Raw genomic sequence first — 56,241 nt, 5'->3', positions numbered from 1 at the left:
AAGCAAGTTTTGATGGCCGGAGCGTAATGCCCGATCTGCCCACTGTGCCAATAGCGTTGCCCAACTATCCGGCTGCATATGGGACGGTGCGTCTGGCACGGAGGTTTCAAACAGCTCGGTTGGTAAGTCCTGAATCAGTACTTCCTGCCCGGCGGCCATTACGGTTAACCAGCGGCAGGTGTTCTCAAGCTGACGCACGTTACCTGGCCAGGCCAGACGGGTGAGTGCAGCCTCAGTTTCCGGGTGTAATTGTTTGGCTTCCACCCCCAGTTCGCGGGCGGCCTCCTGCAGGAAATGACGCGCCAGGCGGGGGATATCCTCCCGACGTTCACGCAGCGGTGGCAGATGTACCCGAATGACGTTCAGCCGATGGAATAAGTCCTCACGGAATTTGCCTTCCTGCACGCGCAGTTCAAGATTCTGGTGCGTGGCGGCGATAATGCGTACATCTACCTTTACGGGCGCGTAACCGCCAACGCGGTAAAACTGTCCATCGGCTAATACGCGCAATAAACGCGTTTGCACGTCCAGCGGCATATCGCCAATTTCATCGAGGAACAGCGTACCGCCGTCTGCCTGTTCAAAGCGCCCCTGACGAATGGTATTCGCCCCGGTAAACGCGCCTTTCTCATGACCAAACAGCTCAGATTCGATCAAATCTTTCGGAATAGCCGCCATGTTCAGCGCGATAAACGGCGCTTTGACGCGCGGGCTATGACGGTGCAACGCATGGGCGACCAGTTCTTTACCGGTCCCTGACTCTCCGTTTATCAATACGCTGATTGACGATCGGGACAGGCGGCCAATAATGCGAAAGACATCCTGCATTGCCGGCGCTTCGCCGATGATGTCGGTTGTGGGGCCGTTAATCTGAACATTGCGCGGCTGCTGCTGTTCCTGATAATGGCTGATGGCGCGCTCGACCAGCGCCACGGCTTCATCAATATCAAAAGGTTTAGGCAGATAATCAAACGCCCCTTGCTGATAGGCGCTGACGGCGGCATCCAGATCGGAGTGCGCGGTCATTATGATGACCGGAAGCATCGGATGCCGCTGTTTAATCTGTTTTAACAGCGTCAGGCCGTCCATACCCGGCATGCGGATATCCGACAACAGCACGTCCGGCGTTTTGCTGGCCAGCGCGTCCAGTACCTCTTTACCACTTTCAAATGTGGTACAGCTTAGCCCTGCCCCTGCGAGCGCACGTTCAAGCACCCAACGGATGGAACTATCGTCATCAACGACCCAGACTATTCCTCGTTGCATAAACGTCACCTTATTTCCTGATAGGCAGGTAAACCGAGAACTCGGTATGACCCGGCCAACTGGTAAATTCAATTTTGCCGGAATGTTGATCAATCAAATTACGGGCGATAGATAATCCAAGGCCGGTACCACCTTCGCGACCGCTGACCATTGGGTAGAACAGCGTGTCCTGCAAATGCGAGGGAATACCCGGACCGTTATCCTCAACATCAATTCGTGCCGCCAGACGATAACGCATGCCGTGTAGCGTGAGCTGAAACGCGGTGCGGGTACGCAGAATGATCTCGCCGCCTTCCGGTCCCAGCGCCTGCAAAGCATTGCGCACGATGTTCAGCAAAACCTGCTCAATCTGGTCCGGGTCGTGCAGTAACTCAGGCAGACTTGGGTCGTAATCCCGGATTAGCGTGACGTTTTCCGGCAGCTCCATCGAGACCAGCGCCACCACGCGTTCCGCCACTTTGTGAATACTTTCCGTGATGTGCATTCCCGGCTGTTGTGGCCCCAGCAGACGGTCGACCAGATTACGCAGGCGGTCCGCCTGTTCAATAATGACTTTGGTATATTCGGTCAGCGCCGGGTCCGGAAGTGCTTTGCTGAGAAGTTGCGCCGCGCCGCGTAATCCGCCCAGCGGGTTTTTAATTTCATGTGCCAGACCACGCACCAGATCGCGGGCAGCAATCTGCTGGGCGTGCTGGAGCTGTTCCTGACTCAGACGGCGCTGGTTATCCATAGGGGCCATCTCCAGCAAGATAAGGCCATCAGGCAGCCTCTGAGCGGTCACAGAGAGGATATGTGAGTGGCTGTCTATCACCAGCGTCACTTCGTTATCCGTAAAGCCCTGGCCTGCTTCCAGGCTCTCTCGCATCAGTCCGATGTTTAAGGAGAAATAACTCAACAGATCGGGAAGCGGTGTACCAAATAGTTTGCGGGAGCTTTGGGCGAGCAGCTGTTGCGCCGCAGGGTTGGCGTAATGTACAGCCAGCTCATCGTCGACAAGTAAGATGCTGTTGATTAAAGAATTGAGGATCTGCCCAGCATCGGGCAGCGTGCCGGTTGCCATTCAGCAGTCTCCTGAAAAGTGTTGCACCAATTTAGTGCATTATAGCGTTTTACATCAAAAAAGCGCGAAAAAGCAGGTTGTTAGTGGAGAAAAAAGCCCATCCTGGGATGGGCTACAGATGACTGGCAAACATAGATGCCGGATGGCGGTTTTGCCTTATCCGGCCTACAAGGTAATGTTACCCTCCAGGCCTGGTAAGATTGCGCCATCAGGCGTCCTATCATTCGCCATCGATCTCAAGCCTGCCTGAGCAGGCTAAAAGTTCCACGGCAACTCAAACGATTAAACGCTGTAGTACAGCTCAAACTCTACCGGGTGCGGAGTCATACGCACGCGGTCATCTTCTTCGCGACGCAGCGCAATGTACGCATCGATCGCTTCATTAGTGAACACGCCGCCTGCGGTCAGGAACTCGCGGTCCAGATCCAGTTCTTTCAGTGCTTCTTCCAGAGAACCAGCAACCTGTGGGATCTCTTTCGCTTCTTCCGGCGGCAGGTCGTACAGGTTTTTGTCCATTGCTTCGCCCGGGTGGATCTTGTTCTTAATACCGTCAAGACCAGCCATCAGCAGCGCTGCGAAGCACAGGTACGGGTTAGCAGCCGGGTCCGGGAAACGCACTTCGATACGACGAGCTTTCGGAGAAGCAACTACCGGGATACGGATAGACGCAGAACGGTTACGGGCAGAGTAAGCCAGCATGACCGGCGCTTCGTAACCCGGGACCAGACGCTTGTAGGAGTTGGTGGTCGGGTTAGCCAGGGCGTTGATCGCTTTAGCGTGTTTGATTACGCCACCGATGTAGTACAGCGCCTGCTCAGACAGACCTGCATATTTGTCACCGGAGAACAGGTTTACGCCGTTCTTGGACAGGGACATGTGGCAGTGCATGCCGGAACCGTTATCGCCAAACATTGGTTTTGGCATAAAGGTTGCGGTTTTACCGAAACGGTGAGCGACGTTGTGAACGACATATTTGTAGATCTGAATTTCGTCCGCTTTTTTGGTCATGGTGTTAAAGCGGGTCGCGATTTCGTTCTGACCAGCAGTCGCCACTTCGTGGTGATGCGCTTCAACAACCAGGCCCATCTCTTCCATGATCAGACACATGGTAGAACGGATATCCTGAGAAGAATCTACCGGAGGAACCGGGAAGTAACCGCCTTTCACGCCAGGACGATGACCTTTGTTACCACCTTCGTATTTGGTGGAGGAGTTCCATGCGCCTTCGATATCATCGATAGCCACGTGGGAACCGGAAATAGATGCGCCGAAACGGATGTCGTCAAACAGGAAGAACTCTGGCTCTGGCCCGAACAGAACGGTGTCAGCGATGCCGGTAGAACGCAGATATTCTTCAGCACGTTTAGCGATGGAGCGTGGGTCACGGTCGTAGCCCTGCAGCGTACCTGGTTCCAGGATATCGCAACGGATGATCAGGGTAGACTCTTCAAAGAACGGGTCGATGAGAGCAGTAGACGCATCTGGCATCAGAACCATGTCTGATTCGTTAATGCCTTTCCAGCCACCGATTGAGGAGCCGTCAAACATTTTGCCTTCTTCAAAGAATTCGGCATTTACCTGATGAGCAGGAATAGTGACGTGCTGTTCTTTACCTTTGGTATCAGTGAAGCGTAAATCAACAAACTTCACTTCGTGTTCGTTCAGCATCGTCAAAACGTGTTCAGCGGACATACTTACTCTCCCGGATTGGTCATTGTCGTCGTGGTAACGAAGTCTTCAATTCTGCAAAAATTGGCCGTGTCGCCATAAAAAATATAAAGCGAAATCTGTGCCAACTTTTAAATTGCCCCTAAAAGGCGTTATCATGCGCACCATCGTGCAAAGGGGCTGCACCATGAAGGTTGTATTGCACCATTATAGTGCTTTAATGTGAACATTAAGCACCATATTGGTGCAAAGCATGTCAGATTACCCCTTTTAACGCTCCGTGAATGTGATCACAAAGAAACTCTGCAATACTTGTTTGCGGAGGATGTTTGTGATCCTGTTTTGTACTGCGATTAATCCGTGTACAATAACGCGCTATTTCTAAAATGCCTGAGGCAAAGTTGTGATCGAAAATTTGCGTAACATCGCCATCATCGCGCACGTAGACCATGGTAAAACGACCCTGGTAGACAAGCTGCTCCAACAATCCGGTACGTTCGATGCACGTGCTGAAACCCAAGAGCGCGTGATGGACTCCAACGATTTGGAGAAAGAGCGTGGGATTACCATCCTCGCTAAAAACACCGCTATCAAATGGAATGACTACCGTATCAACATCGTTGATACCCCGGGGCACGCCGACTTCGGTGGTGAAGTTGAACGTGTAATGTCCATGGTCGACTCCGTGCTGCTGGTGGTGGATGCAATGGACGGTCCGATGCCGCAGACGCGCTTCGTGACCAAAAAAGCCTTTGCCCATGGCCTGAAGCCAATTGTTGTTATCAACAAAGTTGACCGTCCTGGTGCGCGTCCTGACTGGGTTGTTGATCAGGTATTTGACCTGTTCGTTAACCTCGACGCTACCGACGAGCAGCTGGACTTCCCGATCGTTTACGCTTCTGCGCTGAACGGTATCGCGGGTCTGGATCACGAAGACATGGCTGAAGACATGACTCCGCTGTATCAGACTATCGTTGATCGTGTACCGGCTCCGAATGTAGATCTTGATGGCCCGCTGCAGATGCAAATCTCTCAGCTGGACTACAACAACTACGTTGGCGTAATCGGTATCGGCCGCATCAAACGCGGTAAAGTTAAACCGAACCAGCAGATCACTATCATTGATAGCGAAGGCAAAACCCGTAACGGTAAAGTCGGTAAAGTTCTGACCCATCTGGGTCTGGAACGTATCGAGAGTGATATTGCCGAAGCAGGCGATATCATCGCGATCACCGGTCTGGGCGAACTGAACATCTCCGACACCATCTGCGACCCGCAGAATGTTGAAGCGCTGCCAGCTCTGTCCGTTGATGAACCGACCGTTACCATGTTCTTCTGCGTAAACACCTCTCCGTTCTGCGGTAAAGAAGGTAAATATGTTACCTCTCGTCAGATCCTTGACCGCCTGAACAAAGAGCTGGTGCACAACGTTGCGCTGCGCGTTGAAGAAACCGAAGATGCAGATGCGTTCCGTGTATCCGGTCGTGGTGAGCTTCACCTGTCTGTTCTGATCGAAAACATGCGTCGTGAAGGTTTCGAAATGGCGGTTTCCCGTCCGAAAGTAATCTTCCGCGAAATCGACGGCCGTAAACAAGAGCCGTTCGAAAACGTAACGCTGGACGTTGAAGAGCAGCATCAGGGTTCTGTGATGCAGGCTCTGGGTGAGCGTAAAGGCGACCTGAAAAACATGAATCCAGATGGCAAAGGCCGCGTACGTCTTGACTACGTGATCCCAAGCCGTGGTCTGATCGGCTTCCGTTCAGAATTCATGACCATGACCTCCGGTACCGGTCTGCTGTACTCCACTTTCAGCCACTACGACGATGTTCGTGCGGGTGATGTGGGTCAGCGTCAGAACGGCGTACTGATCTCCAACGGCCAGGGTAAAGCAGTTGCGTTCGCACTGTTCAGCCTGCAGGACCGCGGTAAGCTGTTCCTGGGTCACGGTGCTGAAGTTTACGAAGGCCAGATCATCGGTATTCACAGCCGCTCTAACGACCTGACTGTAAACTGCCTGACCGGTAAGAAACTGACCAACATGCGTGCGTCCGGTACTGACGAAGCAACGGTTCTGGTTCCGCCGGTTAAGATGACTCTGGAGCAGGCTCTGGAATTCATCGATGACGACGAACTGGTAGAAGTTACCCCAACCTCTATCCGTATCCGTAAGCGTCACCTGACTGAAAACGATCGTCGCCGTGCAATGCGTGGCGCGAAAGAAGAGTAATTAACACTCTTTTTCAGGTAAGCACAAAAAAGCCGCTGATTATCAGCGGCTTTTTTTATCCCGGAAGAATTAGAAGAAATACTTAGCCCCGACACGAATTTGATTTTGTTCGCGGTGATAAGGTTCTACATTGCGGTCTAACCAGCGTAGTTCCAGGTAGGGTAACCAGTGTTCATTGATACGATACTTGAAGGTATTCGTAATCTCCCAGTGATGATCTTTTCCGTTACTGCTATTGAAGTCATTCACTCGAATAAAATAGTGCGGCTCAAAGGTATAGGAAAATTTATCGGTGATAGTAAAATTCCAGTAGTTGCCTATTTCATAGGTATCATTATTGTCCTGGTCACCGTTTAGATCGGTTGAGCTGTAGTTATTATGGTTATATCGGTTACGCACGGTAAGATTAAACCATGGGGTAAATTTATAGTTAACATCCAGATAAGCCGCACCACCGGAACCCGCACTCTTATCATTTATCAACCCACCTGGCTGGATAGTTAATTTATCTGTCGGTTTAAATAACGGATACCAGCCCTCTATTTCATTATAGCCGTGTTTTAACTCATCCTTGCGTTGCATGGTGTAGGTGTTGGTGAGCATGATACCCGCGCCCATATCGGAGTTATAGCCAACGCGCATCATCACTTCTATCTGATCTGACGCCAGATTATATGCCTCGCGGTTCTCGACATAGGCACCCGCAAAAACAGAGGTAGAAGCAACCGAAGATAAGAGAATTATTGTTGTTAACTTTTTCATAATAAATCCATTTTTTAAGCGTAGGGAGGCCGCCATCCATTAAGATGGAATAGGCGGCTATTATTTTTATACGTTTACAGCAGAGGTATTATTTTTAGTGGTAACAGGATCCGATAGAACATTGTTTTTCTTCCGTTGGCTGATTTCCTCAATAATAAAAGCAAAGCGAGTTTCGTTGAGCTTATAAAATAAACCCATCGTGAATGCAGCGATAATGGCCAGCCCACAAGGCCAGAGGAAAATAAGCTGACGCAGGCCGAGCAAAGTTGCATCGCTTTGGGTTATGTTGGGGATATAACCGATTTGCGTCAGCATGATGCCCGGCAGGAACCCAGCGAGCGCAGCGGAAATTTTGCGCGAAAAGGTATAACCCGTATACACTGAGCCTTCAGCGCGGATCCCCGTTTTCCATTCACCATAATCGACTGTATCCGGAACCAGCGCCCAGTTCAGGCTGTTAACAAAAGCGGTTCCGAAGAAGGCCATACAGGAGAATGTCACGAACAAAAATGATGTGCTGCCCCAGAAAAAGTTCAGTACATCGCCGATAGCCCATAATGCCAGACCGCCGAGGTAAACCTGCTTTTTACCGAAGCGTTTCACCGCAGCGGGAACCAGCAGCACCCCAACCAGAATGCATCCCATGCTGAAGAACCCCATCCACGACAGCAGATGAATATCATTGAGCACGTACTGGGTGTAGTACACCTGGATTGCCAGCTTGATGTTGAATGCCGCTAGCGTGCATAAGTTGGCGACACACAGCACCAGCAGGGGAGGGTTACGGAAAATGGCACAGAACGATTTGAGAATGCTGGGCTTATGGTGATCCGGCACGATTTCAATGTAGCGTTCCTTCACTCCGCTGAAACACCACCACATGCTGAACAGCCCGCAGACTGAAAAGATCAGTGCGGCGATCAGATAACCCAGCGAGGATGAACTGACAAATAGCGCTTGAATCGGCATAAAGCCAACGGTGCACAGTAACAGACCAACGGTAGCGCCGCCCTGACGCCAGGCGGCGAGCTGAGCGCGTTCATGCGGGTTTTTAGTGATCGCAGGCACCATCGCGCCGTAGGAGCAGTTCATCAGGCTATAGAACAGACCGAATAGCATAAACAATACTGTCGCCAGCCCAGTTTTTACCGTTAGCGTAAAATCTGTCGCCAAAAACTGCGCGCTGGCAACAACTGCGACAGGAAATGACGCATACAAAATAAAAGGTCTGAATTTACCTTTTGCGCCAATATTACGCCTTGAGTCCAGCAATACACCGGTCAACATATCAGTGAAGGCGGTGAAGAACTTCGCCACCAGAAAGATAATCCCACCGTAATACGCCGGCATCCCTAGTTCATCGGTATAAAATTTAAGCAGATACAGTGTGCCGATACACAGCATCAAATTTGAGCCGAAGTCACCCACTCCGTAGGCGAATTTTTCACGCAGGCTCAGTTTTAGCGTTAGCGGATCATGAAAAGACATAATCGCTCCTCAATAGCGCCCCGTAGAGCGCTATTAATTATTATTATCAAACGGGTTGTTTACGCGCTTCTATCTCTTCAACGATGCGGACATACATCTTCTCGTTAAGGTTGTAGAAACAGCCCATAGCCACAATGGTGATCACCGCTAAAGCGCAGGGATAAATAAAGATCAACTGACGCAAACCTTCGACCGTACTTGCTGATTGCACCACGTTGGGAACGTAGCCGATTTGCGTCAGCATCCAGCCGGGGAAGAATCCCGCCAGCGCTTGTGAAACTTTACGAAAGAAGGTGAAACCGGTGTATACCGTGCCTTCAGAGCGTACGCCGGTTCGCCATTCGCCATATTCCACCGTATCGGAGACCAGCGCCCAGTTCAGGCTGTTAACGAATGCTGAGCCGAAGAACGCCAGGCAGGAGAAGGCGACAAAGCTGACGGAACCGCCACCAAAGAAGTAGTTAAGCAAATCCCCCGCGACCCAAATTAGCAAACCGCCAATGTAGACTTTTTTCTTGCCGAAACGTCTAACCATTCCAGGCATCAAGAAGACGCCGATGAAGATACAGCCCATGCTGAAAAAGCCCATCCAGGAAAGGAGAATTGGGTCATTCAGTACGTACTGGGTGTAATAGACCTGAATTGCCAACTTAACGTTAAATGCGCCAAGCGTACAAAGGTTGGCAACGCACAGAATAAACAAAGGGCGGTTACCGGCGATGGCGCGGAAGGATTGCAATAATCCCGGTTTTTGCGCGGCATCCACGGGTTTCACTTCCACGTAGCGTTCTTTTACCCCGGCATAGCACAGCCACATAAACAGCAGGCCAAACAGCGAGAACAACGTGGCGGCGAAGATATAACCCAGCTGTGAATTGCCTTCGATCAAGTTCATTACCGGTACAAAGCCGACTGTACATAGCAACAAACCCAAGGTTGCGCCCCCTTGTCGCCAGGCTGCCAGTGAAGCGCGCTCGTCCGGATTTTTCGTAATCGCGGGAACCATTGCACCATAGGAGCAGTTCATCATGCTGAAGAACAGTCCGTACAGCATAAACAGCACCGTTGCCATCACCGTTTTACCGGTTACTTCAAACGGTGTACCGACAAAGTTGGCAATCGCCAGCAACGTAACTGGAAATGCGGCGTAAAGAACGAACGGACGGAATTTCCCTTTCGGGCCGATTTTGCGGCGGGAATCGAGCATAATCCCGGTGCCCATATCGGTAAACGCGGTAAAAAATTTGGCGATAAGGAAAATGATGCCGCCATAAGTTCCTGGTAAACCAAGGACATCGGTATAAAACTTGAGTAAATAGAGGGTACCAATGTCCAATAGGATATTGGAGCCTAAATCACCCATCCCATAGGCGAGTTTTTCTTTGAACGGCAAGCGTAGGGTTGCCGGATTAGAGGAAGTCTGACTCATTATTATTCTCCATGTGCCCGCGAGTTTCCCCGCGGGCGAGCCGTGTTAGATATTGCGTAAGGTGGCAAACAGTGACGCCCATTCACTCTTCGCGCGATAAAACACCGGAGGCTTGCCGATAGGCGCATCTACGGTAATTTCACCGCCCTGGTAAGTTTCCCCAGTCCAGACGTTTACCCAGCTATCCTCTGGCAGATACAGCGTCCAGTTTTGCTGGCCCTGTTCGTGAACCGGCGCGACCAGCAAATCTTGTCCCAGCAGATACTGATATTTCAGGGTATAGGTCCGAGCATCGTCTTCGTAATGCAGGAACAGCGGGCGCATCACCGGCAGACCGGTAGCGCTGTTTTGCGCGACAGCCTGTTTTAGATACGGTTTCAGGGTGGTAAAGACGGTGATCATACGGGCAAAGTGGGCGATGGTTTCAGCATCACCATCAAACTGCCAGTTATCGCCAGGGCGGTTACCTTCGTGGGTGCGCATCATCGGCGTGAAGGCGCTGAAGTCACACCAGCGCAGCAGCAGTTCTTTGCTGCGTTTCATGTCAAACAGGGTGGTGTAGCCGCCGATATCGCTGTGGTGCAGACCGTGACCGGTCATCGCCAGCGACAGCGCCGCAGGAACGACGGAAGCCAGACCGTCGTCGAGGCTCCAGTCAACGTTCTGATCGCCTGCCCACATCATGGTGGAGTACTTCTGGCTGCCGGTGTAGCCCGCACGCATAAAGAACAGGATCTCGCCGAGTTTGCCGGTCTCCTGTAACGCTTCGTAGTTGCATTTCGCCCACAGTGCGGGCCAGGCGTTATGCATAATTTCAGCGCTGACGCCGTTATGCAGATACGTATCGGTTGGCAGATATTCGCCAAAGTCGGCCATCCAACCGCCGCAGCCCAGCTCAATCATGTTCTTTTTGATGACTTCTTTGAACCAGTCGTAGGCTTCGGGGTTGGTCAGATCGACCACACCGCCGTAAAACTCGCCGAACTCAACCAAATAGTCAGCGCCTGAGGCATCTTTCGCCAGATAACCGCGAGCGGCAGCTTCGGCACAGAGATCTTTATCGCTGGCGACGTATGGGTTGATGTAGGAGAGAAACTGCACGCCTTCTTCTTTCCACTGCTTAATACGGTTATCCAACTGCGGATAGTTGTCGCTGTTCCACTTCCAGTTCCACATCACGCGCTTGCCAAAGGAGGTCATGCGGATCCCGGACCAATCCTGCGCCCAGATGCCGTTTACTTTCACGCCTGCGTTACGCATGGTGTCCAGTTTGTTCTGGCAAATCTCAGTACCGCCCTGAATACCGAGCGTGACGCCGTCGTAAATCCAGTCCGGCAGCTCCGGCTGGCGACCTAACAGCGCGGTCAGTTTTTCCAGCAGGGAAATATACGTGTCGGCGCACTCAAAGCGCAGGGTGGTTTTGTCTTCCCACAGCGCCAGCTCGTGATACTCCGGTGCGCTGAAGTCGAAATTCATATAGCAACTGTTATCAACGTGGCAGTAGTACTTCTGTGTGCTGACGAAGGTCGGCTGCGGGAAGAAGGTCCAGTAGTAGTCTCCGCCGGCATTTTCTTTGCAGTCAGCCTGCCAGGTGACATAGCTGTTTTTGTTACGGCCCACGCCCTGTTCGCTGGTCCACAGTGGGAAGGGTTTTCCGCGCAAATCGAAGTAAGAGAATTGTTCACCGCAGCCGTAAATATGATCGTCCGGGTTGGCTGCCAGACGCAGCCAGATGCGGTTATGGCTGAGATCATCGTTGTGCAGGTCCAGCTTCAGGCGGCCCTGTTCATCGGTAGAGATGTGCAGCGTGGCGTTGATGGTATTACCGCGGCTGAAATGTACCAGCCAGCCATCAGGTGACTCGCTAACCGTGGCGTCTGTCAGAGCAATCTTCTCATTGAGCTTGTCTTTGATGCTGAAGTTGCCGCGAAACATGTCAATGTCGGCAACGCCAGCGCCGATCCATAGACAAGGGGTTTCTGTGCTGTGACGTAAAATCAGGCGCTGGTGGTACGTTAAAGCAAATCCATCAGGTAGTGATGTGAGTTCTAAGGCGGTTGACCGTTGTTGTAGCGAATTCATTATCGTCTCCGTAAAAATAGGGTAATTCGGTAATTTGTCGGAAATCTGTTATTCACTGCCGATTAAAAAATGCATTTGATGTGTTTCTCCGGGCGCGAGATGAATCAGGCTAATTCCGGAGTTAAAGGCGTCTGGCGGGCAGGTCATCGGTTCAACCGCAAGGCCACGCCGTGCTAATTTTTCGCCGGTGTACACCTGTAGCCAGGGCTGGTGGCTGCGTAAAAAAGTGGACATGTTTTGCGATGGACTGGTTATCCTGACTTCCCACTCAGCGTCAGGTGGCATGGTCCTGAACGTATGATCGATAGTGGTCTGCGCAATGCGTCGCTGCGTTGTGAAATCCCGTTCATCGCATGTTTCTTCACTCGCTGGGAGTGTTAATTCACAGTCATCGATAGGGTGCTGATTGCAGGTCAGGTAGGGGTGTGCTCCCGCGCCATAGGGTGCAATTTCGTCACCCACATTCTGTGTCCGAATAATGACGTGCAATCCGCTGTCTGCCTCCAGTCGGTAAATCACCTCTGAAACCAGCGCAAAGGGATAGCCATAAGAGGGCGGAAGAAAAATCGTCAACGACACTTCCGTGTTCGACAGTTGATTAATCTGCCAGTCCCGCCAGGCCAGCAATCCATGGATGGCGGTATGTGAAACAGGGTCGTTAACGGCAAGTTGGAAGGTCTTGCCGTTATGTTGATAGCAGCCATTTGCAACGCGGTTTGGCCAGGGAACCAGCACTTTTCCTAAATGTGCCAGCGGCATCTCTTCCGGCTTATGTGGAATCACAATGTGACGCCCACGGTGCGTCAATTCTGCTAGTCCAGCACCAACCGTGACGATTTTCGCCTGGAAGTTTCCGGCTTGAAGATGAATGGTTTTTCCACCGTTATGCATGGCTGCTCACCTTGTTACTTATTTAGCGTTGATATCCAGCAGACCGGCAGCCACTGCCGGAGCAAGGCCCGGAGCCAGCGGTAGACGCGGGATCACCAGGCAGTGCAGCAGGTGATAAATGTCCTGCTTACCGTCCCAGACTTTGGTCGTCACCTTGTTATCGGTATCCAGTTCCTGCCACCATGAACCGGTCTCGTAGTCCATCAGATATGTGATGCAGTAATCCCACCACTTCTGGTACCAGGCTTCGTACTGGCTGTCGCCGGTGAGGGTATACAAGGCATAGGCGGTACCCATGGCTTCGACTATCGGCCAACGCACTCTTTCGCGAACTATGGGTTTACCATCCCAGTCCACCGAATAGACAAAACCATCTGCACCGTCTGGTGCCCAGGCATCACGGATGGTGGCGTGGAACAAGCCTTTGGCATCTTCCAGCAGCCAGGCGGGAGGCGTTTCGAAGCGGGCTTCCAGTGCGGCATGCAGATGCAGCATCAGGCGACCCCATTCGATCCAGTGGCCCGGCGTGCCGCCGTAAGCGCGGAAACGGTGAGCTGGGTTATCCTTGTTGTAATCGCGGATTGGGTTCCACTGTGAATCGAAGTGTTCGTTAACGCGATACTCCCCGCTGCGGGCTACGTCGTGAATAATCACCGATGCAATTCGCAGTGCGCGATCGAGCCATTTACGGTCATGGGTAACGTCATACACGATCAGGAAAGCCTCGACCGCGTGCATGTTGGCGTTACCGCCGCGGTAATCTTCCGTCTGGCTGAAAGCTTCGTCCCAGGATTCCAGGCACATCTGCTCTTCTTCACTCCAGAAGTACTTTTCAATCACGTCGATAGCGTCATCCAACAATTGCCTGGCCTGCGGATGACCGGTGGTGACCGCACTTGCCGCACCGAGCAAAACAAAGAAATGCTGATAGCCCTGTTTGGAGGCGTCCATAACGCCTTCGTCATTTACGCAGGCGTACCAACCGCCGTAGCGAGTGTCGCGCAGCGCGCCATTCAGTGCTTTAATGCCATGATCGACTAGCTGATATGCGCCAGGACGACCCATTGACGCGGCAACGGAGTAGACGTGCAGCATGCGGGCGGTGATCCACAGATGTGTCCCCATATCTGCTCTGACCTGACCACTGTTTCCCAGCCAGCCAAATCCGGTGGGTACCGCCGCATTCTTACCAAAGTTAAAGATGCGGTCGGTTTCTTGCTCCAGCCAACGGTTGTGGCTTAGGGTGTTGAACCATTTCATTCTTAGATCCTCTTAGCGCCGGGCCATCATTTCGTCGACGATATCGCCCAGGCGTTGCAATTTAGGTGCGGAAACATCACGCAGCATCAGTTCGGTATCCGGCAGGCCAACAACCGATGACCAGACCGCACGTCCGGCCAGGAAGCCAGATGCGCCTGCGGTCATTGCTACGCTGACTGCGCGCGGGAACAGTTTTTCATCTACACCAGAGGAGAGAATGACCCACGGCATGTTGATGTTTTCATTCAGGCGCAGAGAGGCGCTAAGCAATTCTTGTTGGGTACCTTTGCCGTACAGCGGCATTTCGACCTTGTAGAGATCGGCACCGCTATCACCCAGTTCTTTTGCGGCATCGATAATGGCCTGTTCGCGATCGAACTTATCGCCACGACGCGGTGGGCGAACAACCGGCTCGATGATGCTCAGCAGGCCATTGGAATGGCATAGCTCATTGAATTCTTTCACCATATCAAGACGCTGTTGGGCATCTTCATCGCTACGCCACAGCACCAGCAGTTTGAGAGCCTTAGCACCATCTTGCTTCACGGCCTGCGGGTTGATTTTTTTATCAATCACCACGCTATCGACCGGGATTCCGTTACCCGGAATAAACTCATCAGCGGCCACAATCATGGCGCAGCTTTTGGCGACCGCGTTTTGCTCTACAACCTGGCGGTAGCAGAACTGCTGATCGACCAGAATGGCGGAGGCATAGGGGGACAGGATCTTCGCCGCATTGACTTTGAAATCGGTCAGCACGCTGTCATTGACCGGGGATTTTGCACCCGCTGCGGCAAACATTAAGCGCATGGCTTCGCGCTGATCGACCGCCAGCATGGCAAATCCGCCAGAAGCTCGGGTGATATCTTTCAGGGTGTACTTCGTCATTGCTCAGTCCTTACTTATCTGTGTGTTTATTTAGCCCGGCGGATGCGCGAACCTGTTCAAGAATGGCCGTCCAGTCTTCCCGGCCACGGCCAGCGGCACGCGCCTGGTTATAGACTTCGCGGGAGGCAGCACCGAGCGGCATCGGCACATGCAGTTGGTTGGCAACGTCCAGCGCGATGCCAAGATCCTTGTGAGCTAAATCGATCATGAATGCCGGGGAAAGATCGCCTTTCAGCACTTTGTTCGGCCAGGAGGTAGTGAAGTGGCCTTTCCCGGCGGGGGTACCGCTCATAACTTGCAAGGCCACATCAAAGGAGAGGCCAAGTGCCTCGCACAACACGGCTGCTTCGGCAGAAAGAGCGTTCAGTGCGATACTCATGTAGTTGTTGATGAGTTTCACGCGGATCCCCATACCGGGACCCCCTGCATTGATCAGTTCATTACCCATCGCCATCAGAACCGGTGCGGCGCGTTCTACCTGCCGTGCTGTTCCGCCTGCCAGCAGCAACAGCGTTCCCGCGATAGCGTGATCGGAGGTACGCCCAACCGGGCAATCCATCATGTCGAAGCCTTTGGCACGCATATCGGCGATCAGCTTGTCGGTTTGCAGTGGGTGAATAGTCGACATATCAATCACTAATGCCTGCGGGGAGAGGCTTTCGCAGATACCTTGCTCGCCGAACAGTACGCTACGCACCAGATCGCCATTTGGCAGCATGGTTATGACAAATTCTGCCCCTTTTGCTGCCTGAGCCGGGTTGCTGGCAGGCTGTGCTCCTTTTTCCACCAGGCGCTGAACGGCATCCGGGTTAACGTCAAAGACGCTGAGTTGGTGACCCTGCTTCAGCAAGTTGCTCGCCATGGGTGAACCCATCTGACCTAATCCGATAAATGCTATAACTGCCATAACGTTCTCCTGAGACGTGGATGTCATTTTTTGTCATTTAAGGTTGTTTGTTTTTGTCTGTTTTTGATCGTATTTGTAATTTATGGTCAAAAAATTGACAGCCGTCACTTTTTAAACATTTTGTGAAATTAAAATGGTCCCATCTTGAAACGCCTAAGGAATGACCATGATTCGTATTGCTTGTGTAGGTATTGCCGTGATGGATCGCATCTATTACGTGGAAGGTTTACCGACTGAAGGGGGTAAGTATGTGGCGAAGCGTTATACGGAAGTGGGCGGTGGGCCTGCTGCAACGGCCGCAGTGGCTGCAGCGAAGCTGGGCGCACAGGTGGACTTTATTGGCCGTGTGGGCGATGACGACACCGGAAATAGCCTGCTGGCGGAGCTGGAATCCCTGGGGGTAAATACCCGTTACACCCGGCGCTACGCAGGGGCGAAGTCTTCGCAATCGGCAATTATGGTTGATACGCAAGGGGAGCGGATTATCGTTAACTATCCCAGCCCGGATTTATTGCCGGATGCTGATTGGCTGAATGAGATCGATTTTTCCCAGTGGGATGTGGTGTTGGCGGATGTTCGCTGGCATGAAGGGGCCAGAAAGGCGTTCACGCTGGCGCGTCAGGCGGGAGTGATGACAGTACTGGATGGTGACGTAACGCCACAAGATATCAGCGAGCTGGTGGCGTTAAGCGATCATGCTGCGTTCTCTGAACCTGGTCTGGTGCGTTTAACCGGGATAAATGATTCTGAAGTTGGACTGAAACAAGCAAAAACGCTCACAAATGGACATGTTTACGTAACGCGGGGAAGTGAAGGCTGTGACTGGATAAAAAATAATACGTTGCAGCATCAATCTGGATTTAAAGTCGACGTTGTGGATACTACGGGAGCTGGAGATGTTTTCCACGGTGCACTCGCATTCAGCCTGGCCGGCGGCGATGCTCCAGAAGAAGCCGTCAGGTTTGCCAGCGGGGTTGCTGCGTTAAAATGCACGCGTCCGGGAGGAAGGGCCGGAATCCCTGACTGTGATCAAACCCGATCTTTTCTGTCACTTTTTGTATAAAATGCCAGGGCAATGGTTTTTCGAGGAAATTTCATGAGTCTTACCGAACTGACCGGTAACCCGCGACACGATCAACTGCTTATGCTGATTAGCGAGCGCGGTTATATGAATATCGACGAGCTGGCCAGCCTGCTGGACGTGTCCACGCAAACCGTGCGTCGTGATATTCGTAAACTCAGTGAGCAGGGATTAATTACGCGTCATCATGGTGGCGCGGGCAGAGCTTCCAGCGTGGTGAATACGGCGTTTGAGCAGCGTGAAGTCTCCTGGACGGAAGAGAAAAAAGCCATCGCGGAAGCGGTGGCTGATTACATTCCCGATGGGTCAACGGTGTTTATTACCATTGGCACCACCGTTGAGCAGGTAGCACGCGCGCTGTTAAACCATAATCATTTGCGCATTATTACCAATAGCCTACGCGTGGCGCACATTCTGTATAACAACCCACGTTTTGAAGTCATGGTGCCGGGGGGAACGTTACGCCCGCATAACAGCGGCATCATTGGCCCTTCTGCCTCAGCATTTGTCGCTGATTTTCGGGCCGACTACCTGGTTACCAGCGTTGGCGCGATCGAAAATGATGGTGCGCTGCTGGAGTTTGATGTCAACGAGGCCAGCGTAGTGAAGACGATGATGGCCCATTCAAGGCATATTCTGTTGGCTGCGGATCATACGAAATATACGGCTTCTGCCGCGGTAGAAATTGGCAACGTGTCTCAGGTGACCGCGCTGTTTACCGATGAGTACCCAGGCCCGGCCCTGCATAATTTACTCCAGTCACAGCAGGTAGAAATTGTGCAGGTGAGTCCTTCACAGGATGATGCTCTGGCAGTGTAATTCTCCCCAATGATGGCTCGATAAGTTCGTAGCCATCACTCTCGCATAGTCAAACTTCTCCTTTCCCGCTACAGTTATTCATCCACGGCGAATAAGGAGAAGGGCATGCTCTATATCTTTGATTTGGGTAATGTGATTGTCGATATCGACTTCAATCGCGTGTTAGGAACTTGGAGCGATCTGAGCCGTGTACCTCTGGCTTCGTTAAAGCAAAGTTTCACCATGGGAGAGGCTTTTCACCAGCACGAGCGAGGTGAAATAACGGATGAAGCCTTTGCCGAGGCGATATGTCATGACATGGCGCTACCGCTAAGCTATGAGCAGTTCTCCCATGGCTGGCAGGCCGTTTTTGTTGCCTTGCGTCCTGAAGTCATCGACGTCATGCAAAAGCTGCGTGAGCAGGGGCATCGGGTGGTCGTCTTGTCGAATACTAACCGTCTGCACACGACGTTCTGGCCGGACGAATACCCCGAAATCCGCCAGGCTGCTGACCATATTTACCTTTCCCAGGATCTGGGCATGCGTAAACCGGAAGCGCGGATTTACCAGCATGTCCTGCAGTCTGAAGGTTTTTCTGCGCATGAGGCGGTATTTTTCGACGACAACGCCGATAATATTGAAGGGGCTAATCGGTTAGGGATTACCAGCATCCAGGTTGTCGATAAAACGACCATTCCGGACTATTTCGCGAAGTTGCTATGCTAAAAAATGTTCAGCAACAAGCCAGGCACCATACGCGTCCTGTTCGGGCCTGGCTGAAGCTACTATGGCAGCGGATTGATGAGGACAACATGACGACGCTGGCAGGGAATCTTGCCTATGTCTCATTGCTCTCATTAGTGCCGCTTATTGCCGTAGTTTTTGCTCTTTTCGCCGCATTTCCGATGTTTTCTGACGTCAGTGTCCAGCTACGTCATTTCATTTTCGCAAACTTTATCCCGGCGACGGGAGATGTCATTCAGCGTTATATTGAACAGTTCGTCGCCAACTCGAACAAAATGACGGCCGTTGGGGCGTGCGGGCTGATTGTGACAGCGTTATTACTGATGTATTCCATTGATAACGCCCTGAATACTATCTGGCGCAGCAAGCGTACTCGGCCTAAAGTTTACTCTTTCGCCGTTTACTGGATGATTTTAACGCTGGGGCCGCTGTTGGCGGGGGCCAGTCTGGCAATCAGCTCTTATCTGTTGTCATTGCGCTGGGCCAGCGATCTCAACACGGTGATTGATAACGTCCTGCGTATTTTCCCGCTGGTGCTTTCCTGGCTCTCGTTCTGGCTGCTTTACAGCATCGTACCGACTACGCGTGTACCCAACCGTGATGCGGTTATTGGCGCCTTTGTGGCCGCTGTGTTGTTCGAAACCGGAAAGAAAGGATTTGCGCTCTATATCACGATGTTCCCGTCTTATCAGCTCATTTACGGTGTCCTGGCGGTGATCCCCATTTTATTCGTCTGGGTATACTGGACCTGGTGTATCGTCTTGCTAGGCGCGGAAATAACTGTCACTCTCGGGGAATACCGCAAACTTAAACAAGCCGCAGAACAAGAAGAAGCAGAGCAACCATGATTGCATTAATTCAGCGCGTAACCCGTGCCAGCGTCACCGTGGAGGGCGAGGTGACGGGTGAAATTGGCCCAGGACTTTTGGTCCTGTTAGGTGTCGAAAGGGATGATGACGAACAGAAAGCGAACCGCCTGTGCGAGCGCGTACTCGGCTATCGAATCTTTAGCGATGCCGAAGGCAAAATGAACCTTAACGTGCAGCAGTCAGGGGGCAGCGTGCTGGTGGTTTCACAGTTCACGCTGGCGGCAGATACCGAACGCGGCATGCGCCCGGGGTTTTCAAAAGGGGCTGCGCCCGATCGTGCAGAGGCGTTGTATGAGTACTTTGTTGAGCGTTGCCGCCAACAGGAAATGAATACGCAAACCGGTCGATTCGCTGCGGATATGCAGGTTTCACTGGTTAATGATGGCCCCGTGACGTTCTGGTTACAAGTATGAACCAGCTACCGGTGTGGCCGCGGACAACAAGAGAGAATACGACTATGTATCACCTTCGAGTACCGCAAACAGAAGAAGAATTGGAGCGTTACTACCAGTTTCGCTGGGAGATGCTGCGTAAACCTTTGCACCAGCCTAAAGGCTCCGAACGGGATGCCTGGGATGCGATGGCGCATCACCAGATGGTGGTGGACGAAGACGGAAATCTGGTCGCAGTTGGCCGACTGTATATCAATGCGGATAACGAAGCCTCCATACGCTTTATGGCCGTTGACCCTTCCGTGCAGGAGAAAGGGTTGGGCACGCTGATGGCGATGACCCTGGAGTCTGTGGCGCGTCAGGAAGGAGTCAAACGCGTAACCTGTAGCGCCCGTGAAGATGCGGTCGAATTTTTCGCCAAACTGGGATTTGTGAGCCAGGGAGAAATCACCACACCGCAAACCACGCCGGTGCGTCACTTTTTGATGATTAAGCCTATTGCGACGCTGGACGACATTCTCCATCGCGGGGACTGGTGCGGACAGCTACAGCAAGCCTGGTACGAACATATTCCATTGAGTGAGAAAATGGGTGTGCGCATTCAGCAATATACCGGGCAGAAATTTATCACCACGATGCCCGAGACGGGCAATCAGAACCCGCACCATACGCTGTTTGCCGGGAGTCTGTTTTCCCTGGCGACGCTAACGGGCTGGGGACTTATCTGGCTGATGCTGCGTGAGCGTCATCTGGGCGGGACGATAATCCTTGCCGACGCACATATCCGATACAGCAGGCCGATCACCGGGAAACCTACCGCTATCGCCGATCTGGGCTCGCTGAGCGGTGACCTGGACCGTCTGGCAAGAGGTCGCAAGGCGCGCGTTCAGATGCAGGTTGGGGTGTTTGGCGATGACACGCCGGGCGTGGTGTTTGAAGGCACCTACATTGTGCTACCCGCAAAACCGTTTGGCGCATATGAAGAAGGCGGGAACGAGGAAGAGTAGGCCTTCTAGCTGAAATGCAATATTGGGTTCATTTGCTGATGTAAAATGCGGATTATGAAAATGCCATAATCCGCATTTTGATAAAAAATCGCATGCTGTCGATGATTGTATTGACGGGTACCTTCCTTAATCGCAGAACAGTTGTGTCCCATCAAAGCGTTTTTCTCTAACAGTAAAAAAAGCTGTTCCATCTCAGTCGTGTATTTATCCGCCTGCTGATAACCGAATTTTCTCCAGGTGTATTCATAGATAGATTCAAAGTCTTCGACTGCCTGATTAGAGAGTTTATACATTCAGACTGCGCTTTTTCCTGTGCGCGACCTCCTGTAGAGTCAGGTCGCTTGTGCCGCTGTGTATCCCATCCTCCAGCGCGTCGCGTAATGCGTTGTTTCGCAATTCTTGTTCTTCCAGTAAACGTAATGCTGAACGGACAACTTCGCTGGTGGAACCATAGCGCCCACTTTCAATCATTTCGTTAATAAAACGATCGAGATGCTCGCCAATCGTAATGCTGGTAGTTCTGGGCATAGGTTTGTCCTTTGTGTTATCTATTCACACAAGATAGCACCCGTGGACGAAAACATGAACAACCTTACTGACCTAGCCGCCAGGCCACATCCCGCATAACGCCTCGTGCCGCCTGGCTCACCCCAGTCAACTGGAAAAATCCGTGGATAACACCAAGATAGCGTTGGCAAGTGCACTCCACGCCCTGCTCCTGGAACCGTTGATACAGGGCCTCGCCTTCATCTCGCAGTGGGTCGAATTCAGCTGTAATGATGTGCGTGGTCGGTAAGCCGTTGAAGTCTTCGCGCCAGAGCGGGCTGACTTCGGGATGCAATGGATCGGTTTGCGAAATATACATCTCGTAGCCCGACAGCAGCGTGTCGCGGGTGATAATGTAATCCTGTCCATTATGGTCATAGCTCGCAAACCTGGCTGTTGCGTCCAGCATCGGGTAGATCAGCATAAGCTGCGCAGGTTGCCATTGTCCGCTAGCTTTCAGGCGTAGTGCGGTGACCAGCGCCAGATGCCCGCCAGCGCTGTCGCCAGCCAGCGTAATGTTGCTGCGGTCGACACCCAGTTTCTGGGCATACTTCCAGATAATATTGGCCCCGGTTTCAGCATCGTTATGTGCTGCCGGGAAGATGTGCTCAGGTGCGAGGCGATACTGCACCGCAATGACCCGACAGCCGCTGTACCAGGCAAGTTGCCTTAACTGGTTATCATGTGTGGCAAATCCGCCGCTGACAAAGCAGCCACCGTGATAATAGATAACGCAGGGGAGATTTCCCGTGCTGCCCCGCGGCGAAACTACGCGAAACATCATGGCATCGAGTTCAATATCTTCAACTTGTACGCGGGTTTCAGTTTCTCCTGCCAGGACCGTGCTGGCGATATAGCCTGCTCTCCGGTCATCAATATTCTGCTCGCGCGAAGAAGGGCGTCCCGCCACGATAAATGCCTCAACCAGCTGTGCAATCCCGCTTTCCAGTGCCATTTTTACATCCCCTTATCTGTATAGATATACAGGTTTATAACCTGGATAACTAAGAATGAAAATGGGAAAAATGGGGGCAGGTATGATTCTGGAAAGCGGCTCGCAGATTAAATACCGTCATTGGTTTCTGCTGTTTGAATTCGGTATTGTGAGGAAAATGTACTATACGCCATTGACGTATAGTTAAGAGGATTATTTACTTTCATCAAATCAGAAAATCACAAATTCGATTGTTGCTGATTTATCAGAAAGGGATCAAGGATGATCTTACTCCACAAGAAAAAGTGCTGCTGCGTATGTTGAATGAGAGGTGGTAAATGGATAAGGCACTATTTGAGCGATTAACTCAAAGTATGGTTCAGATGAATGAGATCGCTGAAGGAACGCGACAACCTTCCCGTACCTTTCATATTGACGCCATGAAAATAAAGGAAATTTGCCAGTCTTCAGGATTATCACAGACTCGTTTCGCAGATTTGATATCGGTAAGCGTGGATACGTTGCGAAATTGGGAGCAAGGGCGTCGTTCACCGACCGGTCCAGCAAAAGCGTTGTTACGTGCTATTGCCAATGATCCAAAACATGTCATTCAGGCACTAAGATAATCCCCGGCAGTTTGGTTCAATTGCCGGGGGAAGATCTTAAAACTTACTCCCCTTCACCTGGGAACAGGAACGGGTTGATGGAGCTGCGGGCAAAGCCCTCTTGCTCCATGTGCGCGTCCAGCATCAGTGAAGCGAGATCGTCAGCCACGGCTTCAACTTTAGGGTCTTTTTCCTGATAGAGAATCTTCAGGTAAGTCCCGCAGTCGCCGCAGCTTTCAGCTTTAATTGCCGCCTGTTCGTTATCCAGCGACCAGTAGTTCAAATCACGGCTTTGCTCGCAGTTGCTGCACTTCACGCGTACCACGTGCCACTCGGTTTCGCACAGGTTGCAGTGCAGATAGCGCAGCCCCTGAGTAGTACCGATTTGCACCATGCTGGAGACCGGCATTGAACCACACACCGGGCAGTACTGACGCTGCTCACCGTATTCCGCACGGGCTTTGCCGGGGATCAGGCTTGCCATCTGCGCCCAGTAGAGCGACAGGGCAGCCCAAATAAACGGTGCTTTATCGCTGCTGACGGAGGCGAAATCAGAGGCAAACAGCGCGCTGGCCATCAGCTCCAGTTCCTGCTCTGAGGCTTTTTCCAGATTTTCGATCACGGCAAGCGCAGGGCCGCTCATTTCTGGCTTCAGCTCAGCAATTAACGACTGCAGTAGTTTTTGCCAGTGCTTGTCGCGTGGCAGAACGTGGATATCCAGCGGCGGTTTGCCCTGATCGTTCGCTTCTTTGATGCGAGCGGTCAGATCCATCTGCAGCGGATGGTCGTACAACACCACTTCCTGCGCGTGGGCGATCAGTGCTGCAAAGCGCAGGTAGTCGCCCAGCGGGTTGTTCTCGGCCAGCTCGCGCAGGCGCTCAGCGCGGCGGTTATACAAATTTTTGAGTCTGGGGAATAATAACGGCGGAATCATATCCGCCGTGCGTTTCTCGCTCTTCTCCAGCTCATCTTGCGGGATTATGCGAATACTCATTCAGATGACTTTTCCTGTTTCTGGCGGACTTCACGGTACCAGCGCGGGTGATGTTTCTTCGCCCATGAACTGGTAACCCATCCTTCCACCATCGCGGTAATGGTGCCTTTCACCCAAAGGGCGGCGTAAATGTGCACCATGATAACCACAATTAACGCTACTGCGGCAAATGAATGCAGCATTAACGCGAATCGGATCACCGGGATTGAGAAAGCAGGCGCAAAATACGGACGCCAGATGACCACTCCGCTCACCAGCAACAGAACCAGGAAGATAATCGCCGCCCAGAATACGCATTTCTGGCCGAAGTTATAACGTCCCGTGTCACCTACTTCCTCGTTGACGACAATCTTACGAATATTCTTCGCCCAAAAGATATCATCCCGATTGATTAGATTGTGGTGCCAGTAGCGGAAAAACATGATGATAAACGAGGCAAACATGATCACGCCGACAAACGGGTGCACAATTCGCGCCAGTTGTGGAGTGCCCATGATGTGCATCAGCCAGTTAAAAGACGGGAAGAGAAAGCCCATCCCGCTCACCGCCGCAAGAATGAAGCAGAAGGCGGTGATCCAGTGGTTGATGCGTTCCGGCGCCGTGTAGCGCACGATGGTGTCACGTCGTTTCATTTGCGCACCTCGTCGTCTTTTTCATGCAGATTGTCTTCTTCCTCTTCCGCACGGTTCGGGCCTACGCCGACGTAGTGGAAGATGCTGGCCGCAAATGTCGCTGCAAAGCCGACGGCTGCGAGGGGTTTCCAGATGCCTTTCCAGAATTTAACGGTAGCGCTGATCTCCGGGTTCTCTGGCAGGCCGTGATACAGATTCGGTTTGTCCGCATGGTGCAATACGTACATTACGTGCGTACCGCCAACACCCGCCGGATCGTACAGACCCGCGTTTTCGTAACCACGCGTTTTCAGCTCCGCCACGCGTTCGCCTGCCAGGGTTTTCATCGACTCTTTGGTGCCGAAATGAATGGCGCCGGTTGGGCAGGTTTTCACGCAGGCCGGTTCTTGCCCGACCACAACACGGTCAACGCACAGCGTACATTTGTAGACGCGGTTGTCTTCCGGATTGAGGCGCGGAACGTCGAACGGGCAGCCCGCGATGCAGTAGCCACAGCCGATGCACTGCTCAGACTGGAAGTCGACGATACCGTTGGCATACTGAATGATTGCGCCTTCAGCCGGACACGCCTTCAGGCAGCCCGGATCGGCGCAGTGCATACAGCCATCCTTGCGGATAAGCCATTCCAGTTTGTCGTTTTGTTCCACTTCCGAGAAGCGCATCACCGTCCAGGATTTGGCGGTCAAATCAGCCGGGTTGTCGTACACCCCAACGTTGTTGCCCACTTCATCACGGATGTCGTTCCATTCAGAACACGCCACCTGACACGCTTTACAGCCGATACAGGTGGTGACGTCGATAAGCTTCGCCACTTCTTCCTGATGGTCCCGCGCCTGAGGCGCGGGGGTGAAACCGTTAGTGGCGGAACGACGAATGATGTCTTGCGATTGATAAGCCATAGGTCGTCTCCGTTACACCTTTTCCACGTTCACGAGGAAGGACTTAAATTCCGGCGTCTGCGTGTTCGCATCACCGACGAATGGCGTTAACGTGTTAGCGATAAAGCCTTTTTTCGCCACACCTTCGTAGCCCCAGTGAATCGGAATACCGATAGTGTCGATATCCTTACCGTTAGCCTTCAGCGTGCGAATACGTTTAGTCACCACCGCCTTGGCCTTAATGTAGCCGCGATTAGAGGAGACTTTGACGGTATCGCCGTGGGAGATACCGAGCTTATTCGCCAGCTTCTCGCCAATTTCCACAAACTGTTCCGGCTGAGCGATGGCATTCAGCAGCGCATGCTTGGTCCAGTAGTGGAAGTGCTCGGTCAGACGGTAGGTTGTACCGACGTACGGGAACTTATCTGCTTTACCCAGTGCTTCTTCGTCACCTTTAAAGATGCGCGCGGCAGGGTTAGAGATAACGTTCGGGTGTAGTGGGTTAGTCCCCAGCGGTGTTTCAAACGGCTCGTAGTGTTCCGGGAACGGACCTTCCGCCATCTTATCGATAGCAAACAGGCGTCCCATACCTTCCGGCTGCATGATGAATGGCCCTACGTTGCTGCCAGGTGCGGCGGCACTGTAGTCCGGAATATCCATCCCGCTCCACTTCGCCCCATCCCATTTCAGGATCTGACGTTTTGGATCCCACGGATTCCCCTGCGGATCAGCGGAGGCGCGGTTATACAGAATGCGTCGGTTAAGCGGCCATGCCCAGGCCCAGCCCAGCGTATTACCAAGGCCTGACGGGTCGGCGTTATCGCGACGTGCCATCTGGTTGCCTTCCGGCGTCCAGCTACCGGCAAAAATCCAGCAGCCGCTGGAGGTCGTGCCATCGTCACGCAGTTGGGCGAACGAGCTAAGCTGTTGGCCTTTCTTGACGATAACCGCACCGGTTGCCGGGTCGGTAATGTCGGCCAGCGCTTTACCGTTACTCTCCATCGCCACTTCTTCCGAAGCCGGTTCGTGCGGGGTGGAGTAGTTCCAGGTCATGCTCAGCACCTGTTCAGGGTTCGCGCCACCTTGCTCGGCATACATCTTGCGCAGACGCAGGAAGATACCGGCGAGGATTTCGCCATCGGTAACGGCAATCCCCGGGGCATCCGCGCCTTTCCAGTGCCACTGCAACCAGCGACCGGAGTTGACGATAGAACCATTCTCTTCGGCGAAGCAGGTGGATGGCAGACGGAATACTTCGGTCTGGATTTTCGACGGATCAACATCGTTTGACTCACCGTGGTTCTGCCAGAAGGTGGAGGTCTCGGTGTTGAGCGGGTCGATAGTGACCAGGAACTTCAGTTTGGACAGTGAAGCCACAACTTTGTTTTTGTTCGGGAATGACGCGACCGGGTTAAAGCCCTGGCAGATATAGCCATTCACTTTGCCCTGATTCATCATCTCGAAGTACTGCAGGACGTCGTACCCTTTATCCCACTTCGGCAGCCAGTCGAAGCCCCAGCTGTTTTCCGCTGTCGCTTTATCGCCAAAGAAGGCTTTCATCATCGAAACGAAGAATTTCGGGTAGTTGCCCCAGTAGTTCACCTGACCTTCCAGCAACGGTTTTGGCGTGTTGGCGGCAAGGTAGGTTTGCAGGTCAGTCTGTTTCTCGCTTGGCAGCGTCATATAGCCTGGCAGGCTTTGTGACAGCAGGCCTAAGTCGGTCAGGCCCTGAATGTTGGAGTGACCGCGCAGGGCGTTAACACCGCCGCCAGCCATCCCCATGTTGCCAAGCAGCAACTGGATCATCGCCATGGTACGGATGTTCTGCGCACCCACGGAGTGTTGCGTCCAGCCCAGGGCGTACAGGAACGACGCGGTTTTATCTTTGGCACTGGTTTCTGCGATGTACTCACAGACCTTCAGGAAGTCGGCCTTTGGCGTACCGCAGATGTTTTCTACGACGTCCGGCGTGTAGCGGGAGACGTGCTGTTTCAGCAGGTTCCACACGCAGCGCGGATGTTGCAGGGTGACATCGCGTTTGGCGAAGCCTTTTTCATCCAGTTCGTAGTTCCAGCTGGTTTTGTCATACTTGCGTTTGTCCGCGTCGTAGCCGGTGAACAGGCCATCTTCGAAACCGTAATCCTCACGCACGATCAGGCTGGCGTTGGTATAGGCCTCAGTATATTCGCGGTTGAATTTTTCGTTGTTCAGCAGGTACAGCAAAACGCCTGACAGGAAAGCAATGTCAGTGCCGGAACGAATTGGCGCATAGAAATCAGCCACCGCAGCGGTTCGCGTAAAGCGTGGATCGATAACAATCAGCTTTGCACCGTTGTGAATTTTGGCTTCCATCGCCCAGCGGAATCCGACCGGGTGAGCTTCAGCGGCGTTACCGCCCATCACCACAACGAGGTTGGCGTTTTTAATGTCGACCCAGTGGTTGGTCATCGCACCGCGACCAAATGTTGGAGCAAGACTTGCTACCGTTGGTCCGTGTCAGACGCGTGCCTGGTTGTCGACCGCGAGCATACCGAGCGCGCGGGAGAATTTTTGCGTTAAATAGCCGGTTTCGTTACTGGAAGCGGAAGCACACAGCATTCCGGTGGAAAGCCAGCGGTTAACGGTTACGCCTTCAGCGTTTTGTGCAACGTAGTTAGCGTCGCGGTCTTCTTTCATCAGCTTAGCGATGCGGTCAAATGCCTCATCCCAGCTAATCTGTTGCCACTTATCTGAGCCTGGTGCGCGATATTCCGGGAATTTCAGGCGGCTTTCGGAGTGGATGAAGTCCACAAGTCCTGCCCCTTTCGGGCACAGCGCGCCACGGTTCACCGGGTGATCCGGGTCCCCTTCGATATGGAAGATGGATGCTTTGGCGTTTTTTGCGCCGTCACCGAGGCTGTACATTAACAGTCCACAGCCAACGGAACAGTAAGTGCAGGTGTTACGGGTTTCGCGGGTGCGCAGCAGTTTATATTGCCGTGTTTCCGCGAGCGCTACGCCGGGTGCAAAACCCAGTGCCGCTGCCGTGGTGCCTGCCATACCGCCAGCGCAGATCTTAAAGAACTGCCTTCTGCTGACCTGCATGGTTCGCTCCTTGTTTCGACATTGTCACGTTCCCTTCGCTTTTCTGTAACGCGAACGCGAGGGAAGTGGTTGTTATTTTTCTTTGCGGACGGGACCGCAAAGGTCCAGAATTGGGTGAATTTCCCTCCGTCCAGGAGGGATTTGTAAAGAATACCACAATGTTGGTATGCGTGTTCCAATATGGTTAAAAGAAAGTGAATAAGATTATTCAAGAAAACATCAAGAATGTGACATCTTCGACAGGATCTCGCCAGCTGACCCTCTGGAAACGCGAGGATTTGCAACATCCTCAGCCTGATGAGGTAGCTGAAGAAGTGCCTGTTGCGCTGGTATACAACGGGATTTCGCACGTGGTGATGATGGCATCACCGAAAGATCTTGCGCACTTCGCGATGGGTTTTTCACTTTCTGAAGGCATTATTGAGTCCCCGCAGGATATCTACGGAATGGACGTAGTGCCTTCCTGCAACGGATTGGAAGTGCAGGTTGAACTGTCCAGCCGTCGCTTTATGGGGCTGAAGGAGCGTCGTCGCGCGCTGGCCGGTCGCACCGGTTGCGGCGTTTGTGGCGTGGAGCAGCTCAATGACATTGGCAAGCCGATCCAGCCGCTGCCGTTTACCCAGACATTCGATCTGGCGAATCTTGATAACGCTTTACGACATCTCAAGGATTTTCAACCCGTGGGGCAACTGACAGGCTGCACGCACGCGGCTGCCTGGGTACAACCGTCAGGTCATCTGGCGGGCGGGCATGAAGATGTTGGACGTCATGTTGCGTTGGATAAACTGCTGGGACGACGTGCAATCGAAGGGGAAACCTGGCAACAGGGCGCGGTATTAGTCTCCAGCCGCGCCAGTTATGAGATGGTGCAGAAGTCGGCGATGTGCGGTGTGGAGATCCTGTTTGCTGTTTCTGCGGCGACAACGCTCGCCGTGGAAGTTGCCGAACGTTGTAACCTGACGCTGGTGGGTTTTTGCAAACCGGGCAGGGCGACGATCTATACGCATCCGCAACGTCTGGTCGCGCTGTGACGCCACCAGGCGGCCAGAATACTGCCGGAAAATGCCAGTTCCATGATTACGGCAACTGGCGAGCCAACAATCACATTGTTCAGCAGCCAACACAGGCTGCCACACAAGGTGTATCCCCGTAATTTTCCGCTGCGTTTTTGAAATGACGCAAATGTCATCAGCAGGCTTCCCATCAGCGGCAATATACTCGACAGATTTTGCCAAAGATAAATGCTACACAGCAGCGACCCCAGCATAAATCCCCACATCACCCAGCGGTGAAAGGTGACGATGGCTGTCGCGTAGCGGCATGCGGCAATGATCATTAACCCAGCCGCAGCGTGTTGATCCAAAAGATAGAAATGGATAGCTAACAGAGAAGTGGAGCTGGTGAGCAGCGTTAAAGTGATAGCCCGGCGTTGAAAATGAAAAGCGGAAATATCCAGTAAGAAGCTGATGCCAGCCAGCATCTGAGAAAGAAGAAATGCGTTCATTGTGGTCGCCATCTATTAAAGAGTGACGGGACAATAATCGACGCATCACCGTAAGGCGTTAACCTTTGTTAAGACGCTGGCGAATACGGGACAGGCTAACGGGGGTAATGCCGATATAGCTGGCAAGATCGCGCTGGGTGAGCTGTGACTCCCAGTCCGGGAAGTGTGTTTGTACGTACTGGTAGCGTTGCTCTGGGGTATTGAGCAGCAGCATTTGCTCTTTTTTCTCTTTGTAGATCAATTGCTGGACCAGTAGCTGAGTCTTAATATCCTGATTTTCCGGCGCATCAAGCAAAGCCAAGGGGAATTCAGTGGTTTCTCCTGCGGAGATCATTTGCAGGCTGTAATCGGCAGGTGTGTTAATTAGCCAGTTCAGGTACAGAAAGCAGTATTCCCCGGCAAAGTAGAACTCTTTAACCCTTTCAACGCCGTTGTCTGCGTGATAAACCGCACGAGCCACACCATGATGTAAAAGATGAATTTTACTTTGTGGTTCACCCTGACGAAGTAACCAACTACCCGCCGGTTGCGTTTTTCTACGGCTGCCAGCAAGCCATTGTGATTCCTGATTACGTAACATCTTGTCTCTCAAATAATTTGAATAAGACTGGCAAATCCTTCCGCTTTCAGTTGTTCGAGTATCAGCCTATTATTTATCACATCAAGGCACGGTGCCTTACTCAAACAACTAAGTTAAAGGGTTTATATCATGAAAAGCATCAAAACTTTTGTCGCAGTTATCGCTCTGGCTACTTCATTCGGTTCTTTCGCTGCTCAGACAGTGACCGCAACCGGTTCTACGCTGGAAAGCGCTGAAGCAAAAATCGCCGCTCAGGCTGAACGCGCAGGTGCCAGCGATTACAAAATCACTCAGGCCTATACCGGTAACCGCGTGCACATGACCGCCGAACTGCTGAAATAAGATACCTTAGTACTGTCGAAAGAGCGCCCTTGAGGCGCTTTTTTAGTTTATGCCCGCCATTCGCAGCAGCGCCGTCACCACTGCCGCAGCGACGATCACCACGATTAGCGGCATCTTGCGCCAGGCGAGAAATACCGCAAAAGCCACGCCCAGCACGCGGGCCATGCCAGCGAAGTGTTCACCTTCGTAAAAGGTGGTCGCCAGCGCAACGGAGAACAGTAATACCGTTGCGGCGTCGGAAAGCAGCGCCTGCGAGCGTTCCGAGAACGCTAAACGGCTCCCAAGCTTCGCTCCTCCTAAACGCATTAAATACGTTCCCAGGGATAACATGGCGATACCGACGATAAACAGCGTCATGTTGCCCATTATTTTTTCCTCGTCAGTAAGCCAAACAGTGAGAGCAGAACCGGTAAACCGACCGGCGCAAAGGGGATGGCGGCAAGCGACAACCCGGCACCGCTACAGGCGCGAATCAGCGTGGTGCGGTTTTTAAAGGCCGGGACCACTAAGGCTAATAAAATTGCAGGGAAGACGGCATCCAGACCGATGGTTTCCGGGGCGGGGAGCAGTTTGCCGACGCCCGCGCCGATCAGTGTGCCAACAGGCCAGAAAATCGCGACGCCCAGACCGCACAGCCAGAAGGCGGCTTTACGTTGTTCGGGCGTTTTTTGCGACAGGCCAAAGACTACGCTTTCGTCGTTCATGATATGACAGCCGAGGAAACTCGCAGCCCGGGAGCCCACCAGGTCGCGCACCGTGACGCCAAACGGCACGTGTCGGGCGTTGACCAGTAAACCGGCCGCCGCCGCCGCCAGTGGGTTACCGCCGCTGGCGACGATGCCGATAAACATAAATTCGGACGCACCCGCCAGTACCGTAATCGAAAGCACAAACGGTACCCACAGCGGGAAGCCGTAGGCCATCGCCAGCGAGCCGTATGACATGCCGACTACGCCGACGGCCAGACAGACTAAAAATATTGCTTTTATCGTGTCGCCTTTGAGACTGGAAAAATAATGTTTCATACCGTTTTAGCCATATCGAACGAATTTCCATTATAATGAACGCGACCAGTTAATATTACAAGTCGAACGATTCGTTCGATATAAAGAACATGGAGTCGTGAATGACCCAGCCCATCAGTATGATCGCGAAAAGCCTTGTGCGTGAACGCCAGCGCACCGGTTTGTCATTGGCAGAGATTGCCCGTCGCGCAGGGATTGCAAAATCGACACTCTCGCAATTGGAAGCGGGCAATGGCAATCCTAGCCTGGAAACGCTCTGGTCGCTGTGTGTGGCGTTGGATATTCCCTTTGCTCGCCTGCTGGAGCCGCAGGAACAAAAAACGCAGGTGATTCGTCGCGGAGAAGGGACAAAGGTGGTAGCCGAGCAGGCGCACTATCAGGCCATTTTACTGGCCGCATGCCCGCCGGGGGCGCGGCGGGATATCTATCTGCTGCTGACGCAACCGGGCGCGGATCGTATTTCACAGCCGCATCCACCGGGATCGGTTGAACACATCATCGTGACGCAGGGTAAGGCGATGGTAGGATTGACTGAAGCGCCGGAGGAGTTAGGCGAGGGGGACTATATTTGTTACCCCGCCGATCGGGCGCATATTTTTAAAGCGCTGGAGCCTGACACCCAGGCGATTCTGGTCTCTGAGCAAAATTGAATTGTCGGATGGCGCTATCGCTTATCCGACCTACAAAAAATAAAACCGTAGGCCCGGTAAGCTTGCGCCACCGGGCATATAACTTACTGCAAATAAAACACTTCTTTTAGCTCTGCGCTAACCGGGCTGTTGTCCGGGTTTGCTGGCATTACGTCACGCATATGCTTCCACCAACGTTGGCAAACGTCGGTGCTGGCAACGGCATTCCAGCGTTCTTCGGACTCAATCTCAACGGTGGCGAACAGCAGATTGCGCGCCTGATCGAGATAAATCGCGTAGTGATGGGCGCCGTGCTCTTTCAGCACCGCTTCCAGCTCTGGCCAGATGGGGTTATGACGACGCTGGTACTCAACGTGCGCGTCGGCATTCACCTGCATCACAAAGGCCTTGCGGATCATAACGCCTCCAGATACAGCTCGCGGACCTCGTCGCGGCTGGCGGTGCGCGGGTTGCACGGCGCACACGGATCGGCCAACGCTTTATCCAGCCAGCCTTCAATATCCTCTTTCGTCACGCCAAGGGAGCTAAAGCCCGCAGGAATACCGACACGCTTGCTGAGTGCACGAATCGCGTTGATGGCCTCCATACTTGCCGCTTCATCGCTCATGTTACGGATATCGACGCCCATTGCCTGCGCCACGCGGGCAAAGCGCGCCACGGCGTTCGGACGGTTAAAGTTTTCGATTACCGGCAGCAGGATGGCGTTGCAGACGCCGTGTGGCAGATTATGGGTTGCGCCCGGCTGGTGCGCCAGCGCATGCACCAGACCCAGACCAGCGCTGTTAAATGCCATCCCCGCCAGATACTGACCAAACGCCATTTGCTCACGAGCTTCGAGGTTATGACCGTCGTCGACCGCTTTTGGTAGCCACAGGTTGATCAGGCGAATCGCTTCCAGTGCGTTAGCGTCGGTAAGCGGGTGAGCACCAACGGAAACATAGGCTTCCACCGCGTGGGTCAGGGCGTCCATACCGGTTGCGGCGGTGACGGAGGCCGGGATTTCCAGCATCACGCTGGCATCATCCACGGCGATATCCGGGATGATATTCGGGTCGATGATCACCTCTTTGACCTTACGGGCAGAGTCGATAATGACCGCGTTGCTGGTCATCTCTGCTGCCGTACCGGCGGTAGTGTTGATGGCGATCAGCGGGACGCCCGCATTTTTCACTTTGCCCACGCCGGAGTAAGCGGTAGAAGGGCCAGGGTTGGCTGTCAGGATTTTTACCGCTTTGGCGGTATCGATCGGGCTGCCGCCACCGAAGGCGATGATGTAGTCACATTCTGCGTTCTGATAGGCCGCAAAACCTTTCTGTACCAGCTCTTCTGTCGGGTTCGGGAATACTTCTTCAAACAGGTGGTAAGACATTTGATGTTTATCCAGCGCGGCAAACAGGCTATCCAGCAGGCCCAGTTTTACCAGTTGACCATCGGTGACGATCAGCGCTTTGCCCCATTGTTTATTCGCCACGAGATTCACCATATCGACAATCGCGCCGGCGCCATGCAGGCTAATTTTTGGCAGTGCCAACATAAAGCTCATCACTATTCTCCTTAATAATAAAATCCTGTAGGCCGGATAAGGCGAAGCCGCATCCGGCGTTGAGTTGGGAGGTATCAGTACAGCTCTATGGCGCTTGCCAGCGGCGTAACACCAAAGCGTTTGCCAAGTGCGACCAGCTCTTCACGTGAGATGGTCTGCTTCATACCGCCCATCGAAAAGATTTTGACCAGAACTTCGGCGGATTTCTCTGCGGTATCTATCAAACCGAACGCTTCGTCTAGGGTAGGTCCGCTTCCGAACACGCCGTGGAACGGCCAAAGTACCAGCGAGTGTTTCTGCATTTCCTCGGCGGTAGCCTGACCAATTTCATCTGTACCCGGCACCATCCACGGCAGAATGCCAACGCCATCCGGGAACACCACCAGGCACTCGGTGCTGCCTTCCCACAGCTTGCGGGTAATCAGCGCTGTGTTGTTTTCCAGTACGTAGGTCAGAGCGATCAGGTTGGTGGCATGGCAGTGCATGATCACGCGGTCTTTACCGTTCGTCGCTTTAATGCGTTCGCAGTGGGAGAGGAAGTGAGCCGGCAGTTCAGAGGTCGGCACGGCCTCGTGGGTCAGGCCCCAGAGGATGTGGTAGCCCGCACCGTCGCTGTCTACTTGTACCACGCCCAAATTTGCTGCGGGATCGAGCTGAACGTTACGGAAAAATTTACCGGAACCAGTGACGATAAACGGCGTGTTTGCCAGCAGCGGCATCGGCTGACTTAGCGCAATATAGCGTGGTTTTTCGTAGAAATCGGCGCTAAACGGCGCGATATCTGCTTCATCAAGACGCAGCGTCAGGTTGCCGCCGTTACGCTCGTCCCAGCCTTTCAGCCACGCATCAGAAGTGGCTTTGATCATCCCCTGGACGAACCAGGAAGTCGTAATATTTTGCATGTTCGGTGTTCCTGTTTATTGCCCGAACGTTATCGGGTCTTACGAAGGCCGGATAAGCGAAGCGGTATCCGGCAATCGTGTTTCATTCATTGCCAGATGGCGACGCGGAGCGTCTTATCCGGCCTACAAGCCTGGCGTCACGGTTAGCTACGTTTGCTCAAAATCTCTTTTTCATAAGCGCGCACGCTGTCCAGCCACTGGCTGCCCGCAGGCGTGTCGTGGCGCTGGCAATACATCTCCCAGACGGCCTGCCACGGCAGCGATTTTTGCTCTTCCAGCAGGGCCAGGCGTGCGGTGTAGTCGCCGTTGGCTTCGAGCTGACGCAGTTGTTCGGTGGGTTCTAACAGCGCGCGCAGCAGGGCTTTTTTCATATTGCGGGTGCCGATCACCCACGCGGCAATGCGGTTAATGGAGGCGTCGAAGAAGTCGAGGCCAATGTGTACGCGGTCAAACAGGTTGTGGCGGACGATCTCGCTGGCAATCGCCTGAGTTTCATCATCCAGCAGCACCACGTGGTCGCTGTCCCAGCGCACCGGACGGCTGACGTGCAGCAGCAGGCGCGGTACATACAGCATGGCGGCAGAAATTTTGTCGGAGATCACTTCAGTCGGATGGAAGTGGCCCGCATCCAGACACAGTGCGGTCTGGCGGCTGGTGGCGTAACCCATGTAGAACTCGTTAGAGCCCACGGTGTAGCTTTCCGCACCGATGCCAAACAGCTTGCTTTCGACGGCATCGATATGGTGCGCCGGGTCAAGTTTCTCGCTGATCACTTCGTCCAGTGCGTCCAGCAGACGCTGGCGCGGCGCTAAACGGTCAATGGTGATGTCTTTCATGCCATCCGGGATCCAGATGTTCATCACCGATGGTGTACCCAACTGCTCGCCAAAATACGCCGAGACGCGACGGCTGGCTTTGCAGTGATCGATCCAGAACTGGCGAATGGTGTCGTCGGCGTGCGCCAGCGTGAAACCGTCGGCGCTCAGCGGGTGTGAGAAGCAGGATGGGTTGAAATCCAGCCCTAACTGGTTCGCTTTCGCCCACTCAACCCAGTTTTTGAAGTGTTCGGGTTTGATTTGGTCGCGGGGAACCGGTGTATCCGATTCCAGATAGATCGCGTGCAAATTCAGACGTTTTGGACCAGGAATCAGGCTTAGCGCTTGCTCCAGATCGGCCCGCAGTTCGGTGGCGTTACGCGCTTTACCCGGATAGTTACCGGTAGCCTGAATACCGCCAGTAAGCGAGCCTTCCGGGTTTTCGAAACCGGCGACATCATCGCCCTGCCAGCAGTGCATGGAGACCGGCAAACGATCGAGCTGGCGTAAGGCCGCCTCGACATCAATGCCTACCGCGGCGAAACGCAGTTTTGCCAGTCCCCAGGCTTGTTCAAGTTGAGTGGTCATGCGCAAAGCTCCTTTGTCTGTCGTAGTGATTGAAACTGCGCCTGGTAGCGGGCAATTTCACTTTCAGGATTGGGAATAAAGGTGGTCAGGTCATAGTTGGCGCGTACCACCTGACGGAAATCATCGACGTTGTTCAGCTCGTCCAGCGTCATCAGCTGGATGCCAATATTGCCGAGCGTGGAAGCCTCAATCGGCCCGGACATCACGCGAATACCGCAGGCATCCGCACATAGCTGGTTCAGTAAGGTGTTCTGGCAGCCACCACCGACAATGTGCAGTTGGCTAAATGCTGCACCACGCAGTTGAGCCAGTTCTTGCAGGATATCGGCGTACAGCAACGCCAGGCTGTCGAAGATACAGCGCGCCAGTTCGGCGTTTTGCAGGGGAACGGGTTGGCCTGATTCACGGCATGCCGCCTGAATTTCTGCACTCATATCGTCGGGGTTGATAAAGCGATCGTCGTTCGGGTTTATCAGGAACTGGCAGGCCGGCAGCGCTTGCGTTTGGCAGATAAGCGTTGGCAGGTCGGTAATCTGGCGCTCTTTTAATACGCGCTGGAGCAGCCATAGCCCCATAATATTTTTCAGGACACGGTAACGTCCTTCCGCGCCGCCTTCATTGGTGATATTCGCCGCCAGCGCCGCATCGTTGGTATACGGTGTTCTGCTCTCAAAGCCCATCAGCGACCAGGTTCCGGAAGAGAGATAGGCGCTGTTTTTGTCGGCCAGCGGAGAAGCAATGACCGCACTGGCCGTGTCGTGACTGGCGACGGCGACAACCGGAATTTGGTTTTTCTGCGGGCAAATCCAGTGGCCGATCACGTTCCCTGGATGCGTCGGGCGACCAAACCAGGCTTTGTCTGCCCCGGTCCACGCCAGCAGTGTGTCATCCCAGTCGTCGGTATTGATATTGACTAGCTGGGTGGTGGTGGCGTTGGTGTATTCCCAGTTCATTTTGCCGGTCAGGCGAAAGCTGAAGTAGTCGGGGATCAGCAGGGCATGGGCCACCTGCGGGAGCAGTTCTGGCTGCTGTTCAACCAGCGCACGCAGTTGATACAGGGTGTTAAAGGGCAGAAACTGAATGCCGCTACGGCGGTAAATTTCACCTTTACCCGGCTGCTTCATCGCCTGCGCCAGAATGCCGGTCGTGCGGCTGTCACGGTAAGAGACCGGCAGACCGACACGTTGACCGACGTTATCGATCAGAACGTAATCCACGCCCCAGGTATCAATGCCGATGCTGTCTATCCGAATACCTTCATCGCAGACTTTTTTCAGGCCAAGACGAATATCGTGTTCCAGGCTGTCGATGTCCCAGGTGTCAAAACCGTCTGTTTTTTGCAGGCAGTTCATGAAGCGGTGGATTTCACGTAGCGTCAGGGAGCGGTGTTCACTGTCGTAACGCGCCAGCATTACGCGCCCACTGGATGCGCCGAGATCGACTGCGACACAATGGCGAAAAGTCATAGCGAGGTCCTTCTGAGTTTTATTGCACTCAGTCTAAGAACCCCAGATAAAGCGTACCTTCTTGACAGTGACAGCCACAATTAGCGGCTGGCAACATGGCAAAGGTGAACGTGACGCTGTTCACAATTTCTATTAATAGGACCTGTTTTAGCGGATGTGACGCCTTCCGCAATTCCCGATCTTTCCCGTCATTTCTTGAAGAATTGACCGTGTTTACGCACTTTGGCGTCAAAAATTTAAGGTGAGGGTGATAACCCTTAATTACTATTCAGCCATGTTCATTTGATCGGGAAGGATGTCATCATGACGGTATTGCATTGCGTGGATTTTTTTCCGACAGGTAAAGCGCCAGTGGCTATTGAACCGCGGCTTCCTCAACCTGCGTTTCCAGAGCATCATCATGATTTTCATGAAATTGTGGTGGTCGAACATGGAACGGGGATCCATGTGTTCAACGGGCAGCCTTACACCATCAGCGGCGGTACGGTGTGTTTCGTTCGCGATCATGACCGGCATTTATATGAACATACTGACAATCTGTGCCTGACCAATGTGTTGTATCGCTCTCCGGATGCGTTTCAATTCCTGGCTGGGCTGAATCAGCTTTTACCTCAGGAACAGAATGGGCAGTATCCCTCCCACTGGCGGGTGAATCAGGGGGTGTTGCAGCAGGTTCGACAACTGGTGGGGCAGATGGAAGCGCTCGGTGAGGGGATGGATACACCAACGGCGGCAAATCGCGAGATCCTGTTTATGCAACTGCTGGTGCTGCTGCGTAAAAGCAGCCTGATGGAAGCAGCGACCGATAACGACGCGCGGCTTAACCTCCTGATGGCGTGGCTGGAAGATAACTTTGCCGACGAGGTGTGTTGGGAGGCGCTGGCCGAGAAGTTTTCCCTCTCTTTGCGCACTCTGCATCGCCAGCTCAAACAGCAAACCGGATTGACGCCGCAGCGCTACCTTAACCGCTTGCGGCTGATCAAGGCCCGACATCTGCTTCGCCACAGTGATGACAGTGTGACAGACATCGCTTATCTCTGTGGATTCGGCGACAGTAACCACTTTTCGACGCTTTTTCGTCGTGAGTTCAAGTGGTCACCACGCGATATTCGTCAGGGGCGCGATCTCGTTGTGGCAAGCCGCCTCCAGTAACGCGAAAGCTATCAACGTTTTTTACCGCCGAATCTCAGATAATCATGTCCCTTAACGCCGGATGGTGGCTACGCCTTATCTGGCCTACGTGGATGCCCTGTAGGCCGGATAAGCGCAGCGCATCCGGCAAGCATTCAGGTTGAGGTCATGTGATGGCGAATCAGCTAATCCTTCTGAAATCAGACTTCTTTGCGCATGAGCAGCAGGCTGTGGCCGTGGCTGACCGTTATCCGCAGGATGTCTTTGCTGAGCATACCCACGAGTTTTGCGAGCTGGTTATGGTCTGGCGCGGTAATGGTCTGCATGTCCTTAACGATCGTCCGTACCGGATAACCCGTGGCGATCTGTTTTACATTCGCGCCGAAGATAAACACTCCTACACCTCCGTGAACGACCTGGTGTTGCAAAATATCATCTACTGCCCGGAGCGGTTGACGCTGAATGTTGACTGGCAAGGGGCGATCCCCGGATTTGACGGTACGCCGAGGCAGCCGCATTGGCGACTCGGCAGCGTTGGCATGAGTCAGGTCCGACAGGTGATAAGCCAGCTTGAGCATGAAAGCAATCAACGTGATGCACAGGCTTTTACCATGGCTGAGCTGCTGTTCGGGCAACTGGTGACACACCTTAAGCGGCATCGTTATGCCACGGATACGCTCCCGGCGACCTCCAGTGAAACGCTGCTGGATAAACTGATCACCGCGTTAGCCGGTAGCCATGAGCATGCGTTCGAACTGGATACGTTTTGCGAGCGCGAACAGTGCAGCGAGCGCGTTTTGCGCCAGCAGTTTCGCAGCCAGACCGGGATGACCATCAACCAGTATCTCCGCCAGGTGCGGGTTTGCCATGCGCAGTATCTGCTCAAACATAGTCGGTTGATGATTAGCGAGATTTCCATGCGCTGCGGTTTTGAGGACAGTAACTACTTTTCAGTGGTATTTACGCGGGAAACCGGGATGACGCCGAGCCAGTGGCGTCATCTCAGTACTCAGCATGCTTAGCTGGCCATTCCCAGACCGACAATGTTTGCCGCGACAATGATCACCACGCAGCCGAGGCTTAGCACGCTGACCGGACGACGACCCGCGTTTTTCCACTCTTTCAATACCAGACCGACAATCCCGCCGCACAGAACATAGAAGCTCATGTGCAGCATCCAGCTTACATAGTCATACTGCGCCGGAATACGTGCGTGGCCCCAGGCGTAGAAGAAGAATTGCAGATACCACATCAAGCCACCAAGCGCAGAGAGCAGCACGTTGGTGATAATCAGCGGTTTGGCTAACGAGAAGTCGGCTTTTATCGACAAGTTCTTCACTTTTGCCAGACGAATGAAGCAGAAGCCCAGGTTAACAAGCGCGCCACCGCCCATAATGACCACATAGCTAGGCAGGGCGACATACAGCGGATCGACGCCCAACGCGGCGGCGGCATCGTGCATCGGTTTCGCTGCGTTCATCGCAAAGGACATCCCGGCGGAGAAAATACCGCACATGACGGCCAGAACCAGACCTTTTTTCAGGTTGAAATCTTCCGCTTTGATGCCCATTTTGCGTTCTTTTAACTGACCGGCACGGGTAACAATGCCTACGCCAATCAGCGCGACCAGTACGCCAAGCAGCGTCATGCGGCCACCAGAGGTATTGATCAGTACATCAAAATTGCCGTTGATAATCGGGGTCATCAGCGTGCCGACAATCAGCGTAATACCTATCGCAATCCCGATACCCATCGACATACCGAGATAGCGCATGGTCAGGCCATAGTTGATATTGCCAATCCCCCACATTGCACCAAACAGAAATACCGGAGCCAGTGTGGAGAGGCTGAAGGAGCTGAAGTAGGCCCAGAAATCGGGAAGTAACATGGCGCTGATGGTCCACGGCAGGATTATCCAGGAGACGATCCCGCCAACCGACCACATCGTTTCCCATGACCAATGTTTGACTTGCTTGAACGGGGCATAGAAACAGGCGGCACTGGCTGCCCCTATCAAATGCCAAAAGATACCCATCGTAATCGCGTTACTCATGACTTAATCCTCGTTATTTTTTATCGTCGGTAATGACCCCTCCGACCTAACGAGTTTAAAAATTACGCAGGTGGTTAACCTTTTGACGATTGCCGCCCTTTTGCGCATGTTGGCAATTATCACGTTAAGTGGGTGATTCGGCTCACATCTTTAACAATGGGTTTGATTCATTAAGACCCTGTAAAAAGTACGGCATTGATAATCATTTTCAATATCATTTAATTAACTATAATGACCCAACTGCTTACGCGGCGTTAACACTGGCCGCCCGACAATACTGGAGATGATTATGAGTTATACACTGCCATCCCTGCCGTACGCTTATGATGCCCTTGAACCGCACTTCGATAAGCAGACGATGGAAATCCACCACACCAAACACCACCAGGCTTACGTAAATAACGCCAACGCTGCGCTGGAAAGCCTGCCTGAATTCGCCAGCCTGTCCGTTGAAGAGCTGATCACCAAACTGGATCAACTGCCAGCAGACAAGAAAACCGTACTGCGTAACAACGCGGGCGGTCACGCTAACCACAGCCTGTTCTGGAAAGGCCTGAAAACCGGTACTACGCTGCAGGGCGACCTGAAAGCGGCTATCGAACGTGACTTCGGCTCCGTTGACAACTTCAAAGCTGAATTTGAAAAAGCAGCGGCAACCCGCTTTGGCTCCGGCTGGGCGTGGCTGGTTCTGAAAGGTGACAAACTGGCTGTTGTTTCCACCGCCAACCAGGATTCCCCGCTGATGGGTGAAGCTATCTCTGGCGCTTCCGGTTTCCCAATCGTGGGCCTGGACGTGTGGGAACACGCTTACTACCTGAAATTCCAGAACCGTCGCCCGGACTACATCAAAGAGTTCTGGAACGTTGTGAACTGGGACGAAGCTGCCGCGCGTTTCGCAGCAAAAAAATAAGTTCTACGCTTTAACAAAGCCCTGCAAGCGATGCTTGTGGGGTTTTTTTGTGATCAAACTCAATATAAAAACAATGATCCACTTAAATTGAAACAAGGTTTTATTATGCGAGTGGGATCACTTTTATAGTCTCTATGAATGTCTATCTTCTTTTCATCAAGACGGGCGCATCTCAAAGCAAGATGCAATCGCCCATAAAAATTGCCCCATTTTTATGTCTACAGGTGATGGAAATGCAGATCAAACGTACGATAGAGAAAATCCCAGGCGGTATGATGCTGGTGCCGCTTTTCCTGGGCGCGTTGTGTCACACCTTTTCCCCCGGCGCCGGGAAATATTTCGGCTCCTTTACCAACGGTATGATCACCGGTACGGTACCTATCCTGGCAGTCTGGTTCTTTTGCATGGGGGCGTCGATCAAGCTAAGCGCCACCGGCACCGTGCTGCGTAAATCAGGTACGTTAGTCATAACCAAGATTCTGGTGGCGTGGGTGGTTGCAGCGATTGCTTCACGCATTCTGCCGGAACATGGTGTAGAGGTCGGATTCTTCGCTGGGTTGTCTACGCTGGCGCTGGTGGCCGCGATGGATATGACCAACGGCGGGCTGTATGCCTCGATTATGCAGCAGTACGGCACCAAAGAAGAGGCCGGGGCGTTTGTCCTGATGTCGCTGGAGTCTGGCCCGCTGATGACCATGGTGATTCTGGGAACCGCCGGGATCGCGTCGTTTGAACCGCACGTATTTGTTGGTGCAGTATTGCCGTTCCTGATTGGCTTTGCGCTGGGGAATCTGGACCCTGAACTGCGGGAGTTCTTCAGCAAAGCGGTGCAGACGCTGATCCCGTTCTTTGCCTTCGCATTAGGTAACACCATTGATTTGAGCGTGATTGCGCAGACCGGCGTGCTGGGTATTCTGCTGGGCGTGGCGGTGATTATCATCACTGGTATTCCATTGATTATCGCCGATAAACTGATTGGTGGTGGCGATGGTACGGCGGGGATTGCCGCTTCCAGTTCCGCGGGGGCGGCGGTTGCTACGCCTGTGCTGATTGCTGAAATGGTTCCGGCATTTAAACCGATGGCACCGGCAGCAACTTCCCTGGTCGCCACGTCGGTGATTGTGACCTCCATTCTGGTGCCGATTATCACGTCTATCTGGTCGAAAAAGGTCAAAGCAAGGGCGGCAGAAATTGATATTCGTGGTACCGTGAAGTAAGTCTCTTAAGCCGGATGGTCTGCTCCATCCGGCTTAATTATTTACCCTTTGACGACAAACACCTCATCGATTGTTCGGCACTCACTCTCGTTCAACTCTCCACCGGCATTACGTGACACGCCGGTACAATAGCCAAATTTACGCGATACCACGGTTTTGATGGTGGTGACAAAATCTTCGCCGATGGCATAGATGGACATGTAGGTGCCAATCTGGTCCTGAATATCGCGAAGCGCTGCCAGGTCGCCCTGTTTAAACGCTTCCCGCGCGCTGACAAACAGTTCCGGCATGACGTTGTTCAACCCTGAAATAATCCCCGCGCCACCTGCCAACAGGTTGGGAATGTAGTATTCGTCATAGCCGGACAGCACGGCAAAATCCTCCCGCACGGCGCGGGTGGTCTGAATCATACTGCGGGTATGGGACTGGCAGTCGACGGTGTCTTTAATGCCAGCGAAATTCGGGAACTCGGCGGCGAGGGTGGCTACCAGTTCGGGGGTTAAATCGCAGCCGGTGCGTGCCGGGAAGTTATAAGCAAACCATTTGCCGCTGAGTTTCTGCCCCAACTGACGGAAGTAGCTCAGCAGCTGTTTCGCTGTTTGTCCGTAGTAGTAGGGTGGCAGGATCATCACGGCATCGTAACCTGAGCGATACGCTTCCTGCGCCATCAATAAAACATCATTCTGGCAGGTGGATGAGACGTTGGCGACCATCTTTAGCGAGCTCATGGCACGGGCTTCGCGGATCAGCAACAGCCTTTCTTCGAGCGTAAAGGAGGCAAATTCCCCGATGCTGCCCATCAGCAAAATCACGTCGATTTTGGCCTCGGTAAGGCGTTTGAGATGTTGGCTTAGACCGTTGAGATCGATCTTGCCATCATTGTCCATTGGCGTAATGGAAGGACACCAGACGCCAGCAAATTGCGATTGACCAGTCACGTTGTCGACTCCTTATTTGAAATGATGTTTCAAAACCAGATTACATTGATAGCATGTGTCCCTAAGTTTCATGTGAACCGTGCTCTCATTTTGAGCGACTGGGGTAAAATAAATGTGGTGTAATGGGGGAAATTTATCGGGAGAGGGAACAGATGCGATATCCGGTCGATGTTTTTACGGGCAAAGTTCGGGACTACACGGGAAGCCGTCCCAGCGCGATTGCTAAAGTCCAGATTGACGGTGAGTTGATGCTGACCGAACTGGGGCTGACGGGGGATGAACAAGCGGAAACGAAAATTCATGGCGGGCCGGATCGCGCGCTGTGTCACTATCCGCGTGAACACTATCAGCACTGGAGACAAGCGTTTCCGGAGCAGGCGGAGCTATTTGTCGCCCCCGCGTTTGGTGAGAACCTCTCTACTGAGGGGCTGACTGAAGAGAATGTGTATATTGGCGACATTTTCCAGTGGGGAGAGGCGCTGATTCAGGTCACGCAGCCGCGCTCGCCGTGCTTTAAGCTGAATTTCCATTTTGGCATCAGCGATATGGCCAGCCAGATGCAGGATGTGGGTAAGACAGGCTGGCTGTGCAGCGTCATCGCGCCTGGTCAGGTGTCAGCAGACGCGCCATTGATCCTGGCGTCACGCGTGAGCGACGTCAGCGTACAGGAGGCAATTGCTATCGCCTGGCATATGCCGTTTGATGATTCGCAATATCACCGTTTACTGTCGGCTGCCGGGTTATCAAAAAGCTGGACCAGAACGATGCAAAAGCGCCGTCTAAGCGGCAAGATCGAAGACAATTCCCGCCGTTTGTGGGGAAAATAAACCTACCTTCATCTGGCAATTAAATCAGGTGGCGACACCTGATTTACCTCTCCCCCGTGGTTCATCTCCTGCGTACCAAACCGGGCAAAAACCTGACGGTCACGGTTTGCTTCAAAGCCATTCTTGATACCTGGTCCACAAAAAGAAACTCTGCGTTGAAAAAAAACTTGAGTATTTCCTGCACTCAAATATCTTAGCTTCAAATTGGTTTAAACCAGATGAGCGAAATGAAAAAGAAAAACAATGTTGATGTGCTCAGAGAGCGCTTTGAAAGCTGGTTAAACGAGAATAATTTACCAGCGGGCTCCAAATTGCCCTCGGAGAGAGAGTTATGTGAGCTGCTGGATGCAAAGCGTATGACCTTACGTCAGGTTCTGATTGAGCTTGAGATCGATGCGCGTATTTTCCGCAAGAACCGCAGTGGTTGGTTTATTTCATCGAAGCGATTTATTTATAACCCTAAATCACTTTCCAGCTTCAATGCTGAAGCTTGTGCTCAGGGACGTAAGCCTTTTTGGGATTATTTAACCAAAGAAACCATTGATACAGTTCCGCATCATGTTGATGATGTTTTTCTCTCCTCCGGCGATCGCTATTTAGTTACCGGCTGGTGCGGCCTTGATTCACATAAAGTGTTTTACCATGAATCCTATATTGATGCCGATGTTGCGCCAGGATTCATTAATAAATTGGGCAATCAGTCTTTTGCCAGCGTCTGGGAAGATGCGTTTGGCCATGTTTTAAATATCAAAGAAATGATTTTTAAACCGGTCAATATGCCAGAAGTGGCCTGCAAAGAGCTGGGTGTTGCGCCTAATACGTATGGAATTTTAGTAGAAAAACATCGGGCTACCCGAGATAAAAAAGTGGTTCAGGTTGATTTCGAATACTGGCGACTTGAATCAGTGGAACTTGTTATTCGCGATGAATGAGAAAAATAATGGGAAAATGTAACCAAGAACTTCTTGCGGAACGCGCGAGAAATATACCGCTGTACCTACATGCTTATGCTTTTCATCTGAATATGCGCTACGAGAGAGTCCTGCCGGGGGATCTTCTGGATATTGCGCATCAGCAAAAATTGAAGGGTGTAAAAATACATGTTGAGGATGGTGAGTCCCAATCACTGCAGAAACTGAACGATCAGCAGCTACACGATTTTAAAGAAAAGGCTAAAAAATATAATCTGGATGTGCATATCGAAACGAGCGCATCGGATAAGGCAACATTGACGGATGCAATCCGTATTGCTGTTGCTACTGGTGCAACTTCAGTGCGTTTCTACCCGCGTTATGAAGGGTATCTGAACGATGTTATGGCGAAGATTGCCAATGATATTGCGTGGCTGTCTCAGTATGACGATTGCGGACTAAGCTTTACTATCGAACAGCATGAAGATCTGCAAGGCCATGAGCTGGTGACGCTGGTTAATAATAGCGGGATGAAAAATCTCTCTATTCTGTTTGATTTTGGCAACATGATTAATGCCAATGAGCAGCCGCTTTCTGCGTTAGAGGTTATGTCTCCTCTGATCACTCAGGTGCATATCAAAGACGCAAAAATTATTAAAGAAGGTAAAGGCTGGGGGCATGAGGCTTGTCGTTCAGGACACGGCGATTTACCCATGGAAGAGATGCTTAAGGCATTATTACTTTTAGGTGAAGATAAACCGCAAGTACATGCTTTTGGCCTGGAAGAAGAAGTTGAATATTATGCCCCTGCATTTCGCTTCGACGATGAGGGTGATAATCCATGGATCCCATGGCGCGATGCAAGTTATACGCCGCTGCCTGACTGCAACATGATTGATGCGCGACTGGCGCAGGAAAAAGAACATGCTCTTGCCCAAATAAAATATATCCGTGATATATGTGACAAGTTTATAGGCAATTAATTAGTTTTCTTAAAATATTATTAAATGCGGAAAGGATTATGAAAATAATCCCCTGGCGTTATTAATTATACAATTTAATTTAGATATTTCTCTCAACAAGCAATGAGGGTTTAATCATGTTCATGAATAAATGGGCAAGGCTCTGTTTTTTGATTTTAGGCGGCGGCACGATATTCAAGCTTTCGAGTATGAAAGATGTTTTCTATGTGCCAATGCAGAATGACTGGGGTTTAACTAATACGCAAATTGGGTTGAGCTTTACGGTTTATACGATTGTTCAGACAACCGGACTTTTTCTTTCTCTCTATATCGCAGACCGTTACTCCAAGAAAATATTATTACCGTTCGGTCTGATTGGCGTTGGGTTATGTGGCTTATACCTGGCAACGCTACCGTCATTTACCGGTTATCTCATTTGCTTTGCCGCGATGGCTTTCTTTGCCGATGTGGTTTATTGGCCGGTATTGCTGAAAGCCGTTCGTTTGCTGGGAACGAAAGAAGAACAAGGACGCATGTTCGGCTTTTTAGAAGCCGGACGTGGCGTGGTGGATGTTATCGTTGCATCTGGCGCTCTGTTTGTCTTCGTCCAGTTTGGTGAAGGTAAAGCGGGGATGCAGGCGGGCCTGTTGTTCTATACGGTAATTACGCTTGTGGCAGGTATTGTGACGTACTTTATTGTCGATGATGACAAAGTGAAAGGCGGCGAGAAAACCAGTGCCAACATGGAAGTGTTAAAGGGTATCAAACATGTTTTGTCCTGCCCTAATGTTTGGCTGGCTTCTTTAGGTATTTTCTTCGTTTATGCCGCGTACTGTGGACTGACTTACTTTATTCCATTCTTAAAAGATATCTATATGCTGCCGGTAGCGCTCGTCGGTGCGTACGGCATCATCAACCAGTATGCGTTAAAAATGGTAGGTGGGCCGATTGGTGGAATGTTGGCAGATAAAGTTGCTAAATCACCGACAGTGTATCTGAAGTGGACGTTCCTGATCTCTGCTGTAGCGATGCTTGTGTTCATGCAGTTACCGCATCAAACAATGAACGTGTATATCGGTATGGCGGCGACATTAGGGTTCGGAGCGATTATCTTCTCACAGCGCGCCATTTTCTTCGCGCCAATGGATGAGATCGGTACCCCACGTGAGTATGCGGGCTCGGCAATGGCATTTGGTTGCATCATCGGTTATATGCCAGCGATGTTTGCGTACACGTTGTACGGCTATTTGCTGGATACCAATAGCGGCATCACTGGCTACAACTATGTCTTTAGCGTGATGATTGCGTTCAGCTTAATGGGCTTTATCTGTTCGACCATTCTGGTGAAGCGGATTAAAAAGCAAAAGCTAGCGGCGGCAGAAGTGACAGCATAAAGTGAGGGCTTCCCCGGCACGAGGCTACCGGGGAAGCCTGTTAAGCGCGTTTATACAGCGGTAACCAAATCACCAGCCGTAAACCACCCAGCGGGCTGTCTTCGGCCTTCACCCAGCCACGATGCTGCTGAATTGCGGTTTCAACAATCGCCAGACCCAGACCTGTTCCGCCAGACTCGCGATCGCGCGCCTCATCGGTACGATAGAACGGACGGAAAATCTGTTCTCTGTCTTCAGGGCTAACGCCTGGGCCATCATCGTCCACGGTGATGGTAATCCCGTCGATATCCACCGCGAAGCCAACTTCAATCTTCGTATGTGAATAGCGCAGGGCATTGCGCACAATGTTTTCCAGCGCACTTTCCAACGCATTTGGGTTACCGTACAGCGGCCACGGACCCGGCGGGAAATTCACCGTGAGTGATTTACCCATCTGCTCAGCTTCAAAGGCGGCGTTATCCAGCACTTCGCCCCACAGCTGATTAGCTTTCACTGTTTCACTGACCAGCGCGTTTTTCTGCTGATTACGTGACATCACCAGCAGGTCGTTGATCATGCTGTCCAGTCGGTGTGCTTCTGTTTCAATGCGCTCCAGCTCTTTGCTCTCACCGCTACGACGGCGCAGCAGAGCGGTGCCCAGTTGCAGACGCGTTAGCGGTGTTCTCAGCTCGTGAGAGATGTCCGACAGCAGGCGTTGCTGTGTGGTCATCATCCGTTCCAGCGCTGTCACCATCTGGTTAAAGCTGGCGCCTGCCGCCAGAAACTCCTGCGGACCGGCTTCCAGTTCCGGATGCTGACGCAGGTTGCCCTGGGCCACTTCATCCGCCGCGTTTTTCAACTTACGCGCAGGTTTCGCCAGACTCCAGGCAAGCCAAAGCAATAGCGGTGAGCTGACTAACATGGTGACGATCAGCAACAGCAGCGGTCGGTCGAACAGCAGGTTGATAAAGTCAGATTGTGAGCTGCTGGCAGGTCGTATGAGATACAGCTGGTAGTTATCTTCACCGTCTCTGACGGAGAAAGGCCCGACCATCTCAACGCGACCGTATTTTTTCTTTTGCGGATGGTCGGCGTTATCGGCCTGACCAATAAAGTTACGAATGATCTGCATTTCGTTGCGTTCTGCGCCGATCACGCGTCCTTCCGTCGTAACAAGTAATAACCGCTGTCCTGGCGGCGCCCACTTGTCTATCGCCCGAAACAAGCGACGCCACCACATCAAATCGTTGGGTGGATCGTTCGCCAGTTCAGCTTCAACGTGTTGCTCAATCATTAACCCCTGGCGCTGCTCGCTATCCAGTAGCTCGGTCATCTGGCGTGAATCGAGCTTGGGTAACATCAGTACCAACATTAACACCAGTGCCAGCGTCAACCAGAAGATGGCAAAGATGCGTGCGGTTAAGCTCCCTATCATGAAGCGGAGACCATCAGGTAGCCGCGACCACGCAGGGTTTTAAACCACGGGTGTCCGTCTTTACGCTCTGGCAGCTTACGACGCAGGTTCGAGATATGCATGTCGATCGCGCGATCGAAAGGCGTCAGGCGTTTGCCCAGCACTTCCTGGCTCAGGTGCTCACGCGAAACCACCTGACCGAGATGCTGAGCCAGCAAATAGAGCAGGGTGAATTCGGTGCCGGTTAACTCCAGAATTTGCCCGTCAAAGCTGGCTTCCTGGCGACCCGGATTAAGGCTTAACGCATCTACTTCCAGCGTCGGCGAGCCGTTATCGCTGTTCTGCTGCTGTTCGCTCCAGTGTGAGCGACGTAGAATAGCGCGGATGCGCGCGACCAGTTCACGGTCGTTAAACGGTTTAGGTAAATAGTCGTCCGCGCCCAGCTCAAGGCCAAGTACGCGATCCAATTCGCTGCCGCGAGCGGTCAGCATGATTACAGGTGTCTGGTGTGTCTGACGAAGTGCTTTCAGCGTATCAATGCCGTTTTTCTTCGGCATCATGACGTCGAGCAAAAGTAAATCGATGCTGTCATCCAGAAGCTCAAGCGCCTGTTCCCCATCATAGGCAACCAGCACATCGAAACCTTCCATTTCGAGCAACTCCTTTAACAGGGAAGTCAGCTCTCGGTCATCATCAACTAACAGGATTTTATTCATTGTTTACGTACCTCCGAGGCAGAAATTACGTCATCAGGCGTCGCTAATCTATGACTTTACGTTGTTTTACACCCCCTGACGCATGTTTGCAGCCCGAATCGTAAACTGTCTCTCGTTGAATCGCGACAGAAAAGATTTTGGGAGCAAGTGATGGGCAAAGTTACCGCTGCCGTCATGGCCTCAACGCTGGCACTCAGTACATTTAGCCATGCAGCTGAAGTCGTCACAGGCGATCACTGGCACCTGGGTGAAGGCTCATCGCAACGCAGCGTTCAGAGCCACATGTTTGACGGTATCAGTTTAACCGAACATCAACGTCAACAGATGCGAGATTTAATGCAGCAGGCAAGACACGAACAGCCTCCTGTTAATGTTAGCGAAATGGAGACAATGCATCGCCTTGTCACCGCAGAGAAATTTGATGAAAGCGCAGTGCGCGCTCAGGCAGAAAGAATGGCGCAAGAACAGGTTGCCCGCCAGGTTGAAATAGCCAGGATCCGCAACCAGATGTATCGCCTGTTAACGCCCGAGCAGCAAGCGGTTTTAAATGAGAAACATGAACAACGAATGGAGCAACTGCGCGACGTAGCGCACTGGAAAAAAAGCTCATCGTTGAATTTATTGAGTAGTAGCAACTCACGTTCCCAGTAGTAACCCTGTTTTCCTTGCCATAGACACCATCCCTGTCTTCCCCCACATGATGTGGGGGTTTTTTTTGCCCAAAATTTGTCCCTCGGTTATTGCCTGACTGTTTTACTTCATCCGTTATACTAGCGGCATATCCTGGCAGGAGTGTTTATGAATCAAACCTATGGGCGGCTGGTGAGCCGGGCGGCAATCGCGGCGACCGTGATGGCATCGCTGTTACTTTTGATCAAAATTTTCGCGTGGTGGTACACCGGATCGGTCAGTATTCTGGCAGCACTGGTGGATTCGCTGGTGGACATCGCGGCGTCATTAACCAACCTGTTGGTGGTGCGCTATTCGCTGCAGCCCGCCGATGATGAACATACGTTCGGCCACGGAAAAGCGGAATCGCTGGCGGCGCTGGCGCAAAGCATGTTTATTTCCGGTTCGGCGCTGTTTTTATTCCTGACCGGGATTCAGCATCTCATTCAACCCACGCCGATGAAAGATCCCGGCGTTGGGGTGGTTGTCACCATTATTGCGTTAGTGTGTACAATCATTCTGGTCTCGTTTCAGCGCTGGGTAGTGAAGCGTACGCAAAGTCAGGCCGTTCGGGCAGATATGCTTCATTATCAGTCTGATGTTATGATGAACGGTGCGATTCTCATTGCGCTCGGGCTGGCATGGTACGGCTGGCATCGTGCGGATGCCTTGTTTGCGCTCGGGATTGGCATCTATATTTTATATAGCGCATTACGCATGGGGTATGAGGCAGTGCAATCTTTGCTGGATCGCGCTTTACCCGATGAGGAACGTCAGGAAATTATTGATATCGTGACGTCATGGCCTGGAGTCAGCGGCGCTCACGATCTTCGCACGCGGCAGTCAGGGCCGACCCGCTTTATTCAGATTCATTTGGAAATGGAAGATAATCTGCCGCTCGTTCAGGCGCATTTAGTGGCTGAACAGGTTGAGCAGGCAATTTTACGGCGTTTCCCGGGATCGGATGTCATCATTCATCAGGATCCCTGTTCAGTCGTACCCAAGGAAGGCAAGATGTTTGAGCTTTCATAATTCGTTGTAAAAAAAGTGAACCGGGCCAGCATTTTGTGTATAAATTACCACCATTTGGCCTGACCTGAATCAATTCAGCAGGAAGTGATTGTTATACTATCTGCATATTCGTTGGATCGTTTCGATATGCGGAATCGACTTCCGGCAGCAGATTTCATTTTGCATTCCAAAGTTCAGAGGTAGTCATGATTAAGAAAATCGGTGTGTTGACAAGCGGCGGTGATGCGCCGGGCATGAACGCAGCAATCCGTGGTGTTGTACGTGCAGCGTTGACGGAAGGGCTGGAAGTCATGGGGATCCATGATGGCTACCTGGGTTTGTATGAAGACCGTATGGTCCAGCTTGACCGCTACAGCGTGTCCGACATGATCAACCGTGGCGGTACTTTCCTCGGTTCTGCTCGCTTCCCGGAATTCCGTGATGAAAACGTACGTGCGGTGGCGATCGAAAACCTGAAGAAGCGTGGCATCGACGCCCTGGTTGTTATCGGGGGTGACGGTTCTTACATGGGTGCAAAACGCCTGACTGAAATGGGCTTCCCGTGCATCGGTCTGCCGGGCACTATCGACAACGATATCAAGGGCACTGACTACACCATCGGCTACTTCACCGCGCTGGGTACTGTCGTTGAAGCGATTGACCGCCTGCGTGATACCTCTTCTTCTCACCAGCGTATTTCTATCGTTGAAGTGATGGGCCGCTACTGTGGTGACCTGACCCTGGCAGCAGCGATTGCCGGTGGCTGTGAGTTCGTGGTGGTTCCGGAAGTGGAATTCAGCCGTGACGATTTGGTTACTGAAATCAAAGCAGGTATCGCGAAAGGTAAAAAACACGCAATCGTAGCGATCACTGAACACATGTGTGACGTTGACGAATTGGCGCATTACATTGAGAAAGAAACGGGTCGTGAAACGCGTGCAACCGTACTGGGTCACATCCAGCGTGGTGGTTCCCCGGTTCCTTACGACCGTATTCTGGCATCCCGTATGGGCGCCTATGCCATTGAACTTCTGCTGGAAGGTCACGGCGGTCGCTGCGTAGGTATTCAGAACGAGCAGCTGGTTCACCATGACATCATCGACGCTATCGAAAACATGAAGCGTCCGTTCAAAGGTGACTGGCTGGACTGCGCGAAGAAACTGTATTAATTGCAATTGCCGGATGGCGGCTTGCGCCTTATCCGGCCTACATGATGCAAATCGTAGGCCTGATAAGCGTAGCGCCATCAGGCAAAAACTCGACTCCATATATTCCCCCAAGTTATAGCAAATCTTTTTTTATTCTTTAATGTTTGGATGCCTTTCTGGCACGCTTTGCTCATCACAACACTACCTAAGAGAGCTGGGCGATGAACAAATGGGGCGTAGGGTTAACATTATTGCTGGCATCGACCAGCGTTCTGGCAAAGGATATTCAGTTACTTAACGTATCGTACGATCCAACGCGTGAACTGTACGAGCAGTACAATAAGGCCTTCAGCGCGCACTGGAAGCAGGAAACGGGCGACAACGTCGTGATTCGCCAGTCGCATGGTGGTTCGGGTAAACAGGCGACCTCCGTCATCAACGGCATTGAAGCCGATGTCGTGACGCTGGCACTGGCTTACGACGTGGATGCCATTGCTGAACGTGGCCGTATCGATAAAAACTGGATTAAACGCCTGCCGGATAACTCTGCGCCTTACACCTCCACCATCGTATTCCTGGTCCGCAAAGGCAATCCCAAACAAATTCATGACTGGAACGATTTAATCAAACCGGGCGTGTCGGTCATTACGCCAAACCCGAAAAGCTCCGGCGGAGCTCGCTGGAACTATCTGGCGGCATGGGGCTATGCCCTGCACCACAACAACAACGATCAGGCCAAGGCACAAGACTTTGTGAAGGCCCTGTATAAAAACGTTGAGGTACTCGATTCTGGTGCACGTGGTTCAACCAATACCTTCGTTGAACGTGGTATCGGTGATGTGCTGATTGCCTGGGAAAACGAAGCGCTGTTGGCAACGAACGAGCTGGGCAAAGATAAATTCGAGATAGTGACCCCGAGTGAATCTATCCTCGCGGAGCCGACCGTGTCCGTGGTTGATAAAGTGGTGGAAAAGAAAGACACCAAAGCGGTGGCGGAAGCTTACCTGAAGTATCTCTACTCTCCGGAAGGTCAGGAAATTGCGGCGAAAAACTACTATCGTCCACGTGATGCAGACGTTGCGAAGAAATACGAAAACGCATTTCCGAAGCTGAAGCTGTTCACTATCGACGAAGAGTTTGGCGGCTGGACGAAAGCGCAGAAAGAGCACTTCTCTAACGGCGGTACGTTCGACCAAATCAGTAAACGATAAATAAGTCTCTGATTTACCGACCCGGTGGCCTAACGCGACCGGGTTTTTTATTTGTCATGGTTTTGCGTTACTCTTGCCCTTCAATGGGATACAGGAAACGCGTAATGAAAAAAGCAGGCTATCTTTTACTGGCGGTGATTGTGGTCGCCGCCGCTGCAGGTATCGGGTACTGGAAATTCACCGGCAACCCGGACGCATTACGCCAGATCGTTCTTCAGCAATGCCTGCCGCACCAGTTGCAGCAGCAGGACCCCGCACCATGCGCTGAAGTAAAGCCGGATGCTGGATATGTGGTGTTCAAAGACCGTAACGGCCCACTGCAATATCTGTTGATGCCTACCTGGCGGATCAACGGTACGGAAAGTCCGCTGTTGTTGAAATCAGGCACACCGAACTTTTTCTGGCTGGCCTGGCAGGCGCGTAGCTTTATGAGCCAAAAATACGGCCAGGAAATCCCTGACAAAGCAGTCTCTCTGACCATTAACTCACGTAGCGGGCGTACGCAAAATCACCTGCATATTCATATCTCCTGCCTGCGAACCGATGTCAGAAAGCAGCTGGATGACAACCTGGCGAAAATCAGCACCCGCTGGCTACCATTACCGGGTGGGCTGCGCGGTCATGAATATCTGGCACGTCGCGTCACGGAAAATGAACTGGCACAACGCAGCCCGTTTATGATGCTGGCGGAAGAGGTGCCGGATGCGCGTGAGCATATGGGCAGCTATGCGTTGGCGATGGTGCGCCAGAGCGACGAATCCTTTGTCCTGCTGGCTACTCAGCGCAATCTGCTGGCACTGAATCTCGCCTCCGCTGAGGAAATTCAGGATCATCAATGTGATATTCTGCGTTAACCCCACCTAATCTGGCGTTTACTCCGCATGCCTGTCCCCGTATTCTTGTTGAAAAAAACAACAGGAGACAGGCATGTCGCTCTGGCTTACACACCCTCTGTTTATCCCCTCTCTGGTGGTTGGTATCACCATTCTGCTCTGGGCTACGTCGCTGCTGCCGGAGTTTATAACGGCGCTGCTGTTCTTTGCCGTGGCGATGGTCGCCAAAATCGCGCCACCGGATGTGATTTTTGGCGGCTTTGCGTCCTCCGCATTCTGGCTGGTGTTTAGCGGCTTTGTACTGGGTATTGCGATTCGTAAAACGGGGCTGGCGGACAGGGCGGCGAGGGCGCTGTCATCGAGGTTGACTGATTCCTGGCCGTTAATGGTGGCGAGCGTAGTGCTGCTGAGTTACGCGCTGGCATTTGTAATGCCATCCAACATGGGCCGCATTGCGCTGCTGATGCCGATTGTCGCGGCGATGGCGAAACGAGCCGGAATTAACGAAGGCACGCGCGCCTGGTATGGTCTGGCACTGGCCGTCGGGTTTGGGACGTTCCAGCTTTCTGCGACGATTTTACCCGCTAACGTACCGAATCTGGTGATGAGCGGCGCGGCGGAAGGCTCTTACGGCATCCACCTCAATTATCTTCCCTATTTGCTGCTGCATACGCCGGTTCTGGGTTGGCTTAAAGGCGCGGTGCTCATTGTGCTTATCTGCTGGTTGTTCCCTGGCAAGCCGCATGCGCCGCGCGATCTCACGCCGCCGGAGCCGATGAGCCGGGATGAAAAACGTCTGGCCTGGATGTTAGCGGTGGTGCTGTTCTTGTGGGTAAGCGAAAGCTGGCACGGTATTGGCCCCGCGTGGACCGGGCTGGCGGCGGCAGTTATCACATTGCTACCACGGGTTGGCTTTATCAATGGCGACGAGTTTTCCGCTGGGGTCAACATTCGTACCTGTATTTATGTGGCGGGTATTCTGGGGCTGGCGATCACCGTCACGCAGACCG

56 protein-coding genes and 1 pseudogene (2 of these 57 running past the window's edge) are annotated in these 56,241 nt (G+C 52.5%); 26 read left to right on the top strand and 31 right to left on the bottom strand.

All coding sequences use genetic code 11. The features are described from left to right. From glnG to glnA, 3 genes are all read right to left on the bottom strand, one after another. A protein-coding gene (gene glnG / locus OGY71_RS01060) for a nitrogen regulation protein NR(I) (protein ID WP_003825317.1) crosses the window boundary here: on the bottom strand, nt 1-1,266 show its 5' portion. 144 nt of this gene lie to the left of the window's left edge; only the first 1,266 of its 1,410 coding nucleotides appear in the window; its start codon is at nt 1,264-1,266; the stop codon falls past the left edge of the window. A 10-nt stretch (nt 1,267-1,276) separates the two neighbouring features. After that, nucleotides 1,277-2,326, bottom strand: a complete 1,050-nt coding sequence (gene glnL / locus OGY71_RS01055; protein WP_008786986.1) for a nitrogen regulation protein NR(II) — start codon at nt 2,324-2,326, stop codon at nt 1,277-1,279. A 282-nt stretch (nt 2,327-2,608) separates the two neighbouring features. Further along, a complete protein-coding gene (gene glnA, locus OGY71_RS01050) occupies nt 2,609-4,018 on the bottom strand; it encodes a glutamate--ammonia ligase (protein WP_003825314.1) in 1,410 nt (469 codons plus the stop codon). A 379-nt stretch (nt 4,019-4,397) separates the two neighbouring features. On the opposite strand from glnA, the gene typA reads away from it, so the two are divergent. Then, nucleotides 4,398-6,221, top strand: coding sequence for a ribosome-dependent GTPase TypA (gene typA / locus OGY71_RS01045; RefSeq protein WP_003028641.1), 1,824 nt, complete (start codon nt 4,398-4,400; stop codon nt 6,219-6,221). 69 nt (nt 6,222-6,290) lie between these two features. On the opposite strand, the gene ompL is transcribed toward typA, so the two are convergent. The 8 genes from ompL to yihU form a co-directional block, all read right to left on the bottom strand. Next, a complete protein-coding gene (ompL, locus tag OGY71_RS01040; protein WP_003825311.1) occupies nt 6,291-6,983 on the bottom strand; it encodes a porin OmpL in 693 nt (230 codons plus the stop codon). A gap of 66 nt (nt 6,984-7,049) precedes the next feature. Further along, nucleotides 7,050-8,471, bottom strand: a complete 1,422-nt coding sequence (locus OGY71_RS01035; protein WP_286612665.1) for an MFS transporter — start codon at nt 8,469-8,471, stop codon at nt 7,050-7,052. A 46-nt stretch (nt 8,472-8,517) separates the two neighbouring features. Further along, entirely contained in the window at nt 8,518-9,900 is a 1,383-nt protein-coding gene (locus OGY71_RS01030; protein ID WP_003825308.1) for an MFS transporter, read from the bottom strand. Nucleotides 9,901-9,945: 45 nt separating this feature from the next. Then, nucleotides 9,946-11,982: an alpha-glucosidase gene (locus OGY71_RS01025; protein WP_286612663.1), complete on the bottom strand. Its 2,037-nt coding sequence runs from the start codon at nt 11,980-11,982 to the stop codon at nt 9,946-9,948. Between the two features lie 48 nt (nt 11,983-12,030). Beyond that, nucleotides 12,031-12,873: an aldose-1-epimerase gene (locus OGY71_RS01020; RefSeq protein WP_126957461.1), complete on the bottom strand. Its 843-nt coding sequence runs from the start codon at nt 12,871-12,873 to the stop codon at nt 12,031-12,033. Between the two features lie 18 nt (nt 12,874-12,891). Continuing rightward, nucleotides 12,892-14,133, bottom strand: coding sequence for a sulfoquinovose isomerase (yihS, locus tag OGY71_RS01015; protein WP_126957459.1), 1,242 nt, complete (start codon nt 14,131-14,133; stop codon nt 12,892-12,894). 12 nt (nt 14,134-14,145) lie between these two features. Next, nucleotides 14,146-15,021 carry a sulfofructosephosphate aldolase gene (yihT, locus tag OGY71_RS01010; protein ID WP_003825301.1) on the bottom strand — a complete coding sequence of 292 codons (876 nt, stop codon included), beginning with the start codon at nt 15,019-15,021 and terminating at the stop codon, nt 14,146-14,148. Between the two features lie 10 nt (nt 15,022-15,031). Beyond that, the gene (yihU, locus tag OGY71_RS01005) at nt 15,032-15,928 is read right to left on the bottom strand and encodes a sulfolactaldehyde 3-reductase (protein ID WP_191221977.1); all 897 of its coding nucleotides are present in this window, start codon (nt 15,926-15,928) and stop codon (nt 15,032-15,034) included. Between the two features lie 166 nt (nt 15,929-16,094). On the opposite strand from yihU, the gene OGY71_RS01000 reads away from it, so the two are divergent. The 6 genes from OGY71_RS01000 (at nt 16,095) to fabY (ending at nt 20,819) form a co-directional block, all read left to right on the top strand. Further along, nucleotides 16,095-16,991, top strand: a complete 897-nt coding sequence (locus tag OGY71_RS01000; protein ID WP_003825297.1) for a sugar kinase — start codon at nt 16,095-16,097, stop codon at nt 16,989-16,991. A 33-nt stretch (nt 16,992-17,024) separates the two neighbouring features. Then, nucleotides 17,025-17,828, top strand: a complete 804-nt coding sequence (locus OGY71_RS00995) for a DeoR/GlpR family DNA-binding transcription regulator (protein WP_003825295.1) — start codon at nt 17,025-17,027, stop codon at nt 17,826-17,828. 105 nt (nt 17,829-17,933) lie between these two features. Further along, nucleotides 17,934-18,533, top strand: a complete 600-nt coding sequence (gene yihX, locus OGY71_RS00990) for a glucose-1-phosphatase (protein WP_003825293.1) — start codon at nt 17,934-17,936, stop codon at nt 18,531-18,533. Further along, nucleotides 18,527-19,399, top strand: coding sequence for a virulence factor BrkB family protein (locus OGY71_RS00985; RefSeq protein ID WP_008786998.1), 873 nt, complete (start codon nt 18,527-18,529; stop codon nt 19,397-19,399). The genes yihX and OGY71_RS00985 overlap by 7 nt, the downstream gene beginning before the upstream one ends. Next, on the top strand, nt 19,396-19,833 hold the full coding sequence (gene dtd / locus OGY71_RS00980) for a D-aminoacyl-tRNA deacylase (RefSeq protein ID WP_003825289.1): 438 nt from the start codon (nt 19,396-19,398) through the stop codon (nt 19,831-19,833). The genes OGY71_RS00985 and dtd overlap by 4 nt, the downstream gene beginning before the upstream one ends. Before the next feature lie 44 nt (nt 19,834-19,877). Continuing rightward, a complete protein-coding gene (gene fabY / locus OGY71_RS00975; RefSeq protein WP_164563265.1) occupies nt 19,878-20,819 on the top strand; it encodes a fatty acid biosynthesis protein FabY in 942 nt (313 codons plus the stop codon). 5 nt (nt 20,820-20,824) lie between these two features. On the opposite strand, the gene OGY71_RS00970 is transcribed toward fabY, so the two are convergent. The 3 genes from OGY71_RS00970 to OGY71_RS00960 form a co-directional block, all read right to left on the bottom strand. Beyond that, nucleotides 20,825-21,112: a type II toxin-antitoxin system RelE/ParE family toxin gene (locus OGY71_RS00970; protein WP_003825284.1), complete on the bottom strand. Its 288-nt coding sequence runs from the start codon at nt 21,110-21,112 to the stop codon at nt 20,825-20,827. Beyond that, on the bottom strand, nt 21,105-21,347 hold the full coding sequence (locus OGY71_RS00965) for a type II toxin-antitoxin system ParD family antitoxin (protein WP_003825282.1): 243 nt from the start codon (nt 21,345-21,347) through the stop codon (nt 21,105-21,107). The genes OGY71_RS00970 and OGY71_RS00965 overlap by 8 nt, the downstream gene beginning before the upstream one ends. 64 nt (nt 21,348-21,411) lie before the next feature. Next, on the bottom strand, nt 21,412-22,320 hold the full coding sequence (locus OGY71_RS00960; RefSeq protein ID WP_286612660.1) for an alpha/beta hydrolase: 909 nt from the start codon (nt 22,318-22,320) through the stop codon (nt 21,412-21,414). A gap of 188 nt (nt 22,321-22,508) precedes the next feature. Here OGY71_RS00960 and OGY71_RS00955 point away from each other — a divergent pair. Beyond that, nucleotides 22,509-22,637 (top strand): annotated as a pseudogene (locus tag OGY71_RS00955) (type II toxin-antitoxin system RelE/ParE family toxin); the annotation flags it as partial. Next, a complete protein-coding gene (locus tag OGY71_RS00950; protein ID WP_286612657.1) occupies nt 22,638-22,925 on the top strand; it encodes a helix-turn-helix domain-containing protein in 288 nt (95 codons plus the stop codon). A gap of 43 nt (nt 22,926-22,968) precedes the next feature. Here the strand turns inward: OGY71_RS00950 and fdhE are convergent, their stop codons facing one another. Genes fdhE through fdnG form a run of 4 tightly spaced genes read right to left on the bottom strand, consistent with a single transcriptional unit; the run spans nt 22,969 to nt 28,492 of the window. Further along, nucleotides 22,969-23,898: a formate dehydrogenase accessory protein FdhE gene (gene fdhE, locus OGY71_RS00945; RefSeq protein ID WP_003028685.1), complete on the bottom strand. Its 930-nt coding sequence runs from the start codon at nt 23,896-23,898 to the stop codon at nt 22,969-22,971. Continuing rightward, entirely contained in the window at nt 23,895-24,530 is a 636-nt protein-coding gene (gene fdoI / locus OGY71_RS00940) for a formate dehydrogenase cytochrome b556 subunit (protein ID WP_003028686.1), read from the bottom strand. Before fdoI ends, fdhE begins: the two co-directional genes overlap by 4 nt. After that, a complete protein-coding gene (fdoH, locus tag OGY71_RS00935; RefSeq protein ID WP_003825273.1) occupies nt 24,527-25,429 on the bottom strand; it encodes a formate dehydrogenase O subunit beta in 903 nt (300 codons plus the stop codon). Before fdoH ends, fdoI begins: the two co-directional genes overlap by 4 nt. A gap of 12 nt (nt 25,430-25,441) precedes the next feature. Continuing rightward, complete coding sequence (gene fdnG / locus OGY71_RS00930) at nt 25,442-28,492, bottom strand: formate dehydrogenase-N subunit alpha (protein WP_100247862.1); 3,051 nt, start codon at nt 28,490-28,492, stop codon at nt 25,442-25,444. A gap of 194 nt (nt 28,493-28,686) precedes the next feature. Here fdnG and fdhD point away from each other — a divergent pair, with 194 nt between their 5' ends. Beyond that, nucleotides 28,687-29,523 (top strand): formate dehydrogenase accessory sulfurtransferase FdhD, encoded by an 837-nt coding sequence (gene fdhD / locus OGY71_RS00925; RefSeq protein WP_286612654.1) that lies wholly within the window; start codon nt 28,687-28,689, stop codon nt 29,521-29,523. On the opposite strand, the gene OGY71_RS00920 is transcribed toward fdhD, so the two are convergent. Both OGY71_RS00920 and OGY71_RS00915 read right to left on the bottom strand, forming a co-directional pair. Beyond that, entirely contained in the window at nt 29,490-29,996 is a 507-nt protein-coding gene (locus OGY71_RS00920; protein WP_032945569.1) for a YgjV family protein, read from the bottom strand. The two genes, fdhD and OGY71_RS00920, sit on opposite strands and share 34 nt — an antisense overlap. Nucleotides 29,997-30,054: 58 nt before the next feature. Further along, entirely contained in the window at nt 30,055-30,576 is a 522-nt protein-coding gene (locus OGY71_RS00915; RefSeq protein WP_003825264.1) for a Crp/Fnr family transcriptional regulator, read from the bottom strand. 129 nt (nt 30,577-30,705) lie between these two features. Here OGY71_RS00915 and OGY71_RS00910 point away from each other — a divergent pair, with 129 nt between their 5' ends. Further along, nucleotides 30,706-30,918 carry a YdgH/BhsA/McbA family protein gene (locus OGY71_RS00910; RefSeq protein WP_003825262.1) on the top strand — a complete coding sequence of 71 codons (213 nt, stop codon included), beginning with the start codon at nt 30,706-30,708 and terminating at the stop codon, nt 30,916-30,918. 42 nt (nt 30,919-30,960) lie between these two features. On the opposite strand, the gene OGY71_RS00905 is transcribed toward OGY71_RS00910, so the two are convergent. Both OGY71_RS00905 and OGY71_RS00900 read right to left on the bottom strand, forming a co-directional pair. Further along, nucleotides 30,961-31,284 (bottom strand): AzlD domain-containing protein, encoded by a 324-nt coding sequence (locus OGY71_RS00905; RefSeq protein ID WP_003825260.1) that lies wholly within the window; start codon nt 31,282-31,284, stop codon nt 30,961-30,963. Further along, the gene (locus OGY71_RS00900) at nt 31,284-31,943 is read right to left on the bottom strand and encodes an AzlC family ABC transporter permease (RefSeq protein WP_003825259.1); all 660 of its coding nucleotides are present in this window, start codon (nt 31,941-31,943) and stop codon (nt 31,284-31,286) included. The genes OGY71_RS00905 and OGY71_RS00900 overlap by 1 nt, the downstream gene beginning before the upstream one ends. A 101-nt stretch (nt 31,944-32,044) precedes the next feature. On the opposite strand from OGY71_RS00900, the gene OGY71_RS00895 reads away from it, so the two are divergent. Further along, nucleotides 32,045-32,593 (top strand): helix-turn-helix domain-containing protein, encoded by a 549-nt coding sequence (locus OGY71_RS00895; protein WP_003825255.1) that lies wholly within the window; start codon nt 32,045-32,047, stop codon nt 32,591-32,593. 83 nt (nt 32,594-32,676) lie between these two features. Here the strand turns inward: OGY71_RS00895 and rhaM are convergent, their stop codons facing one another. The 5 genes from rhaM to rhaB all read right to left on the bottom strand — a co-directional run bounded on the left by rhaM (nt 32,677) and on the right by rhaB (nt 37,907). After that, entirely contained in the window at nt 32,677-32,991 is a 315-nt protein-coding gene (rhaM, locus tag OGY71_RS00890; protein ID WP_003825253.1) for an L-rhamnose mutarotase, read from the bottom strand. Continuing rightward, nucleotides 32,988-34,136, bottom strand: a complete 1,149-nt coding sequence (gene fucO / locus OGY71_RS00885; protein WP_286612652.1) for a lactaldehyde reductase — start codon at nt 34,134-34,136, stop codon at nt 32,988-32,990. Before fucO ends, rhaM begins: the two co-directional genes overlap by 4 nt. A gap of 74 nt (nt 34,137-34,210) precedes the next feature. Further along, nucleotides 34,211-35,038, bottom strand: a complete 828-nt coding sequence (rhaD, locus tag OGY71_RS00880) for a rhamnulose-1-phosphate aldolase (protein WP_003825250.1) — start codon at nt 35,036-35,038, stop codon at nt 34,211-34,213. A gap of 143 nt (nt 35,039-35,181) precedes the next feature. Next, nucleotides 35,182-36,441, bottom strand: coding sequence for an L-rhamnose isomerase (gene rhaA / locus OGY71_RS00875; RefSeq protein ID WP_286612649.1), 1,260 nt, complete (start codon nt 36,439-36,441; stop codon nt 35,182-35,184). Further along, nucleotides 36,438-37,907 carry a rhamnulokinase gene (rhaB, locus tag OGY71_RS00870; protein WP_286612647.1) on the bottom strand — a complete coding sequence of 490 codons (1,470 nt, stop codon included), beginning with the start codon at nt 37,905-37,907 and terminating at the stop codon, nt 36,438-36,440. The genes rhaA and rhaB overlap by 4 nt, the downstream gene beginning before the upstream one ends. Before the next feature lie 303 nt (nt 37,908-38,210). On the opposite strand from rhaB, the gene rhaS reads away from it, so the two are divergent. Both rhaS and rhaR read left to right on the top strand, forming a co-directional pair. Further along, nucleotides 38,211-39,059 carry an HTH-type transcriptional activator RhaS gene (gene rhaS / locus OGY71_RS00865; protein WP_008787013.1) on the top strand — a complete coding sequence of 283 codons (849 nt, stop codon included), beginning with the start codon at nt 38,211-38,213 and terminating at the stop codon, nt 39,057-39,059. 152 nt (nt 39,060-39,211) lie between these two features. Further along, entirely contained in the window at nt 39,212-40,060 is an 849-nt protein-coding gene (rhaR, locus tag OGY71_RS00860; protein WP_126957439.1) for an HTH-type transcriptional activator RhaR, read from the top strand. On the opposite strand, the gene rhaT is transcribed toward rhaR, so the two are convergent. Next, nucleotides 40,057-41,091, bottom strand: a complete 1,035-nt coding sequence (gene rhaT, locus OGY71_RS00855) for an L-rhamnose/proton symporter RhaT (RefSeq protein ID WP_003825242.1) — start codon at nt 41,089-41,091, stop codon at nt 40,057-40,059. The two genes, rhaR and rhaT, sit on opposite strands and share 4 nt — an antisense overlap. A gap of 289 nt (nt 41,092-41,380) precedes the next feature. Between rhaT and sodA the strand changes: the two genes are divergently transcribed. After that, nucleotides 41,381-42,001, top strand: coding sequence for a superoxide dismutase [Mn] (gene sodA, locus OGY71_RS00850; protein ID WP_003825239.1), 621 nt, complete (start codon nt 41,381-41,383; stop codon nt 41,999-42,001). 233 nt (nt 42,002-42,234) lie between these two features. Further along, a complete protein-coding gene (kdgT, locus tag OGY71_RS00845; protein ID WP_003825237.1) occupies nt 42,235-43,218 on the top strand; it encodes a 2-keto-3-deoxygluconate transporter in 984 nt (327 codons plus the stop codon). A gap of 41 nt (nt 43,219-43,259) precedes the next feature. Here kdgT and OGY71_RS00840 read toward each other — a convergent pair whose 3' ends face one another. Continuing rightward, on the bottom strand, nt 43,260-44,156 hold the full coding sequence (locus OGY71_RS00840) for a dihydrodipicolinate synthase family protein (protein WP_003825235.1): 897 nt from the start codon (nt 44,154-44,156) through the stop codon (nt 43,260-43,262). 152 nt (nt 44,157-44,308) lie between these two features. Between OGY71_RS00840 and yiiM the strand changes: the two genes are divergently transcribed. The 4 genes from yiiM (at nt 44,309) to OGY71_RS00820 (ending at nt 48,250) form a co-directional block, all read left to right on the top strand. Beyond that, the gene (gene yiiM, locus OGY71_RS00835) at nt 44,309-44,983 is read left to right on the top strand and encodes a 6-hydroxyaminopurine reductase (protein WP_003825233.1); all 675 of its coding nucleotides are present in this window, start codon (nt 44,309-44,311) and stop codon (nt 44,981-44,983) included. A gap of 227 nt (nt 44,984-45,210) precedes the next feature. Then, the gene (locus OGY71_RS00830; RefSeq protein ID WP_003825231.1) at nt 45,211-45,915 is read left to right on the top strand and encodes a GntR family transcriptional regulator; all 705 of its coding nucleotides are present in this window, start codon (nt 45,211-45,213) and stop codon (nt 45,913-45,915) included. Between the two features lie 8 nt (nt 45,916-45,923). After that, the gene (locus OGY71_RS00825; protein WP_126319621.1) at nt 45,924-46,877 is read left to right on the top strand and encodes a sugar phosphate isomerase/epimerase family protein; all 954 of its coding nucleotides are present in this window, start codon (nt 45,924-45,926) and stop codon (nt 46,875-46,877) included. A 122-nt stretch (nt 46,878-46,999) separates the two neighbouring features. Next, entirely contained in the window at nt 47,000-48,250 is a 1,251-nt protein-coding gene (locus OGY71_RS00820; protein ID WP_122973888.1) for an MFS transporter, read from the top strand. Between the two features lie 40 nt (nt 48,251-48,290). Here OGY71_RS00820 and cpxA read toward each other — a convergent pair whose 3' ends face one another. Together cpxA and cpxR are read right to left on the bottom strand one after the other, a co-directional pair. Next, entirely contained in the window at nt 48,291-49,664 is a 1,374-nt protein-coding gene (cpxA, locus tag OGY71_RS00815) for an envelope stress sensor histidine kinase CpxA (protein ID WP_003028758.1), read from the bottom strand. Next, nucleotides 49,661-50,359, bottom strand: a complete 699-nt coding sequence (gene cpxR / locus OGY71_RS00810) for an envelope stress response regulator transcription factor CpxR (RefSeq protein WP_003028763.1) — start codon at nt 50,357-50,359, stop codon at nt 49,661-49,663. Before cpxR ends, cpxA begins: the two co-directional genes overlap by 4 nt. 150 nt (nt 50,360-50,509) lie before the next feature. Here cpxR and cpxP point away from each other — a divergent pair, with 150 nt between their 5' ends. From cpxP to OGY71_RS00780, 6 genes are all read left to right on the top strand, one after another. Then, nucleotides 50,510-51,010, top strand: a complete 501-nt coding sequence (cpxP, locus tag OGY71_RS00805) for a cell-envelope stress modulator CpxP (protein WP_008787022.1) — start codon at nt 50,510-50,512, stop codon at nt 51,008-51,010. A 147-nt stretch (nt 51,011-51,157) separates the two neighbouring features. Beyond that, nucleotides 51,158-52,060 carry a CDF family cation-efflux transporter FieF gene (fieF, locus tag OGY71_RS00800; RefSeq protein ID WP_003825216.1) on the top strand — a complete coding sequence of 301 codons (903 nt, stop codon included), beginning with the start codon at nt 51,158-51,160 and terminating at the stop codon, nt 52,058-52,060. Between the two features lie 185 nt (nt 52,061-52,245). After that, nucleotides 52,246-53,208, top strand: a complete 963-nt coding sequence (gene pfkA / locus OGY71_RS00795) for a 6-phosphofructokinase (RefSeq protein ID WP_003825214.1) — start codon at nt 52,246-52,248, stop codon at nt 53,206-53,208. Between the two features lie 200 nt (nt 53,209-53,408). Beyond that, nucleotides 53,409-54,398 carry a sulfate/thiosulfate ABC transporter substrate-binding protein Sbp gene (gene sbp, locus OGY71_RS00790; protein WP_063941738.1) on the top strand — a complete coding sequence of 330 codons (990 nt, stop codon included), beginning with the start codon at nt 53,409-53,411 and terminating at the stop codon, nt 54,396-54,398. A 104-nt stretch (nt 54,399-54,502) separates the two neighbouring features. Beyond that, the gene (locus OGY71_RS00785; protein WP_020996109.1) at nt 54,503-55,252 is read left to right on the top strand and encodes a CDP-diacylglycerol diphosphatase; all 750 of its coding nucleotides are present in this window, start codon (nt 54,503-54,505) and stop codon (nt 55,250-55,252) included. A gap of 73 nt (nt 55,253-55,325) precedes the next feature. Then, nucleotides 55,326-56,241, top strand: partial view of an SLC13 family permease gene (locus OGY71_RS00780; RefSeq protein ID WP_126957433.1) — the 5' portion only. Its footprint extends 389 nt past the window's final position; only the first 916 of its 1,305 coding nucleotides appear in the window; it begins with the start codon at nt 55,326-55,328; the stop codon falls past the right edge of the window.

Origin of the sequence: Citrobacter sp. Cpo109 (genome assembly GCF_030332565.1) — a bacterium.
Classification (GTDB): Bacteria; Pseudomonadota; Gammaproteobacteria; order Enterobacterales; family Enterobacteriaceae; genus Citrobacter; species Citrobacter portucalensis.
Note: the sequence above shows the minus strand (reverse complement) of the source record. Positions and strands in the feature narration are given on the sequence as shown.

Bases quoted from the DNA above. Each gene is read 5' to 3' on its own strand.
- glnL (WP_008786986.1), bottom strand. From the start codon at position 2,326: ATGGCAACCGGCACGCTGCCCGATGCTGGGCAGATCCTCAATTCTTTA.
- glnA (WP_003825314.1), bottom strand. From the start codon at position 4,018: ATGTCCGCTGAACACGTTTTGACGATGCTGAACGAACACGAAGTGAAG.
- ompL (WP_003825311.1), bottom strand. From the start codon at position 6,983: ATGAAAAAGTTAACAACAATAATTCTCTTATCTTCGGTTGCTTCTACC.
- OGY71_RS01035 (WP_286612665.1), bottom strand. From the start codon at position 8,471: ATGTCTTTTCATGATCCGCTAACGCTAAAACTGAGCCTGCGTGAAAAA.
- OGY71_RS01030 (WP_003825308.1), bottom strand. From the start codon at position 9,900: ATGAGTCAGACTTCCTCTAATCCGGCAACCCTACGCTTGCCGTTCAAA.
- OGY71_RS01025 (WP_286612663.1), bottom strand. From the start codon at position 11,982: ATGAATTCGCTACAACAACGGTCAACCGCCTTAGAACTCACATCACTA.
- OGY71_RS01020 (WP_126957461.1), bottom strand. From the start codon at position 12,873: ATGCATAACGGTGGAAAAACCATTCATCTTCAAGCCGGAAACTTCCAG.
- yihS (WP_126957459.1), bottom strand. From the start codon at position 14,133: ATGAAATGGTTCAACACCCTAAGCCACAACCGTTGGCTGGAGCAAGAA.
- yihT (WP_003825301.1), bottom strand. From the start codon at position 15,021: ATGACGAAGTACACCCTGAAAGATATCACCCGAGCTTCTGGCGGATTT.
- yihU (WP_191221977.1), bottom strand. From the start codon at position 15,928: ATGGCAGTTATAGCATTTATCGGATTAGGTCAGATGGGTTCACCCATG.
- OGY71_RS01000 (WP_003825297.1), top strand. From the start codon at position 16,095: ATGATTCGTATTGCTTGTGTAGGTATTGCCGTGATGGATCGCATCTAT.
- OGY71_RS00995 (WP_003825295.1), top strand. From the start codon at position 17,025: ATGAGTCTTACCGAACTGACCGGTAACCCGCGACACGATCAACTGCTT.
- yihX (WP_003825293.1), top strand. From the start codon at position 17,934: ATGCTCTATATCTTTGATTTGGGTAATGTGATTGTCGATATCGACTTC.
- OGY71_RS00985 (WP_008786998.1), top strand. From the start codon at position 18,527: ATGCTAAAAAATGTTCAGCAACAAGCCAGGCACCATACGCGTCCTGTT.
- dtd (WP_003825289.1), top strand. From the start codon at position 19,396: ATGATTGCATTAATTCAGCGCGTAACCCGTGCCAGCGTCACCGTGGAG.
- fabY (WP_164563265.1), top strand. From the start codon at position 19,878: ATGTATCACCTTCGAGTACCGCAAACAGAAGAAGAATTGGAGCGTTAC.
- OGY71_RS00970 (WP_003825284.1), bottom strand. From the start codon at position 21,112: ATGTATAAACTCTCTAATCAGGCAGTCGAAGACTTTGAATCTATCTAT.
- OGY71_RS00965 (WP_003825282.1), bottom strand. From the start codon at position 21,347: ATGCCCAGAACTACCAGCATTACGATTGGCGAGCATCTCGATCGTTTT.
- OGY71_RS00960 (WP_286612660.1), bottom strand. From the start codon at position 22,320: ATGGCACTGGAAAGCGGGATTGCACAGCTGGTTGAGGCATTTATCGTG.
- OGY71_RS00950 (WP_286612657.1), top strand. From the start codon at position 22,638: ATGGATAAGGCACTATTTGAGCGATTAACTCAAAGTATGGTTCAGATG.
- fdhE (WP_003028685.1), bottom strand. From the start codon at position 23,898: ATGAGTATTCGCATAATCCCGCAAGATGAGCTGGAGAAGAGCGAGAAA.
- fdoI (WP_003028686.1), bottom strand. From the start codon at position 24,530: ATGAAACGACGTGACACCATCGTGCGCTACACGGCGCCGGAACGCATC.
- fdoH (WP_003825273.1), bottom strand. From the start codon at position 25,429: ATGGCTTATCAATCGCAAGACATCATTCGTCGTTCCGCCACTAACGGT.
- OGY71_RS00920 (WP_032945569.1), bottom strand. From the start codon at position 29,996: ATGAACGCATTTCTTCTTTCTCAGATGCTGGCTGGCATCAGCTTCTTA.
- OGY71_RS00915 (WP_003825264.1), bottom strand. From the start codon at position 30,576: ATGTTACGTAATCAGGAATCACAATGGCTTGCTGGCAGCCGTAGAAAA.
- OGY71_RS00910 (WP_003825262.1), top strand. From the start codon at position 30,706: ATGAAAAGCATCAAAACTTTTGTCGCAGTTATCGCTCTGGCTACTTCA.
- OGY71_RS00905 (WP_003825260.1), bottom strand. From the start codon at position 31,284: ATGGGCAACATGACGCTGTTTATCGTCGGTATCGCCATGTTATCCCTG.
- OGY71_RS00900 (WP_003825259.1), bottom strand. From the start codon at position 31,943: ATGAAACATTATTTTTCCAGTCTCAAAGGCGACACGATAAAAGCAATA.
- OGY71_RS00895 (WP_003825255.1), top strand. From the start codon at position 32,045: ATGACCCAGCCCATCAGTATGATCGCGAAAAGCCTTGTGCGTGAACGC.
- rhaM (WP_003825253.1), bottom strand. From the start codon at position 32,991: ATGATCCGCAAGGCCTTTGTGATGCAGGTGAATGCCGACGCGCACGTT.
- fucO (WP_286612652.1), bottom strand. From the start codon at position 34,136: ATGAGCTTTATGTTGGCACTGCCAAAAATTAGCCTGCATGGCGCCGGC.
- rhaD (WP_003825250.1), bottom strand. From the start codon at position 35,038: ATGCAAAATATTACGACTTCCTGGTTCGTCCAGGGGATGATCAAAGCC.
- rhaA (WP_286612649.1), bottom strand. From the start codon at position 36,441: ATGACCACTCAACTTGAACAAGCCTGGGGACTGGCAAAACTGCGTTTC.
- rhaB (WP_286612647.1), bottom strand. From the start codon at position 37,907: ATGACTTTTCGCCATTGTGTCGCAGTCGATCTCGGCGCATCCAGTGGG.
- rhaS (WP_008787013.1), top strand. From the start codon at position 38,211: ATGACGGTATTGCATTGCGTGGATTTTTTTCCGACAGGTAAAGCGCCA.
- rhaR (WP_126957439.1), top strand. From the start codon at position 39,212: ATGGCGAATCAGCTAATCCTTCTGAAATCAGACTTCTTTGCGCATGAG.
- rhaT (WP_003825242.1), bottom strand. From the start codon at position 41,091: ATGAGTAACGCGATTACGATGGGTATCTTTTGGCATTTGATAGGGGCA.
- sodA (WP_003825239.1), top strand. From the start codon at position 41,381: ATGAGTTATACACTGCCATCCCTGCCGTACGCTTATGATGCCCTTGAA.
- kdgT (WP_003825237.1), top strand. From the start codon at position 42,235: ATGCAGATCAAACGTACGATAGAGAAAATCCCAGGCGGTATGATGCTG.
- yiiM (WP_003825233.1), top strand. From the start codon at position 44,309: ATGCGATATCCGGTCGATGTTTTTACGGGCAAAGTTCGGGACTACACG.
- OGY71_RS00830 (WP_003825231.1), top strand. From the start codon at position 45,211: ATGAAAAAGAAAAACAATGTTGATGTGCTCAGAGAGCGCTTTGAAAGC.
- OGY71_RS00825 (WP_126319621.1), top strand. From the start codon at position 45,924: ATGGGAAAATGTAACCAAGAACTTCTTGCGGAACGCGCGAGAAATATA.
- OGY71_RS00820 (WP_122973888.1), top strand. From the start codon at position 47,000: ATGAATAAATGGGCAAGGCTCTGTTTTTTGATTTTAGGCGGCGGCACG.
- cpxA (WP_003028758.1), bottom strand. From the start codon at position 49,664: ATGATAGGGAGCTTAACCGCACGCATCTTTGCCATCTTCTGGTTGACG.
- cpxR (WP_003028763.1), bottom strand. From the start codon at position 50,359: ATGAATAAAATCCTGTTAGTTGATGATGACCGAGAGCTGACTTCCCTG.
- cpxP (WP_008787022.1), top strand. From the start codon at position 50,510: ATGGGCAAAGTTACCGCTGCCGTCATGGCCTCAACGCTGGCACTCAGT.
- fieF (WP_003825216.1), top strand. From the start codon at position 51,158: ATGAATCAAACCTATGGGCGGCTGGTGAGCCGGGCGGCAATCGCGGCG.
- pfkA (WP_003825214.1), top strand. From the start codon at position 52,246: ATGATTAAGAAAATCGGTGTGTTGACAAGCGGCGGTGATGCGCCGGGC.
- sbp (WP_063941738.1), top strand. From the start codon at position 53,409: ATGAACAAATGGGGCGTAGGGTTAACATTATTGCTGGCATCGACCAGC.
- OGY71_RS00785 (WP_020996109.1), top strand. From the start codon at position 54,503: ATGAAAAAAGCAGGCTATCTTTTACTGGCGGTGATTGTGGTCGCCGCC.